This is a genomic window from Nostoc sp. NMS7 (assembly GCF_017115085.1).
Lineage (GTDB): Bacteria > Cyanobacteriota > Cyanobacteriia > Cyanobacteriales > Nostocaceae > Nostoc.
Genome location: NZ_JABXKJ010000206.1, coordinates 1 through 57671 on the forward strand (window position 1 = coordinate 1; position 57671 = coordinate 57671).

58 protein-coding genes and 2 pseudogenes (1 of these 60 running past the window's edge) are annotated in these 57671 nt (G+C 42.4%); 24 read left to right on the plus strand and 36 right to left on the minus strand.

Going from position 1 to position 57671, the window contains the following annotated elements; all coding sequences use genetic code 11:
- Nucleotides 1-214: 214 nt before the first annotated feature.
- From HWQ38_RS23170 to HWQ38_RS23180, 3 genes are all read right to left on the minus strand, one after another.
- A complete protein-coding gene (locus tag HWQ38_RS23170; protein ID WP_292798285.1) occupies nucleotides 215-547 on the minus strand; it encodes a zinc ribbon domain-containing protein in 333 nt (110 codons plus the stop codon).
- Between the two features lie 32 nt (nucleotides 548-579).
- Nucleotides 580-3219: a PAS domain S-box protein gene (locus tag HWQ38_RS23175; RefSeq protein WP_292798287.1), complete on the minus strand. Its 2640-nt coding sequence runs from the start codon at nucleotides 3217-3219 to the stop codon at nucleotides 580-582.
- A 110-nt stretch (nucleotides 3220-3329) separates the two neighbouring features.
- Nucleotides 3330-3461 carry a hypothetical protein gene (locus HWQ38_RS23180; RefSeq protein WP_292798289.1) on the minus strand — a complete coding sequence of 44 codons (132 nt, stop codon included), beginning with the start codon at nucleotides 3459-3461 and terminating at the stop codon, nucleotides 3330-3332.
- Nucleotides 3462-3572: 111 nt separating this feature from the next.
- On the opposite strand from HWQ38_RS23180, the gene HWQ38_RS23185 reads away from it, so the two are divergent.
- The 5 genes from HWQ38_RS23185 (at nucleotide 3573) to HWQ38_RS23205 (ending at nucleotide 7642) form a co-directional block, all read left to right on the plus strand.
- A complete protein-coding gene (locus HWQ38_RS23185) occupies nucleotides 3573-4160 on the plus strand; it encodes a Uma2 family endonuclease (RefSeq protein WP_292798291.1) in 588 nt (195 codons plus the stop codon).
- 226 nt (nucleotides 4161-4386) lie between these two features.
- Nucleotides 4387-5499, plus strand: coding sequence for a bifunctional DNA-binding transcriptional regulator/O6-methylguanine-DNA methyltransferase Ada (gene ada / locus HWQ38_RS23190; RefSeq protein ID WP_292798293.1), 1113 nt, complete (start codon nucleotides 4387-4389; stop codon nucleotides 5497-5499).
- Nucleotides 5500-5551: 52 nt separating this feature from the next.
- The gene (locus HWQ38_RS23195) at nucleotides 5552-6214 is read left to right on the plus strand and encodes a DNA-3-methyladenine glycosylase 2 family protein (RefSeq protein ID WP_292798295.1); all 663 of its coding nucleotides are present in this window, start codon (nucleotides 5552-5554) and stop codon (nucleotides 6212-6214) included.
- A gap of 947 nt (nucleotides 6215-7161) precedes the next feature.
- On the plus strand, nucleotides 7162-7362 hold the full coding sequence (locus HWQ38_RS23200; RefSeq protein WP_292765494.1) for a heavy-metal-associated domain-containing protein: 201 nt from the start codon (nucleotides 7162-7164) through the stop codon (nucleotides 7360-7362).
- 151 nt (nucleotides 7363-7513) lie between these two features.
- On the plus strand, nucleotides 7514-7642 hold the full coding sequence (locus tag HWQ38_RS23205; RefSeq protein ID WP_292798297.1) for a hypothetical protein: 129 nt from the start codon (nucleotides 7514-7516) through the stop codon (nucleotides 7640-7642).
- A gap of 6 nt (nucleotides 7643-7648) precedes the next feature.
- Here HWQ38_RS23205 and dapF read toward each other — a convergent pair whose 3' ends face one another.
- Entirely contained in the window at nucleotides 7649-8500 is an 852-nt protein-coding gene (dapF, locus tag HWQ38_RS23210) for a diaminopimelate epimerase (RefSeq protein WP_292798299.1), read from the minus strand.
- A 69-nt stretch (nucleotides 8501-8569) separates the two neighbouring features.
- On the opposite strand from dapF, the gene HWQ38_RS23215 reads away from it, so the two are divergent.
- A complete protein-coding gene (locus HWQ38_RS23215; protein WP_292798301.1) occupies nucleotides 8570-8803 on the plus strand; it encodes an RNA chaperone Hfq in 234 nt (77 codons plus the stop codon).
- Between the two features lie 194 nt (nucleotides 8804-8997).
- On the opposite strand, the gene HWQ38_RS23220 is transcribed toward HWQ38_RS23215, so the two are convergent.
- From HWQ38_RS23220 to HWQ38_RS23230, 3 genes are all read right to left on the minus strand, one after another.
- Nucleotides 8998-9444: a hypothetical protein gene (locus tag HWQ38_RS23220; RefSeq protein WP_292798303.1), complete on the minus strand. Its 447-nt coding sequence runs from the start codon at nucleotides 9442-9444 to the stop codon at nucleotides 8998-9000.
- 85 nt (nucleotides 9445-9529) lie between these two features.
- Nucleotides 9530-9853, minus strand: coding sequence for a papain fold toxin domain-containing protein (locus HWQ38_RS23225; protein ID WP_292798305.1), 324 nt, complete (start codon nucleotides 9851-9853; stop codon nucleotides 9530-9532).
- A gap of 195 nt (nucleotides 9854-10048) precedes the next feature.
- Complete coding sequence (locus tag HWQ38_RS23230) at nucleotides 10049-12394, minus strand: cation:proton antiporter (RefSeq protein ID WP_292798307.1); 2346 nt, start codon at nucleotides 12392-12394, stop codon at nucleotides 10049-10051.
- Between the two features lie 251 nt (nucleotides 12395-12645).
- Here HWQ38_RS23230 and yhdJ point away from each other — a divergent pair, with 251 nt between their 5' ends.
- Together yhdJ and HWQ38_RS23240 are read left to right on the plus strand one after the other, a co-directional pair.
- Nucleotides 12646-13539, plus strand: a complete 894-nt coding sequence (yhdJ, locus tag HWQ38_RS23235; protein ID WP_292798309.1) for an adenine-specific DNA-methyltransferase — start codon at nucleotides 12646-12648, stop codon at nucleotides 13537-13539.
- Nucleotides 13540-13723: 184 nt separating this feature from the next.
- Entirely contained in the window at nucleotides 13724-15235 is a 1512-nt protein-coding gene (locus tag HWQ38_RS23240; RefSeq protein WP_292798311.1) for a hypothetical protein, read from the plus strand.
- A 277-nt stretch (nucleotides 15236-15512) separates the two neighbouring features.
- Here the strand turns inward: HWQ38_RS23240 and HWQ38_RS23245 are convergent, their stop codons facing one another.
- Both HWQ38_RS23245 and bchH read right to left on the minus strand, forming a co-directional pair.
- Complete coding sequence (locus HWQ38_RS23245) at nucleotides 15513-15725, minus strand: type II toxin-antitoxin system HicB family antitoxin (protein ID WP_292798313.1); 213 nt, start codon at nucleotides 15723-15725, stop codon at nucleotides 15513-15515.
- Between the two features lie 49 nt (nucleotides 15726-15774).
- Entirely contained in the window at nucleotides 15775-19440 is a 3666-nt protein-coding gene (gene bchH, locus HWQ38_RS23250; RefSeq protein WP_292798315.1) for a magnesium chelatase subunit H, read from the minus strand.
- Between the two features lie 515 nt (nucleotides 19441-19955).
- Here bchH and HWQ38_RS23255 point away from each other — a divergent pair.
- Nucleotides 19956-20897, plus strand: a complete 942-nt coding sequence (locus HWQ38_RS23255) for an N-acetylmuramoyl-L-alanine amidase (RefSeq protein ID WP_292798317.1) — start codon at nucleotides 19956-19958, stop codon at nucleotides 20895-20897.
- A gap of 480 nt (nucleotides 20898-21377) precedes the next feature.
- Here HWQ38_RS23255 and HWQ38_RS23260 read toward each other — a convergent pair whose 3' ends face one another.
- From HWQ38_RS23260 to typA, 6 genes are all read right to left on the minus strand, one after another.
- Nucleotides 21378-21998, minus strand: coding sequence for a hypothetical protein (locus HWQ38_RS23260; RefSeq protein WP_292798319.1), 621 nt, complete (start codon nucleotides 21996-21998; stop codon nucleotides 21378-21380).
- 126 nt (nucleotides 21999-22124) lie between these two features.
- Nucleotides 22125-23456: a GTPase family protein gene (locus tag HWQ38_RS23265; RefSeq protein WP_292798321.1), complete on the minus strand. Its 1332-nt coding sequence runs from the start codon at nucleotides 23454-23456 to the stop codon at nucleotides 22125-22127.
- Nucleotides 23457-23502: 46 nt separating this feature from the next.
- Nucleotides 23503-23862: a YgiT-type zinc finger protein gene (locus HWQ38_RS23270; protein ID WP_292798323.1), complete on the minus strand. Its 360-nt coding sequence runs from the start codon at nucleotides 23860-23862 to the stop codon at nucleotides 23503-23505.
- A 60-nt stretch (nucleotides 23863-23922) separates the two neighbouring features.
- Nucleotides 23923-25131 carry a hypothetical protein gene (locus HWQ38_RS23275; RefSeq protein ID WP_292798325.1) on the minus strand — a complete coding sequence of 403 codons (1209 nt, stop codon included), beginning with the start codon at nucleotides 25129-25131 and terminating at the stop codon, nucleotides 23923-23925.
- A 64-nt stretch (nucleotides 25132-25195) separates the two neighbouring features.
- The gene (locus HWQ38_RS23280; protein ID WP_292798327.1) at nucleotides 25196-25909 is read right to left on the minus strand and encodes a hypothetical protein; all 714 of its coding nucleotides are present in this window, start codon (nucleotides 25907-25909) and stop codon (nucleotides 25196-25198) included.
- A 290-nt stretch (nucleotides 25910-26199) separates the two neighbouring features.
- On the minus strand, nucleotides 26200-27990 hold the full coding sequence (gene typA / locus HWQ38_RS23285; RefSeq protein ID WP_292798329.1) for a translational GTPase TypA: 1791 nt from the start codon (nucleotides 27988-27990) through the stop codon (nucleotides 26200-26202).
- Between the two features lie 506 nt (nucleotides 27991-28496).
- Between typA and HWQ38_RS23290 the strand changes: the two genes are divergently transcribed.
- The 3 genes from HWQ38_RS23290 to HWQ38_RS23300 all read left to right on the plus strand — a co-directional run bounded on the left by HWQ38_RS23290 (nucleotide 28497) and on the right by HWQ38_RS23300 (nucleotide 30739).
- Nucleotides 28497-29084 carry a type II toxin-antitoxin system antitoxin SocA domain-containing protein gene (locus HWQ38_RS23290; RefSeq protein WP_292798331.1) on the plus strand — a complete coding sequence of 196 codons (588 nt, stop codon included), beginning with the start codon at nucleotides 28497-28499 and terminating at the stop codon, nucleotides 29082-29084.
- Nucleotides 29056-29250, plus strand: a complete 195-nt coding sequence (locus HWQ38_RS23295; protein WP_292798333.1) for a hypothetical protein — start codon at nucleotides 29056-29058, stop codon at nucleotides 29248-29250. The genes HWQ38_RS23290 and HWQ38_RS23295 overlap by 29 nt, the downstream gene beginning before the upstream one ends.
- A gap of 436 nt (nucleotides 29251-29686) precedes the next feature.
- A complete protein-coding gene (locus HWQ38_RS23300) occupies nucleotides 29687-30739 on the plus strand; it encodes a hemerythrin domain-containing protein (RefSeq protein WP_292798335.1) in 1053 nt (350 codons plus the stop codon).
- 81 nt (nucleotides 30740-30820) lie between these two features.
- On the opposite strand, the gene HWQ38_RS23305 is transcribed toward HWQ38_RS23300, so the two are convergent.
- From HWQ38_RS23305 to HWQ38_RS23355, 11 genes are all read right to left on the minus strand, one after another.
- Nucleotides 30821-32005: a M20 family metallopeptidase gene (locus tag HWQ38_RS23305; RefSeq protein WP_292798337.1), complete on the minus strand. Its 1185-nt coding sequence runs from the start codon at nucleotides 32003-32005 to the stop codon at nucleotides 30821-30823.
- 144 nt (nucleotides 32006-32149) lie between these two features.
- Entirely contained in the window at nucleotides 32150-32713 is a 564-nt protein-coding gene (locus HWQ38_RS23310; RefSeq protein ID WP_292798339.1) for a pentapeptide repeat-containing protein, read from the minus strand.
- 334 nt (nucleotides 32714-33047) lie between these two features.
- Nucleotides 33048-34808: a serine/threonine-protein kinase gene (locus HWQ38_RS23315; protein ID WP_292798341.1), complete on the minus strand. Its 1761-nt coding sequence runs from the start codon at nucleotides 34806-34808 to the stop codon at nucleotides 33048-33050.
- 123 nt (nucleotides 34809-34931) lie between these two features.
- A complete protein-coding gene (rpsU, locus tag HWQ38_RS23320; RefSeq protein WP_012407716.1) occupies nucleotides 34932-35120 on the minus strand; it encodes a 30S ribosomal protein S21 in 189 nt (62 codons plus the stop codon).
- Between the two features lie 232 nt (nucleotides 35121-35352).
- Nucleotides 35353-35673: an RNA-binding protein gene (locus HWQ38_RS23325; RefSeq protein WP_292798343.1), complete on the minus strand. Its 321-nt coding sequence runs from the start codon at nucleotides 35671-35673 to the stop codon at nucleotides 35353-35355.
- Between the two features lie 391 nt (nucleotides 35674-36064).
- A complete protein-coding gene (locus HWQ38_RS23330) occupies nucleotides 36065-36565 on the minus strand; it encodes a hypothetical protein (RefSeq protein WP_292798345.1) in 501 nt (166 codons plus the stop codon).
- 7 nt (nucleotides 36566-36572) lie between these two features.
- Entirely contained in the window at nucleotides 36573-37136 is a 564-nt protein-coding gene (locus tag HWQ38_RS23335; protein ID WP_292798347.1) for a hypothetical protein, read from the minus strand.
- Between the two features lie 279 nt (nucleotides 37137-37415).
- A complete protein-coding gene (locus HWQ38_RS23340) occupies nucleotides 37416-38510 on the minus strand; it encodes a hybrid sensor histidine kinase/response regulator (protein ID WP_292798349.1) in 1095 nt (364 codons plus the stop codon).
- Nucleotides 38511-38806: 296 nt separating this feature from the next.
- A complete protein-coding gene (locus HWQ38_RS23345) occupies nucleotides 38807-39583 on the minus strand; it encodes a group II intron maturase-specific domain-containing protein (RefSeq protein ID WP_366933337.1) in 777 nt (258 codons plus the stop codon).
- A 42-nt stretch (nucleotides 39584-39625) separates the two neighbouring features.
- Complete coding sequence (locus HWQ38_RS23350; protein ID WP_292798351.1) at nucleotides 39626-40594, minus strand: reverse transcriptase domain-containing protein; 969 nt, start codon at nucleotides 40592-40594, stop codon at nucleotides 39626-39628.
- A 585-nt stretch (nucleotides 40595-41179) separates the two neighbouring features.
- Nucleotides 41180-41395 carry a transporter substrate-binding domain-containing protein gene (locus HWQ38_RS23355; protein ID WP_292798353.1) on the minus strand — a complete coding sequence of 72 codons (216 nt, stop codon included), beginning with the start codon at nucleotides 41393-41395 and terminating at the stop codon, nucleotides 41180-41182.
- Nucleotides 41396-41738: 343 nt separating this feature from the next.
- Between HWQ38_RS23355 and HWQ38_RS23360 the strand changes: the two genes are divergently transcribed.
- Nucleotides 41739-42941: a PLP-dependent aminotransferase family protein gene (locus tag HWQ38_RS23360; protein WP_292798355.1), complete on the plus strand. Its 1203-nt coding sequence runs from the start codon at nucleotides 41739-41741 to the stop codon at nucleotides 42939-42941.
- A 228-nt stretch (nucleotides 42942-43169) separates the two neighbouring features.
- Here HWQ38_RS23360 and HWQ38_RS23365 read toward each other — a convergent pair whose 3' ends face one another.
- The 3 genes from HWQ38_RS23365 to HWQ38_RS23375 all read right to left on the minus strand — a co-directional run bounded on the left by HWQ38_RS23365 (nucleotide 43170) and on the right by HWQ38_RS23375 (nucleotide 45445).
- A complete protein-coding gene (locus HWQ38_RS23365) occupies nucleotides 43170-43793 on the minus strand; it encodes a J domain-containing protein (protein WP_292798357.1) in 624 nt (207 codons plus the stop codon).
- Nucleotides 43794-44053: 260 nt separating this feature from the next.
- Complete coding sequence (locus HWQ38_RS23370; RefSeq protein ID WP_292798359.1) at nucleotides 44054-44665, minus strand: ATP-dependent Clp protease proteolytic subunit; 612 nt, start codon at nucleotides 44663-44665, stop codon at nucleotides 44054-44056.
- A gap of 117 nt (nucleotides 44666-44782) precedes the next feature.
- Nucleotides 44783-45445, minus strand: a complete 663-nt coding sequence (locus tag HWQ38_RS23375) for an ATP-dependent Clp protease proteolytic subunit (RefSeq protein WP_292798361.1) — start codon at nucleotides 45443-45445, stop codon at nucleotides 44783-44785.
- Nucleotides 45446-45684: 239 nt separating this feature from the next.
- Between HWQ38_RS23375 and HWQ38_RS23380 the strand changes: the two genes are divergently transcribed.
- From HWQ38_RS23380 to HWQ38_RS23415, 8 genes and pseudogenes are all read left to right on the plus strand, one after another.
- Nucleotides 45685-46941 carry a VWA domain-containing protein gene (locus tag HWQ38_RS23380; RefSeq protein ID WP_292798363.1) on the plus strand — a complete coding sequence of 419 codons (1257 nt, stop codon included), beginning with the start codon at nucleotides 45685-45687 and terminating at the stop codon, nucleotides 46939-46941.
- Nucleotides 46938-48218 carry a VWA domain-containing protein gene (locus tag HWQ38_RS23385; protein ID WP_292798365.1) on the plus strand — a complete coding sequence of 427 codons (1281 nt, stop codon included), beginning with the start codon at nucleotides 46938-46940 and terminating at the stop codon, nucleotides 48216-48218. Before HWQ38_RS23380 ends, HWQ38_RS23385 begins: the two co-directional genes overlap by 4 nt.
- A 97-nt stretch (nucleotides 48219-48315) precedes the next feature.
- Nucleotides 48316-48561 carry a hypothetical protein gene (locus HWQ38_RS23390; RefSeq protein ID WP_292798366.1) on the plus strand — a complete coding sequence of 82 codons (246 nt, stop codon included), beginning with the start codon at nucleotides 48316-48318 and terminating at the stop codon, nucleotides 48559-48561.
- Entirely contained in the window at nucleotides 48554-48928 is a 375-nt protein-coding gene (locus HWQ38_RS23395; RefSeq protein WP_292798368.1) for a type II toxin-antitoxin system RelE/ParE family toxin, read from the plus strand. The genes HWQ38_RS23390 and HWQ38_RS23395 overlap by 8 nt, the downstream gene beginning before the upstream one ends.
- A gap of 324 nt (nucleotides 48929-49252) precedes the next feature.
- Nucleotides 49253-49457, plus strand: a pseudogene (locus tag HWQ38_RS23400) (hypothetical protein).
- A pseudogene (locus tag HWQ38_RS23405) lies at nucleotides 49457-49648 on the plus strand (hypothetical protein); the annotation flags it as partial. The pseudogenes HWQ38_RS23400 and HWQ38_RS23405, both read left to right, overlap by 1 nt.
- Before the next feature lie 144 nt (nucleotides 49649-49792).
- A complete protein-coding gene (locus tag HWQ38_RS23410) occupies nucleotides 49793-49993 on the plus strand; it encodes a hypothetical protein (protein WP_069072488.1) in 201 nt (66 codons plus the stop codon).
- Nucleotides 49984-50316, plus strand: a complete 333-nt coding sequence (locus HWQ38_RS23415) for a type II toxin-antitoxin system VapC family toxin (RefSeq protein ID WP_292798374.1) — start codon at nucleotides 49984-49986, stop codon at nucleotides 50314-50316. Before HWQ38_RS23410 ends, HWQ38_RS23415 begins: the two co-directional genes overlap by 10 nt.
- 522 nt (nucleotides 50317-50838) lie before the next feature.
- Here the strand turns inward: HWQ38_RS23415 and HWQ38_RS23420 are convergent.
- The gene (locus HWQ38_RS23420) at nucleotides 50839-51504 is read right to left on the minus strand and encodes a hypothetical protein (protein WP_292798376.1); all 666 of its coding nucleotides are present in this window, start codon (nucleotides 51502-51504) and stop codon (nucleotides 50839-50841) included.
- A gap of 78 nt (nucleotides 51505-51582) precedes the next feature.
- Between HWQ38_RS23420 and HWQ38_RS23425 the strand changes: the two genes are divergently transcribed.
- Nucleotides 51583-51789 (plus strand): hypothetical protein, encoded by a 207-nt coding sequence (locus HWQ38_RS23425; RefSeq protein ID WP_292798378.1) that lies wholly within the window; start codon nucleotides 51583-51585, stop codon nucleotides 51787-51789.
- Nucleotides 51790-51856: 67 nt separating this feature from the next.
- Here the strand turns inward: HWQ38_RS23425 and HWQ38_RS23430 are convergent, their stop codons facing one another.
- On the minus strand, nucleotides 51857-52402 hold the full coding sequence (locus tag HWQ38_RS23430; RefSeq protein WP_292798380.1) for a GNAT family N-acetyltransferase: 546 nt from the start codon (nucleotides 52400-52402) through the stop codon (nucleotides 51857-51859).
- Nucleotides 52399-53754 carry a UDP-N-acetylmuramoyl-tripeptide--D-alanyl-D-alanine ligase gene (gene murF / locus HWQ38_RS23435; RefSeq protein ID WP_292798382.1) on the minus strand — a complete coding sequence of 452 codons (1356 nt, stop codon included), beginning with the start codon at nucleotides 53752-53754 and terminating at the stop codon, nucleotides 52399-52401. Before murF ends, HWQ38_RS23430 begins: the two co-directional genes overlap by 4 nt.
- Before the next feature lie 209 nt (nucleotides 53755-53963).
- Here murF and HWQ38_RS23440 point away from each other — a divergent pair, with 209 nt between their 5' ends.
- Nucleotides 53964-54098 (plus strand): hypothetical protein, encoded by a 135-nt coding sequence (locus tag HWQ38_RS23440; RefSeq protein ID WP_292798384.1) that lies wholly within the window; start codon nucleotides 53964-53966, stop codon nucleotides 54096-54098.
- Between the two features lie 316 nt (nucleotides 54099-54414).
- On the opposite strand, the gene HWQ38_RS23445 is transcribed toward HWQ38_RS23440, so the two are convergent.
- On the minus strand, nucleotides 54415-54861 hold the full coding sequence (locus HWQ38_RS23445; protein ID WP_292798386.1) for a tellurite resistance TerB family protein: 447 nt from the start codon (nucleotides 54859-54861) through the stop codon (nucleotides 54415-54417).
- Between the two features lie 177 nt (nucleotides 54862-55038).
- Nucleotides 55039-55176 carry a hypothetical protein gene (locus HWQ38_RS23450; RefSeq protein WP_292798388.1) on the minus strand — a complete coding sequence of 46 codons (138 nt, stop codon included), beginning with the start codon at nucleotides 55174-55176 and terminating at the stop codon, nucleotides 55039-55041.
- A 182-nt stretch (nucleotides 55177-55358) separates the two neighbouring features.
- Between HWQ38_RS23450 and HWQ38_RS23455 the strand changes: the two genes are divergently transcribed.
- Complete coding sequence (locus HWQ38_RS23455) at nucleotides 55359-55493, plus strand: hypothetical protein (protein WP_292798390.1); 135 nt, start codon at nucleotides 55359-55361, stop codon at nucleotides 55491-55493.
- A 93-nt stretch (nucleotides 55494-55586) separates the two neighbouring features.
- On the opposite strand, the gene HWQ38_RS23460 is transcribed toward HWQ38_RS23455, so the two are convergent.
- Both HWQ38_RS23460 and HWQ38_RS23465 read right to left on the minus strand, forming a co-directional pair.
- The gene (locus tag HWQ38_RS23460; RefSeq protein ID WP_292798392.1) at nucleotides 55587-56507 is read right to left on the minus strand and encodes a histone deacetylase; all 921 of its coding nucleotides are present in this window, start codon (nucleotides 56505-56507) and stop codon (nucleotides 55587-55589) included.
- Nucleotides 56508-56580: 73 nt separating this feature from the next.
- Nucleotides 56581-57671 carry the 3' portion of an EAL domain-containing protein gene (locus HWQ38_RS23465; RefSeq protein WP_292798394.1) on the minus strand. The gene runs 1546 nt beyond the window's last position, so 1091 of the gene's 2637 nt are visible here — the last part of the coding sequence; its start codon lies off the right edge, out of view; the stop codon is at nucleotides 56581-56583.

Sequence of the window (57671 nt, forward strand, 5' to 3'; positions counted from 1 at the left end):
AGCTATGATTACCATCGCCTCCATTCTGTTATGGTTATAGTTTGAAAACACGCCCTAGTCTCTACAGTGGGGGATATGTTTTCACTCCTACGTCTGGAGGACAGGACTTGACGTTTTCTAGGGTACTGGCGCTCACCTGTAAGGTTATGAAGTTGTCATCTACAAGGGATTAAAGTGCGAACTCAACCCTTATGGATTACCCTGTAGAAGCCAGTCATCCCCCGATTGCTCGGTTTCGACTGAACGAATCGCACTTAGTAGCTGCATTTATGTCTCTATCGTGCTTAGTGTCGCAGTTGGGGCCAGTCCAGCTACGCACATCTAGAGGCACACTACTAATTTGATTTAGGCATAGGTGACAAGTCTTACTTGAAGGGAAGAACCTGCTAACCTCTAGGTATGTCTTTCCCTGTTTTTCTGACTTGTATTTTAGTTGTCTGGTAAATTCTGACCAACCACAATCACTAATAGATGACGCTAAATTATGGTTCTTTATCAGGTTTTTGACTGCCAAATTCTCGACAACGATGACTTGGTTTTCGTTCACCAGCTTGCGAGATAGTTTGTGTTGAAAATCCTTTATAGTGCGGGACTTCCGGCAAAGAAAGTTAAAGGTAATGTGAACCAGAAAGTTAACCCGCGCTTGCGGTTAGTAATCACACCAATTTTACCGCCATGTGCCTTGATAACTTTGCGACAAAGATACATTTTTAAGCCAATGCTTGTAGAACAAGAATCTTGGGGATCGCGGACATGCAGATCAAAGAGGCGATCGCACTCTAGTTTACTCATTACCACACCGTCATCTTGAATCTGAGTCCGAATCATTCCAGCTTCAACGGTGGCACTCAAAATAAAATTTAATCCTGGTGGATTATTTTGTAACCTATGTGTTATTAAATGTGCCAAAACTTTCTGCAACCGAGTCCCATCTGCCATTACTAACGGTAAATCTGCGGGAACCAAGTTCTTCAGAGTTGCTTGATTTTGTGTCAGCATGGGTTCCAACTGGGCGAATATTCCTCCCAGTAGGATGCTAAATTGCACAGGTTCGGGTTTGATCTCAATACCCTGTTTTTCACAAGAATTAATTTCTAGCAATGAGTTAATCATCGTCAGTTGGTGATCGTTGCCTTGAATCATCCGCTCGATGATTGAGGGAGATACTGGAATTGGGGAAGGTGGGACCCCCTCTGGGGATAAGGGGTAATGGGCATTGGGCATTGGGCATTGGGCATTGGGAGGAGATAAGGGAGATTCTTCAATAATTCTCCCTTGTCCGCCTTGTCCGCCTTGTCCGCCTTGTCCGCCATGTCCGCCATGTCCCCTTGTCCCCTTGTCCCCTTGTCCCACTCCCTGATTTAACAAATTCTTTAACACCATCAAGTTACCCATCACCGAAGTTCGTAAATCGTGGGCAACCGTGTGCAAAACAACATCTTTGACGCGATGCAATTTTTCTACTTCTTGCATTTTCTGCTGCAACTGTGCTGTCCGTTCTTGTACTTGGTGTTCTAAATTAGTGTTAAGTTCTGCTAGTTTTTGGTATATTTGGCTTTGCTGAATGGCGATCGCTACCTGTTCTGACATCTGCTGTAACAAATCAATTTCTATGGGCTGCCAATGACGCGATCCTGAGCATTGATTGGCAATTAACGCCCCAAATAATTCGTTGTTTAACATAATTGGTACAGCCAAAGTAGCTTTCGATTGGAATTTTCGATAGTGTGCTTTTACTTTGGGAGATACTGATATTTTTGTTATATCTTCAACGACACGGACAAGATTATCTTTTAGTAAGTTTCTTAATTCTTGTAGATAAGCTTCATCATTAGTAGACCAACCTAAGATTGATGGATACTTGGGATCTACTGATTCGGCAAGAGTTCTGACTCCTAAATTGGCATTATTTAAACCAATGAAAACTCGATCTGCTTGCAGAAATTGTCTGACTTCCGTGACGGTGGTTTGGAGAATTTGCTCTAAGTTAAGCGAAGAGCGAATTCGCACTAGGGTTTTTGCCAATAAGCGATCGCGTTCTCCACAAAGGCGTAATTGCGCTTCTACCTGTTTGCGTTCTGTAATGTCGTGATGGACTGCTAGGATGCTCTTGTTACCATCCAAATCAATGACTTCGGCTGAAACCAGCGTTGTAATTATCTCGCCAGACTTTTGCCGAAATTCAAATTCCAAGTTGCGAACAACTCCTGTGGCTTGCAACTCCTCTAACAAATTCAGGCGATCGCGATCGCGTACCCAAAGATTTAACTCAAAAGAAGTTTTACCAATTACCTGATCTGGCTCATAACCTGAGAGTTTCACAAAACTGTCGTTAACTTCAATAAAGCGTCCTTCACTCAGCGTACTAATAGTAATTGAATCCGGGCTGCAACTAAAAGCTTTAGCAAATTTTTTGGCAAGATTTTGTAATTTGACTTCTGCTTGTTTGCGTTCGGTGATATCTCGGACAATTGCTAGTATCTCATCTTGACCACTCACTACCAACCGCGCCTCATAATCTCTGACTCCCAAAGGCGTTGATAGTTGATATTCACAAGTTTGCAAAGTTCCAGAATCTAAAGTTTTAGCAATCGCTACTTGGCTAATCGCCGCAACATCACTGGGCAATAACTCCTGCAAATGTTTTCCAATTATTTCTTCTCTCGAAAGAGTGACATTTGCTCCCTGACCTTTCAAATCTAGATACTTACCATCGCGGCTGATGCGAAACATCAAATCCGGGATAGCATCCAAAATTGCTTTATACCGTGCCTCACTCTCTTGCAATTTTTCTTCTGCTTGTTTTCGCTCTGTAATATCCATAACCAAGCCATTCCAAAGAAAATCGCCTTCTGCTTGTAATTCCGGTTGCGAAGTACCTTGAATCCACTTAATGCCACTAGGTGTAATTATCCGACCTTCCCAATGCCAAGGTGTAAGAGTGGTGCTACAAACAGCAATAGATTCTGCAAAAGCTTTTATATCTTGTGGATGAATCAGTTTGTATAGCACCTGGAAGTCTGTCTGTAAAGCTTCTGGTTCTAATTCATACAAATATTCACAACCAGAACTAACATAAGGGACAAACACAGAACCATCCTGCCGTTGCAGAACTTGAAAAATCACCCCTGGTAAATTGACCGCAAGTTTGGAGAGCAGGTTAATAGGCTCTTGCTGGCAATTTGGTGTATACAGCCATTTTACAACGGTTTCATCCACTCTTTGACCCTTTGATAGACAAGCTATTGATGTACAATAAAAAGCCAGAATAATCAATTTAACAGTTTTGATTCTGTAGGCTTAATCGCTAACAGAAGCAAAACAGTACCTTATTTCAGAGTAGATCGTGAGCAGGCGATCGCATTCACCCAATCGGGTGAACCATTTGTCAGGGGGAGAATCAGTTGAGGATTGCGATAGTAGTCCATCAAGCTAAGGAAAACTTGGTACGTAGTAAGCACAAAGTATGCTTAACACAAGGACTAAAGTCCTAACTACAAACTTATTTACCCAGCATAGTAGACTTGACAGACTACTAAAATAGAGATATTGCTTCCATCCAAACTGATAACATGAATACTACCACCGTCAGTTTACCTCCTACCCTGGAATTAAATATCGACTTGACTGACGAGCAATTTTTTCAGCTTTGTCAAAATAATCGAGACTTAAAGTTTGAGCGGACAGCTTCAGGGGAATTAATTATTATGCCACCTACGGGGAGTAGTACTAGTGACCGTAATGCCGATTTCACTTATCAATTAAGAGCTTGGAGTCGTCAAAATCAGCTAGGGAAATCCTTTGACTCTTCTGGTGGTTTCAAACTTCCCAATGGTGCAGAGCGTTCTCCAGATGCGTCTTGGGTGAAAATGGAACGGTGGAATGCTTTGGGCGAAGCAGAAAAAGAAAGATTTGCTCCTTTGTGTCCCGATTTTGTGGTTGAGTTAATGTCTCCGAGTGATTCCTTAGAAAAAACGCGAGCCAAAATGAGGGAATACATGGAGAATGGCGCAAGATTGGGCTGGTTAATTAATAGAAGACAGCAGCAGGTAGAAATTTATCGTCCCAATCGAGAAGTTGAGATTTTACAAAGTCCTAAAACTCTATCGGGAGAAGATGTTTTGCCAGGATTTGTTTTAGATTTGGCGGAAATTTTGTGAGTAATTGCCTACTCGGGATTATTCCTGAGAAACAAGATCCCCGACTTCTTAAAGAAGTCGGGGATCTGCGGGTTGCAATTCTCATACGTAGAAATCAAGTTTGATCGCAACAATTAGATAGAAAGTAGTTTATCGATACATTTAATCTAGTTTTACCTAAAGACAGAAACTAATAATAGACATCTCCAAAGTGGGGATACTTTGCAATACATCCAAGGAGATATAAATGCAATTACAACAGACACAACTTTTAGACAAAACCCTTTGGGAAGCAGTTCTCAATCGAGATCCCACTTTTGAAGGTAAGCTTTTCTACGGTGTTCGCTCTACGCGCATTTATTGCCGACCGATTTGCCCTAGTCGCAGACCAAATCGCAATCAAGTTTGTTTCTTCCAATCGGCACAAGAGGCTGAAATTGCAGGTTTTCGACCTTGTAAGCGCTGTCAGCCACAATCTGAAACAGTTCCAAATCCGGCTAAGGCGAAAGTTTTAGCAGCATGTCGATACATTGAAGCACAAGGCGATCGCATCCCAACCCTCTCAGAATTATGCTCTCAGGTGGGAATGAGTCCCAGTTATCTCCAAAGAATATTTAAGCAAATAATTGGCGTATCCCCTTTTCAATATGCAGATGCGCTGCGTAGCCAACGATTAAAGCAGCGTCTCCAGAAAGGAGAGGAAATTGCTAATGCAGTTTACGACACGGGGTATGGTTCAAGTAGTCAACTGTATGAGAAAGCACCTAAACAATTGGGAATGACACCAAAGACTTACCAACAAGCTGGAAAAACAATCAGCATTGTCTATGCGATCGCTCCATGTCAACTAGGATATTTGCTTGTGGCAACAACAGAAAAGGGTATCTGTGCCGTTAAACTAGGTGATGAAGCAGACAAGCTTGAACACACTTTGAACCAGGAATTTCACCAAGCGCAGATCAGGCGTGATGATCACACACACAAAGACTGGATACAAGCAATCCTCAACTTTATTGCCGGAGGCGAAGCACATCTTGATTTACCAGTTGATGTCCGTGGGACAGCATTTCAGAAACAGGTTTGGGAAGCATTACAGAAAATTCCCTATGGCGAAACTCGCACCTATACCGATATCGCCCATGATATTGCCAAGCCGCACGCAGTCCGCGCGGTGGGAAATGCTTGTGGAGCTAATCCGATCGCGCTGATTGTACCATGTCACCGTGTCTTGCGAACTGATGGCAGTCTTGGTGGTTATCACTGGGGAATTGAGCGCAAACAAAAACTGCTTATACAAGAATCAACCCCAAAGGGGAATTCAAAATTCAAAATTCAAAATTCAAAATTACAATTCCCATAAATCAATTCACTTGCTCTGTATCCTATTCTTTTTAGGTTGAAATTTCTTAAAGATGACATTGGAAGAAACAGCCGCACAAACGCCTGAACTAGAATCGTTGACTGAAGAAAATCTGAGCCGTGGTTTAATGGTGCTTGCCAATCTTGACAGCGATTTAGCTCGGATTTTAGAAACACTGGGACCTCCACCAATATGGTCAAGAGAACCAGGTTTTGCAACCCTGTTGTGCATCATTCTGGAACAACAAGTTTCCGTAGCGGCTGCAAGGGCTGTATTTAGCCGACTATGTGGGGTTGTTGTAACTCTGACGCCAGAAAACTTTCTGAGATTGGATGATGTTCAATTAAGAGAGATTGGATTCAGTCGCCAAAAGATTCTATACTGTCGTGGATTGGCTCAGGCGATCGCAACTGATCAGCTTGACTTAACCAAGCTGGAAAAAATGAATGAAACTGCGATCAGAACTGAGTTAAAGTGCCTCAAAGGTATAGGAGACTGGACAGTTGATATTTATTTGCTAATGGCGCTGCAACGTCCTGATGTCTTTCCTAAAGGCGATTTAGCGATCGCGATCGCTTTCCAAAAACTCAAAAACTTGGCGACGCGTCCAACACCAGTCCAACTGGAAGCAATGACACAGCACTGGCGACCGTGGCGAGCGATCGGTGCAAGACTTTTATGGCACTATTACCTGAGTAATCCCAATTCTCCCTAAACTTGCAATGATTGCTCCTTCTCCCAGATTTGGGAGAAAAGGAGCCAGAATTTCAAAGTTCCTCTCCCCAGATATGGGAGAGGGATTTAGTATTTGATTTTTGAAATGCACGTAGTGAACCCTCTAGGCTAAAATAGTGGATTAGACGTAGGTTGGGTGGAGCGGAGCGCAACCCAACTGATTATCAGGATGTTGGGTTACGCAAAGCCTCCAACGCCACTTGCTACAACGCGGGAAACCCGCGCAACGCAGTGGCTCCCCAACCGACAATTTTTTTGCAACATTCTAGCCAAGAGGGTCTACTACAAGACTACCGAGATTTTTTCAGAAATCAAATATGATTCCTATATTTAGCAATTTCTACTAAATAATCTCTGCAATCTAGCGTTAATACCTCCATGCAATTTCCAGAAGATGGCAATAATTTGTGCATCAAAACTAATCGCTACGGAATTAACTAATTTAAGAACATTGTCCTGATGACTCATTCATACCACGAGACAGATGTTTTTTAGATGTATATATGCATTTAAAGTTGGACATAAGTATCTATAGCATAGCAATAAGTTAAAAACTACAGATTAAAGGTTTTGTGACTTACGTATAGATGCTTGTATGTTCAGGCAATGCTGCCAGAACAACTATGTCGAACAGGAATGCCTATCGGAGAATCTGCAATGTCTTATGGAATCTGAGAACAAACTAAAAAAGTGGCTTTTTATAAGTTAATAGTACTAAGGGTATTTTCATAAATAACTTTATATCTTTTGGCATCTTCTTTAATTTTACTGCCTGCAAATTTTATCAATAACAATTTATGTACAGCTATTATTTAATACTGCCACTGTGATGCCCGATTACCTTACTTCAGCAAGATGTGCGCTCACTATCTCAACCACTATAATATTTATTAAATGGAAATTCTAGTTGACTTAATGAGGTAACTAATGGCAATTAAATTGAAAGTTCCGAATATTAAAGGTGATGACTGTGCCAAGAAAATAACTAAATCTATTCAGACTATGGAATCTGATGCCAAAGTAAATGTTGACGTTAATGCTAAAACCGTAACTGTGGAATCTGCGGCTTCTGAAGAGTCAATTAAACAGATAGTGCAATCTGCTGGTTATACTATAGAGGGTTATTAATTATTTCATCTAAATTTCTCACGAGATTTAGATGAGGTAGTTTAACCGACACAATTGCTTAATCATAATATTCGCCCGTTTTTCGGGCGGAATATTACCAAATTAGTCTAGTCGATAAAAATAAAAATAGTCCAGTTTCAGATATCGTAAATTGGTTAAATACCAGAACTGGCGATCGCGGGTGCAAGATATTTATCTTGATGTCAGCAAGGGGGCTATTGGGGCAATTCATGAATTGCCCCAACCTAAAAATCATTCTTTTCAGTTATTGTTTGCGTAAGTCCTGTTATAAACAGTTCGCATATTTCCCAGTGAATACCCTCTGGGCTGGGCCTGTCATGTAAACCCGTTGGTCTACTTCTGACCATTCAATTTGCAATGGTCCACCTGGTAATTCGATCGTGGCGGCGCGATCGCATTTTCCAGTCAATACTCCAGCTACCAAGGAAGCACAAGCACCAGTCCCGCAAGCTAATGTAATCCCAGCGCCTCGTTCCCATACCCGCATTTTCAAATAGTCACGGCGTACCACTTGGATAAATTCGGTATTTATGCGTTGGGGAAAAGCTGGGTGATGCTCAAATTTTGGGCCGATGGTTTCTAGCTCAATTGCTGCTACATCTTCTACAAAAGTGATGCAGTGGGGATTTCCCATACTTACACAAGTTACTTCCCAAGTTTGCCCCGCCACCTCCAACGGCTGAGAAATTACTTTTTCTTGGGCGGGTGCAAGAGTGGTGGGAATTTCGCCAGCGAGTAACCTGGGTAAACCCATATCCACCTTTACCAGACCATCAGATATGAGTTGGGGAATCATCACACCAGCTAAGGTATGAATGCGATATAAGTCTTTATTCCGGGATTCGCCTTCTAAGTCTGCTAAAAAGCCAGCTAAACAGCGAATGCCATTACCACACATTTCTGGTTCAGAGCCATCGGAATTAAAAATCCGCATGGTGTAGTCAGTGCCATTTTCTCCAGGTAGGGCAAAAATGACACCATCAGCACCGATACCAAAGTGGCGATCGCACAACTGGATAGCTTGCTCTGGCGTGACTACAGGCACAGATGAGGAGCGATTGTCAATCAGAATAAAGTCGTTGCCTAGACCATGATACTTAGTAAATTCGATTGCCATTTCCTTAAGGATGAATTATCAAGGATTAGTTACTCTTTATTTTGCCTTGTAGGTTTATCTTTACTAAAAATGCTTACCGAATTTGACACCACTTTACCTAGTATTAGACAAGTTCAAAATCTGATTAAACAAACAATGTCAGTGGAGTTCAAGCTGCTGACTGGTGATTTAATCACAGGAAAGGTTTTATGGCAAGATCCACACTGTATCTGTATTGCTGATGAAAACAGTCAGCAAACCACTGTTTGGAAACATGCGATCGCTTATATTAAACCAAAAACGAGTGAAGTAAGTAAGGAGTGAGGAGTTAAAACTCACAACTCAGGGTAAGACCTGCGGTGGTCACTGAGCCTTGCCGTACCACTTCGTGGAAGCAAGCTACGCGCAGCGCGATGCCCTGAGCTTGCCGAAGGGTCTCGTAGAGAAGTGCGCTAAACAACGCACTTTTTTGGGAAATGCCCACCCTACAGCATAGGTGATCGCGCTTGTATTTCTTGTTAACGATTAGGGAGGTTTGGCATTTCAGGTGAGCGATCGCTCTTCGATAAACTACAGTCAAAAGTACTCAAAGTAACTTGTTGAGAGTTTTTAAAGTTTTTAGAGGATGGTTCAGCCAGGATTGGGTCAATGTCTTGGCTTTTGTCTCGTTGGATAAATTCATCGAGTAATTGAAAAAAGTAATCAAATGCAGCTTTTTCATCAATACAGGTGAGTAAAATAATTTTATCCCAAGCGTTAACAGTATGGATAGATAAGCGGTTTTGTAGCCAAGGTTGGAAGTTTTTATAGAAATCACTTTCGGTTTCAGTATTAGTAATACCTAATTCAGAGCGTGAAAAACGATAACCGAGAATGAACATCCGTAAATTGCTAATGGAGGCTGTCCCCAAATATAAACCTGGTTTGGTTTTAATTTTTTCGAGTAGGTTAAATAATGCATTCATTGAGTTTAACTCCATTAAAAAAACTTCAAAATTCCTCAATTACTTCTACTTTAAACTCATTAGATAAGGAGGTAAAATCTTTGATTCAGTCATCTGGGCATAGTCCTTGTCGAGAAAGATTGTCGAAGATTTTCTCAAAAACTTCAACTCCGTAATGAACACCATTTTCAGTGATAGTTTCAGGGCAACCCTGTTGTTCAAGGCGATCGCTGAGAATAAAGTCTTCATTGTCATACTTAGTTGAGAGTCGCCAAAGCTTGCCATGAATTCCGCGTTGTTTAAGCCATTGTTTGAGTGTATTAGCACATTCTTCGCAATGAAGTAGTGGAAATCGAATCACAAGATTACCAATTGCTTCATGAAGTTCTGCAATGACTAGATCATCCGGGAAATCATTCAGAAAAAACATCTCCTGAGGTAAATGTTGGTCTTATTTTAGCGTCGGTGCGATCGCTCTTTGAGAAACTACAGCCAAATGCGATGCCCTAAGCTTGCCGTACCACTTCGTGGAAGCAAGCTACGCGCAGCGTCTCGTAGAGAAGGGTCTCGTAGAGAAGTGCGGTAAACAAGGCACTGTAACTTTTTTCGAGTGCAATAGAAAGTTTCAATCGCACTTCGTCACACTATCCGCAGGCAGAAACTCTTTGAGCGCTTCTGCCTCACGAGCTTTGACTAGTGGGATAGAAAGGGGTACTGAACTGGCGATCGCAAATAACTCTTCTAGTTGACTCAAACCTGTTAAACTACCACATAACAATACTTGGTCGCCAACTCGCAAATCCATGCCGCCATCAGGATAGCGAATAAACTTGCCATCTCGCCGGATCGCCTGTACCTGTACTCCATATTGCTTGCCGATATCTAAATCTCTAAGGGTTCTACCTAACGTTGGCGCATCTGCATTAACTGTAATCCACTGGCAAGCACTATTTTCTCCGGGAACAGCCGCCTGTCCTTTGGCGAATTCTGCCAAAGCTGCCAGTTCTTCATCTGCTCCCACAATCAACAAGCGATCGCCTTCTGCCAATTTGGTTTGATTATTGGGATAATCGATTTCATCGCCATTAGCGCGGCGAATTGCCATCAAACTCGCTCCTGTTAAGTAGCGCATATCTGCTTCTTCTAAAGTCATCCCAGTTAAGGGCGAATCAGCTGGGAGAGGATACCAGCGCTGATTTAAATCGCGGGTTGCTTGCCGCAAATCACGAGCAACTTCAATAGCAGAACGCTCTGGCCGCAATTCCAAATAATGATCGTTGCGGATTTGCTGCATTTCCCGTTGGATGACATCTGATGATAATAAGCCTAAGCCAGTTAATAAATGAGTTACCATTTCTAAGCTAGCTTCAAACTCTGGTTGCACCACTTCCCTAGCTCCCAATTGATACAGCACCTCAATATTTTTATCCTGGGTAGCACGGACAACCAAATCTAATTCTGGGCGCAATTCCAAAGCGCGTTTCAAGCAAAGACGGGTACTCATGGGGTCTGGAAGTGCGATCGCCATTCCTTTGGCATGATTCACCCCAGCAGTTTCCAGAACGTGTAAACTTACGCAATTGCCATAGACATAAGACACCCCAGCCTCACGCAACTGCTGAATTCTACTCTCTGATTGGTCGATTACCACCACAGGCAGATTGTGTTGCAGCAACAACTTTACTAAATTTTTGCCGACTCGCCCATAACCACAGACTACCAGATGGTCTTTAAAGGGCAAATCTTCCGACATATCCCGCGCTTCTTCTTCTTCTAAATACGGTTTCAACCAGGGGATTGATTCGGCAAAGTTAAATAAAAATGGCACTAACCGCAGGACAAAGGGAGTAAGCATGAGAGTGACTGCGGTGGTTCCCAAAATTAATAAGTATATTTGTCGGGACACCAGCCCCAAAGATTGCCCTTCACTGGCGAGAACAAAAGAAAATTCCCCAATTTGCGCCAGTCCTAAACCGGCGATTATCGCTGTTTTCAAAGGGTAGCGGAATAGTTTCACTAGGGGCGTAATAATCAAAAATTTACCTACGAAAACTATTGCCACCAATCCCAAAATCAATTCTAAGTTGTTCCACAAAAACACTGGGTCAATTAACATCCCAATGGCGGCAAAAAATAAAGCGGCAAAAATATCTCGTAGTGGTTCCACATAAGTCAGGGTTTGATCGGCGTACTCCACCTCAGAAATCATCAAACCCGCGACAAATGCCCCCATCTCAATCGACAGTCCCAAATGCTCTGTCAATAAAGCAATGCCCAAACATAGAGCTACAACCCCTAATAAAAATAGTTCTTTGCTTTCGGTACGGGCTAACAGTTGCAACAACGGCGGTATCAGCCAAATTCCCGCAGCGATCGCCCCAGCAGCAAATAAACCAATCAAAGCTAGGGCTGTTAGTACGGTGATACCAATGGTTTCTGCTGGTTGGTTGAGGGCTGGTAAGACTGCTAACATCAGTCCCAATGCCAAGTCCTGTACTACCAAAATCCCCAGCATCACTTGCCCGTGAGGTGTTTCGGTTTCGTTGCGTTCCATCAAGCACTTGAGGACAACGGCTGTGGAAGACAAGGACAGAATACACCCCAAAAACATCCCCTTAGCAGGTAAAGTTCCCCAAGCTCCGGTTAACCCACATACCACAACTGTTACCAAAATCGTCAAAGCAATCTGAAGTCCACCGCCGCCAAGAGCGATCGCTTTTACCTTCTTGAGTTCCGCAAAGGAAAATTCCACACCCAAGGCGAATAATAAAAAGGCGACCCCGAACTGTGCTAGAGTCTCTACTTGAATAACTTCTTTAATCAGTCCCAGTCCGGCTGGCCCAATGATTATCCCGCCAATGAGATAGCCCAGCAGCACAGGTTGTCGCAAAAGTGCCGCCAACAGTCCGCCACAGGCTGCAACGCCTAGAACTAAAACTAAATCAACAATTAGCCTAAAATCTTCTTGCACCAGTTTTAAAAGAACTCTTAAGACCTATTAATTCAGGATACAAAGTTTTATGATCTCAAGGCAATTGAGGGTTGAAATTTAAACGCATAGGCGCTTCTCTACGAGACGCTACGCGAACGCCTTCCCGCAGGGTAGGAGCGCAGAGGCATACAGAGAATTCGCTACGAATCAATGAAATGCTGTACTTAGCGATCGCTCGCCTATCCAATTCCTCTCACTCACACTGTATGCGGAAATAGTCAGTATAATAAATGGTCATGTTTGAACGATATGAAGACGAGGGACATACGATATTTCATGGTGATGCCCTACATATTTTGTCTAGTGAGATTTCCTCTGAATCTGTAGATATTGTTTTTATCGATCCTCCCTACAACATCGGAAAACGGTTTTCAAATTTTTACGACAAATGGGAGTCTGAGGAGGAGTATGCAAAGTGGGCATACAAATTGCTTGATGAATGTCTTCGGATATTAAAGCCAAATGGAACCCTATATGTGATGACAAGCACTCAAGCGATGCCATACTTTGACCTTTACTTAAGGCAGAAAATCGTAATTCTTAGCCGAATTGTCTGGCATTACGATAGTTCTGGAGTTCAAGCAACAAAATATTTCGGCTCAATGTATGAGCCAATACTTCACTGTGTTAAAGACAAAAGCAATTATATTTTCAACTCAGCTGATATTAAAATAGCAGCAAAAACAGGTGCACAGAGGAAGTTGATTGATTACAGAAAATCCGTTCCCAGCCAATACAATACAGAAAAAGTACCTGGGAATGTATGGTATTTTTCTCGTGTGAGATATCGAATGGAAGAATATGAAAATCATCCTTCACAAAAACCTGAATCATTACTAGAGAGAATTATTCTTGCAAGTAGTGATAATGGTAGTGTTGTGCTTGATCCATTCGCAGGAACCTTTACATCTGCTGCTGTAGCAAAACGTTTAGGGCGGATTTCTATTAGTATAGAATCTCAAGAAGAATATCTGAAAATTGGTCTTAGACGTGTTCTAGGATGGAAAGAATACAAAGGAGAAAAATTATTATCTCCAAAAAAGAAAAATATTAGAAAAAATAAAAATGGGCAAAAAATCAAGGCTATACAGGGGAGCTTTTTCGATGCCGATAGTACAGCATGAATTCACGAAAAAAATCATTGAGATTCTAAAGTATTATTTTACCAACCAGGAAAATAGAGTTTTGAACTCTAGTGAGTTATTGCAGTACCTTCTGTGCAGTATCATAATCAATCATACCTAGCTGGCAAATATTTCTCCAGAAAATAGACTAGTAAAGCAAATTGGGGAATTTCAGAAAATTTTTATGATTAGTATACCTAGATTAAGTAAAACAGACTTTTTAGTTTTGATTGTTGTTGTGATAATTGGTGTTATAAATTTACCTTTTCCATTTGGAGGAGATCAAGCACTCTTTACAACAGGTGCGTTGGAGATGCAACAAGGAAAGGTACTCTATCGGGATTTTTGGGATCTCAAGCAACCTGGGATTTATTACTTTTATTTCTTAGCAGGAACTTTATTTGGTTTTAATGAGATTGGCATCCATATTTTTGAACTTCTTTACATGGTGCTTTTCTCTATAATATTGCAGTTGACTCTAAAAACCTATTTTCGGCATCAGCTAATAGCAAGTTTAGTACCTTTGTTAACGGTTGGTGTTTATTACCTTGTTTCATATCATCGGCAATTTACTCAAGTAGAAGGATTAGTTGGTTTTCCTTTGTTTCTATGTCTTTGGCTGACTTATGAATCTTTTAATCACGAAGGAAAGCAAAGATTTATTCCACTTTTGCTTTCAGGCTTTATGGGTGGAATTGTCCTGATATTTAAATTAATATTTTTGCCTATCTTGCTGGGTTTCTGGCTAACTATCTTGCTCTATTCTATATTGATAAAACATCAAAATTTTAAAAAAATTATTGTTGAAATTTGCTTACCAATTTGTCTAGGAATTATCTTTCCCCTTCTAGTTGTTGTCAGCTACTTTGCTTGGTTCAATAGTTTATCAATTGTATATCAGACATTTTTTGTATATCCAAGTCAGGTGGTTGCTAATGGCACATTTAGTATATCTAAGTTAGTTTTGGGAACTGCATGGTTCTTAAAGAGTTTTTTCCCTTTAATTTTAATGGCTACTGTTGCAGTAAATGTATCATTGCGTAAGTCTAAGAATTTATTGACCTTGCTATTTGTTGTTTGGTTTGTTTTTGGGCTGGGTATTATTTTTCTCCAAATTAGGTCACTGTGGAGTTACCAATATTTACTATTATTTGTACCTACAGGTATTTTAGCAACTAAAGGTTTAGATATATTATGGCAGCCTTTAAAAGAATTGAGGTCACCACTAATTAAGATTTTCGTACCATTATTGTTTTTATTACCTTTCTTATTTAATTTACAATTCAAGAGTGTCGCTTTAGTTCAGAATAACTTTGCTTTAACTGAAGATACAAGATTTAAATATCAGACTGTATTTAGAAAAGACTATACATTGCTTCGTTCAGAAGTTGACTTTCTCTCGCAACCAGGAAGTTTGTCTGGTGAGATTTTTGTTGCTGGTGATCCATCTATTTACTACTTATCTGGTCGGACTCAAGCAACATCACTAAATGCATGGTCACTGGAATTATTTCTATCAGAACAATGGCCGCAACTTCTAGAGGAGTTAGATTTATCCAAACCTGCTTATATATTTATTAGTAATGACTATCAGCCTCTGATTAAGAAAGAGTGTCCCAAGATTTTAGAATTGATTGATAAAAGATATCATATTTTGCCCAAAAGTAATGATGGTATTTGGTATATTAGAAACTGATCAGAGGTTGTTTGAAAAGTAGTTAACTGTGATTTTATGCACTTGTTGATCCCCTCTAACCCCCCTTTTTAAGGGGGGAACCGGAATCAAAGTCCCCCAATTTATCGGGGGATTTAGGGGGATCTAAAACGTTTTGCTACCGACCAAAGAACTTTTAAAACATCCTCTTAAAGTGAAACAGGAATAGGAGGGTACGTCTAGATAGGTTCATTCCAAGCCCTAATCGCTTCAATCGCAATACCAGCAGGAGCAAATAAAACCTTTATACTTGTCGTACTCAAGCAACATCACTAAATGCATGGTCACTACCGGAAATTTGTTGCTCTGCGAGTTCCCGATTTGATATTAGAATTAACTCTATCGCTTCCCGTAGACTTTCCCTAGCTTCTTCCAGAGTTCTCTCTTGGACATTAGCGCCGGGTAACTCCTGGACGTAGCCAATATACCAATCATCGAGCTTTTCAAATACAGCAGTAAAAGAGTTTTCCATATAATTTGCTATTGAATGTTACGAGATAATGCCTAACGTACCCAACTCTCTAAACTGTAACACCCTCCAATTCCTCATCTGTCAACTCATATAACTGGCGCAACTTATCTAACTTATCACTATCGGCTTGCCAGAAACCGCGTCCATGCGCCTCCAACATTCTCCCTAAAATATTGCGAAAAGCTTCAGGATTTGCCTTACGTAATTTATCCGCCATCTCTGCATCTAACGCATAAGTATCAGCCGCTTGATCATAAACCCAATCATCAGTAAAATCGGCAGTACCACCCCAACCAATCAACGCCGTCATTCGTTGGGAAATTTCAAAGGCACCACCAGAACCTTGATTTGCCATTGCTTGCGCCCATTTGGGATTTACCAACTTAGTGCGGTACTCCATCCGCAGCAAATCATCTAAATTGCGGGGTGTAGTATCTTTCGAGAAACTTTCTACAAAGCTGGTTGTAACCTTCTTACCGCCTTGTTTTTCTGCTGCCCTTTTCAAACCGCCAGTATTGGCGTAATATTCTTGAATATCAGTTAAACCATATTCTACCGAATCGATTTCTTGAACAATGCGATCGCTAGTTTTTAACAACGTGTTCAAGACTTCCGGTCTAGCTTCACCTTTATCTTCTCTCCCGTAGCTAAACACATTGCGACTTTGCCAAGTATTGCCTAACTCCTCCCCAGATTCCCAGTTACCATCCACAACTCGATCATTCACCAAAGAACCAAAATCACCCGCCGGATTAGAAAACAATCTCGCTGATACATTTTCTACACCTTGGGCTTTTAAAGCTAAAGCGTGTCTTCTAATAAAATTCTGATCTTCCGGTTCATCAGCATTAGCCGCCCGTTGAAATAAATCATCCAACAATTCGATGATATTTACAAAACTATCCCGGAAAATCCCAGACAAATTACCCAATATATCAATGCGAGGATGTCCAACATCCACCAACGGCTTCAACTCATAACGAACAATTCTACCAGTTCCTTCCTTAACAGGTTCAGCCCCCACCAATTCCAACAGAATTCCCAGAGATTCACCCTTAGTTTTAATCGCATCCAATCCCCAAAGCATCACCGCCACCGTTTCTGGATATGTCCCATATTCATCCAAATGCTGGGCAATAATTTTTTTAGCAATTTCTCGTCCCCGTTGGTATGCCGCAGGTGAAGGCATACGATAAGGGTCTAAAGCATGAATATTCCTCCCAGTCGGCAAAACACCAGCACCATCCCGCAACAAATCCCCACCGGGCGCAGGCGGAATATATTCCCCATTCAACCCCCTTAACAAATTCGTTAACTCATCCGTAGATTGCATCAACAAATCTGTAATTAGCTTTTCTTCCTCTCTATGTGGTTCATTTTCCTCTCCAAAATAAGCCTCCAAATACGCCGCCAATTCCTCCTGATTCGGTGCTTCCCCCAAAGTATGCAACCCAGAAGAAAACAACCGATTTTCTAACACTTGCAAATATCCATACAACTCCACCAAATAATCATCAAAAGCATGAGTGCTAAACATCCGAATATTTTCGGGAGTAAACGCAATCCCCAACCGTTTCGCATCTGCAAACGGACAATCTGCATCCAACCCAGAGTCCACAATTTTTTTACAAATCGCTTCCTTCAAGACATAATTCTTTTGTGGATCTTCACGATACTCCGAAATCAAATCTCGCAATGCTACCAATTCCTTATACAAACCTGCACGTCCATAAGGTGGTACATTATGGGAAATCAACACACCATAACCGCGACGTTTTGCCAACATCGATTCCGAAGGATTATTTGCTGCATATATATATAGATTAGGCAAATTTCCTAACAGAATATCCGACCAAGAATAACCCGTATTACCCAAAGGAGAACCAGGCAACCATTCCACCGTGCCATGCATTCCAAAATGAACTAAAGCATCAGCTTGAAACTCATTTTGCAGCCATTTATAATAAGCAACATATTGCGGATGGGGCGTTAAATCTCGTTCAAACATTAAACGCATGGGGTCGCCTTGTATGCCCAAAGGTGGTTGTACACCTATCCACACATTCCCTAATTGCACACCACCAATCTGGAATTCGTCGCCATAACTTTTAATTCCAGTTCCCGTGAGAGACTTCCATTGTTTTTCGATGCGGGAAGTTTGCAGATATCCCAACCATTTTTCTAATGTGCGGACATTTACAGATGCCGGGATATTCTCCGCGTCATTTAAAGATTCATCCGCTTCTTTGACTCGGCGAATCAATTCTTCCCCATCTTCCGGCAAATCTCCGACGGTGTAACCTTGTTCTTTAAGTGCGTGGAGAAACTTCAGCAAACTACGCGGCACATTTAATAATGCAGCTGTGCCTACAGCCCCATAACCGGGAGGAAACCCATATAAAACGATCGCAATCTTGCGTTCGGAAGCAGGTTTTTGCCGCAAAGCTACCCAACTTTTCACCCTACCAATTAATCGTTGTACTCGTTCGGGAACTAGATAAATATTTTCGCCCACCAAACCACCGAGGGGAATAGTATCAATAGCCCCATCCAATTCTGGTAAGGCGTACAACACGACACTTTGCAATCCGCCGACACCTTGGCGTGTCCAGGAGTGAATATCTTGAATTAATAATGGTGCTGCAACAATATAAGGTACATTTTTAGCAGTGAGGATGCGCTTTGCTACTTCCACCTGACGCCCAGCTTCCATTGAACCAGCCGGGCCACCCACCAGAGGAAAGCCAATTGTCGAAACGATCGCATTCACTTTTACTGCTTCACTAGATAGCGAGGGAGTCTCGATATTACCTAGTTGTCGTTGCTGAATTTCATAGTCGGTTGTCATCCAATCTCGTACCGCCACATGTCCTTCTACACCGTTGATGAAAATGGGTAAAGGAATTAACCCGGCTGATTCAAAACTGCGAATTAGTTGGGGAATGTAGGGTTGTTTGGTGATGACGTGTTTTCGGTACAGTAATATGCCTACAACTGGGGAGACGCAATTAGGGGAGACGCGATTCATCGCGTCTCTACAATAGGTTTTATACCATTCCAGATACTCGCGGGGCGATTCAAAAAATCCTGGATAGTCGGGATGGAGTAATCCAATGTTGGGGGTTTCAATTGGTGGGGGAATATCGCCGACTTTTAAACCCAAATATTTTTCTGCCAGTATCCAGAATAATGAAGCGACGTTTTCTTGGCCGCCAGCATTCCAGTAACCATAGATAATTAACCAGTTGCGTAAGTCTTGGACTTTTTGCACTGGTACGTATTTTAGTAGTTTGGGGCCAATTTTTAAGAAGCTGATGTAACCAGCGAGTTTGTCTTCTTCTCGCCCGTTGCTAAATTTGTCGAGGATGAATTTAACTGGTTTGGGCATTCCTTTGGGGTTGTCGCCAATGGCAAAGATACCCAGCTTGGTTAAACTCATCAATTCTAAGGCTGACTCAAACACTAGACGGATGGGAATTTGGGCAATGCGATCGCGCAACCACACAACCTGGTCATAATCAAATAGCAGGCTACCGAAAAATACATCCGCGTCATCAAGTGCTGCTTCTACCTCGGTGCGTTTGGTGGTAAGATCGCGATCGCTAAATACCCGAATATCCAACTCAGGACAGCGAGAGTTAGCCAAAAAAGCTGCTTTTCTATACAAGTCAGCGTTGAACGATTCAAACCCAGCAACCAAGACGATGCGTTTCATGCTTGTAAGCTACGAAATATTTCTTTACTTAAATTTTAAACTGGCTCACAGGTTGATTGTTAAATATCTACCCACAGATTTTGGTGAGTAGTTCCTTGAGATAGGACGTAAATTCAGCTACCATCTCAATTAACCAGACAATTAAGCCCCTTGTTAAAGGTCGGTAAACTTCCGCCACAGTGTACTAAGTATATTTGTCAACGTTATTATCTGAAATAATGGAGGCAATTGCTGCATTTCAATTTATTGCAAAAATTAACGGGTTATTCCCGATTTTGATAAATTATAATGGTTGTGTTTTTGGTGGCAATATACGTTTTAATTAGTGGATTTTACCACAGAATAGTTGCTTTTCAGGTTCGCCCAAAAACCAATTTTGTCTACCAGCATAGTCATGTTTAAAATAATCTGGACATTCCCAAGAAGTATTTCAAAAGATTTATTAACAAAACTTTGTCTCTATAATTGAAAGAGATTTGAACTAGTGTAAAAATAAGTAAGTTGAGGATGAAATCATGAAATTTGGAATTGATAGCGGGCACAATTGTCCACCAGACACAGGAGCCAACGGGATTAAATTTGAGGATAATTTAACTCTAGATGTAGGTAATAGAGTTATAGCCAAGTTAAGAGCTTTAGGAAACGAAGTCGTAGTGTGTAGACCAAGTAGCGCTCGGACAGTAACTGAATCGCTTTCAAAAAGATGTTCTACAGCTAATGGGAGTAAAGTAGATATTTACGTCTCGATTCATTTTAACTCCTTTAATGGACAAGCTAACGGCACAGAAGTATTTGCAACTAGCGATACGGGGACGAAAATCGCTAAACCTGTACTAGATGAAATCGTCAAATTAGGATTTTTTAATCGCGGCGTTAAGAGTGGTTCCCATTTGTATGTTCTGAAAAATACCGACATGCCTGCGATTCTAGTAGAAGGTTGCTTTGTCGATTCACAAAAAGATATGAATCTTTATAATCCAGAAGCAATGGCTAATGCGATCGTCAAAGGTTTAACTGGTAAAGTGCCAAGTGTTCCTGTTAAGCCCGTACCAGATGAAGAGGAGAATCTAGATACTACTATTCAGAGACTACAAAAAGCCTTAAATAGACTCAAAATAACTGATAAGAATGGTAATGCGTTAGTGGAAGATGGCTTCACAGGGGCTAATACAAAATCTGCGGTAGAAAAATTTCAGACTATTGTCGGGGTTCAGCCGACTGGAATTGCTGACTCAGCTACATGGAATGCCATAAATCTAATTTTGGCAAAACGAATACTCAGACCAAACCATGCTGGTAATGCAGTTATCAGATACTTGCAATACCGTCTAGGTGTTGCTAATGATGGTGTCTATGGGCCGCAAACAGAGGTTGCAATTAAGAACTTTCAAAAGCAAAATGGTTTAGAAGCCGATGGAATTGTCGGGCCTACTAGCTGGCAGAAATTAATTGGTTAGGCTGATGGTAGATTGCTCATCTGGATTATAAAAGTATAGCGATCGCAGATGTAAATTTCTGCATCCTATAGCTATTTTAGGACTTACGCAGCCATGATTAGTCATTGCGTCGGTTTATCGAATAGCTCAAGAAAACCTCAAAGATTGGTTATGCTATACAAAACCTGTGCCTCTCCTTAGCAAGGCTAGGGTGTACACACAAGTCCTAAAAACCTAGCTTGATGAAGTTTGACTCCTTTTGACTCGTTCCCATACTCCGTATGGGAATGCATTCATTGAGTCTCTGACTCAATATTTAACTGGAGGCAGTAGCCATTCTCATGCAAGCATGGGAACATGAAGAGTGCCGAGTATCATAGATACTAGGCTCAATTCTCCAAGCTTCTATTTCTTTACCTGCTTTTTTAATTGTTTCTTTGAGCGGAATAAAATCATCATCGTTTGTGCATAACTAAATTTTCTTGATAAAAATTTTGAGGATTAAGCAGCTACCAAATTATTTAGCTGCAATTCACACTGTTGAAAAATATAATTGACAGTAGCAAAGAGTTTATCTAGCTCATAAATTGTGTGAGGTAGAATATTTCTAGTAAATGCTTCTCCCTCTAACTTGCCAAATTGCCATGTTACTCCATTAGAAACAATACCGAAGATAATTATTGAAAATTCGCCGTTAAGCCTTTGAGCCGCAATCATTTCTGCTAAACATTGCGCCCAACCCGTTTCAAAATTATCTTGTTTTGCTTCTACTAAAATGAAGTATGGCTTATCAAATACAACTTTCCCTAATGGAGAACGTTTAGCCAAAATATATTCAGGAAATCCTGAGAGCTTTTCGTCATAATTCAGAGAATAATGACTCCACAAAATAAACTTGCTGCTATATAGTTTCCAAACTTGTTTTAACACTGGGGATATCAAGTTTTCGCATATAGCAAACTCAGAACAGTCAACGGCTCCTTCTCGCATCGTAAATTCTAAATCTTCCCGGAAGTAGTCAGAGACATTAAACTCAGCTTCGCCTATGAAATTAGCTTCTGTATAGATAACCTGAAATGTTTTGAGGACTTCACCGATAGTTTTGTAACTACTAAAAGCCATATTTACCTCCTCAAGAATTTTGTACCTATGTGGGAAATCCAGTGATATCATGTCCGCATAATTAGTTATTAAGTAATCAAGCAGACATGATATGAGTATTTGCTTTGAAAAACGGATTCTTGAGTCTTAACGTTTGATTTCCTTAAACCGTTGTTGGGCCACTTGAAATGCTTCTTGCATCACCAATTGAATTTTCTGTTGATCGGGTTTCTTACCTCCCATTAAATCACCAAAGTAAACGCAGGCTGCTTCCCCTAGTGCCCAGGTATAGGCGGCTGCCCAAGAGGCGGCGATCGCACTGCCAAAACCTGGGATAAATTTAATTAACTCCCGGGCGATCGCCTGTGCTAAAAAACCACCTGCGATCGCACTCACAACGCCTCCCGCCTGGGATGGAGTAATTGTCTGCCCATATAATTTACCCAACAGACCCACCATTGATACTTGCAAGGCAGTGAGTACAGGCATTGTGGCAAATGGCAGAGGTACAGCCGCAAGGGTGGCAGACATAATCGCAAATGGTAAAATATAACGGCGTGCAGCATCTCGGTAAAGGTTGCCAATTTGCTTTCCAGCTTCTTCTTGATCCAATAGCTGATAAATCGCCTGCGCTTCTGCTTGTGGGAGTAGTTCTGCCAAAGAATCTCGCAGTGCTTCTAAGCCATAAAATACCGGCGTGTAGCCATCTTCTTCTAAGGTAAAGTCAATTAGTACAGAGTGGTTAGTTATTCCGAGGAAGGCTTGTTGCATTGCAGCAAATGCGCGGTTGACTTCCTGATAATCTGGCGGATAGGCGGGATGATCGACGGTATCACGAGGATAAACCTCATGTAAGCAGGTAACCACCAACAGACAGGGAATGTTTGGATACTGCTGGCGCAACTGTTGAGCAATTTGTCGTAGCGTCTCAGTTGCAAAATCATTGATTTTAACCGTCAGAAGCAGGATTCTAGCGGAATGAGTTTCCTGTTGTAAATCCCGAACCAACTCCTGAATAATTGTCTGAGTATCTTGTTTAACATCACCAAGTCCCACCGTATCAGTAAAAATTAGTAACGGCAGGTCATTAGAAGGATAGGCATAGCGCTGGGTGTGTTGCGTGTGGGGACGAAATCCTTGACCGACAATTTCGGCAGAAACTCCGGTCAATCCCCGCACAATAGAACTTTTCCCGGCTTGGGGTTTACCAATTAGCAGCGCTTCGGTAGTTGGCAGTTCCGCTCGAATTTTCTCTAAAATCTCTGCAACCTGATCCTCGCTCACACTAAACCATTCAACAACTGTCTGTCCTAGTTGTTCTACGGGTAAGAGTTGCGTTAGACGTGTTGTTGCTTTGTTCCAGACACCAGCAATGCGATTTGTCCAGGAATTATCCACCGACTTTGTTATAGTATCAGTCGGTTCGCTCAATTGTTGAGAATCAGTTGACGGTGAGTCAGCATCACGTTGCTCAGTCATTTCCATCCAAAGGGTAGATAGAATTAAAACTACATCCTGTCTATATTTATCCTACTGCCAAACTTGGTTTCCCTAGAGTCAATCTACTTATCCGGCATTGCTGAATTTGAGGATAAGTTCTAGAAGCGTTGACAGGGTGCGATTCTAGATGAGTGACCGGAATTTGTTCGATTCTTTCAGGGGGTTTCGCTCCAGTTGCAACAGCATGAACAGCATGAAGAATATCGGCAGAATAGTACCGATTGCCACAAATATCACAAACACCAATCGTCACATCTTCGAGGATGACGAATCCATCTCTATGTTTAAATGCCTCGCGCTTTACAATTCGGGGTTGAACAATTCCTTCGCAATACTCGCATCTATATCCATACATACGGCTAGCCTTGAGCTTCAGTGACTTCATAAACAATGATAATCAGATTCTCTCAAATTAAGTTGGCACAATGCGATCGTAGACTGGTTACTAGCGGGGGTTAGACTTCCTTCTTTTGTTGGAAGTTGCAGGATTACCAGAAACTTCACCAGTTTTTAGCTCAGAGGCGGTAGGTTCTTGCTCATTAACTAATTGTGCTTGCCCATCCACAACGAGCTTATCCGTTTGTACCTCTTCAAGAACTTCTTCAGAAATAGCTGACTTCTCTACTTCAACATCTTCGATAATTTCTTCTTGACTAGCTAAAAGCCCTGCATACTTAATTCTTTCTAAGCCCACCTGAAATCCAGTATAGTCGTCAATCATTTTATTCATATCAATATCAAGCTTGTAATCACGACGCAAATTTTGAATTTCGCTCTTAGTTGCTTCAATTTCCTTAATTGACTCATTCTGTATATTGTTCTCTAAAATTCCCTCAATTTCATCAAATAGAATAACGCCATCCTCACGTTTTGCAGAAATAGGATGACGTGCAATAAAGTCCTTCTTTAGACGATCTATTTTTTGAGACAATCTTTCTCTAGTCAATTTCTGCTGGGCACTGTGCTGCATGACATTCAACTTCTTAAACAAAATTTTGAAGTTCTGCTCAAAAACTCGTAGTGCATGGATTTCACGTTCATTCAGTGAATTTCGTTCTCGTGGCCACTCATTCACTACTCGAATAACATTCCGAGCAAAGCCAGCCTTACTAATTTCCAAGTCAGGAAAGTCTTTTAGAGTTTGTTCTATAACATCAAGAATAGTTTTACCAGCCATATTGCTTGATATTAAATCTTCAGTCAAGAATAAAAGCTCCGCTTCTTCTATTTCAAGAAACTCTTGCAAAAAAAGCTTTATTGCTTTGATGCAAATTGGCAAGGGAATAATATCCTCTATTTCAAGTTGTGCAGTTACATTGTCAGTTATAAAACAGAACTCTTCTTTAAGATCAGCAAGTTGAAGAATAAACTTCTCTTTAAGCAAAGGTCTTCTATGTTGACCTCCTCCTTTACCTAATAAATGCTTCTTAGCTTCATTGCCACTCTGATCACTATCTAATAAAACGATGGCTGCAATTTCATCAGCGTGCCTTCCACAAGCTAAATAGACCATGTAAGGAGTTTGTGAGGCTCCTCCTGAATCAACAATCGTAATTTGGTTTAAATCTAAAGTTTCTAAATTAGATACACCATTTGCTCGAAGATATATTGCGGCTCCTGCAATGAGGATTTGATCACCAATACCTTCGACCATTAAATTACAATTACCAATGAAAACTGTTTCGCCTATGTGAGGCCCAATCGAAGACCTTAGAGGTTCATAACGGCTCTGGGTTACTAAAACTGACTTCATCAAGTGCTGACATAATTGACTTGATCGCCTTAACTGCTTCATGATCAAGTTCTTCCCTATTTTCATTGCTAAAAAGGCGAACTTTAGTAATTAATTCTGGATTATCACTAAAAACATCCAGTTCATCTACTATTTTGTTTCTTTGTTTTTGATCCAAAAATTCAAATTTTGTACCATCTAAATAATTATCTTGACCCAATTGAACTAATTTCTTAATAGGAACGCTTGAAGGAAGCGCAATACTAGACTCAATTCTAAATGTTCTAGGAAGTAATTTTTCTAACTCAATAACCTGTTTTTCATTAATTTGGTATGGTGTGTACACTCCTTTTTCAGGTAAATAGATCGTTAAACTATCAACATTATTGCGAAATATGAAAAAATTCTTAATAATAGTATTCCGATGAATTTCTGGAATAATTTTTTTTAAGCTGTCCTGTTCAGACTTATCGAGTTCAGCCCACTCAGAACCAAAATCAGGATATTTTAATTCATTCTGTTTAACTGTGAAAAAAGGAGAATAGCGGCAGAAATCACTCCGCTCAATATATTTGCCGGATATAGCCTTTTCAATAGCACTTAACAAGTGAGACTTTCCAGATTCATTTGCACCAACAATTGTTGTAATTTTGGGATCAATGGAAACTTGAATATATGGGTAATAAGTATCACCTATCATTTCCCAATGTTTAGGTTTTCTATTCTCTTGTTTTCTCAGGAAGTCGTCATTGAAGGATTTATAGAAGCGAATGAAGACTGTCTTGAGATGCATGGGGTAAAATTTGATAGTACTATTGTGCTATTTGCGTAGCTGGCTCAGTTATAACAGTAGTTTGTGAGACATGTCATTACGCAATCAATAAAAATTTAATAGATCAGGCTGCTGCATCATGCATCTGATCCAATCTAAATAACAAATTAAAAAGCCCGCAGTGCGGGCTTTCTAAATCAATTAAGTTATTGCTTTACTTAACGTTTCGCCAACTTCTTCGACATCTTCCGCAGACGAATCGATTGGGGTGTAACTTCCACCAATTCATCGGAACCAATGTATTCCAAAGCACGCTCTAGGCTCATGTCTATCGGTGCTTGTAGTTGCACTAGTTCTTCACTACCAGCAGCCCGGTGGTTAGTTAACTGCTTGGTCTTACAGATATTTAGTTCCAAATCTTGGGAACGATTGTGTTCTCCCACAATCATGCCTCTGTAAACCTTTGTGCCGGGAATAATAAAGAATGCTCCTCTATCTTCAGCATTTCTCATGGCGTAGAAGGTAGAAACGCCTTCTTCAAAGGAGATTAAAACGCCTTTGTTACGGGCTTCAATGTCGCCACTGAGTTGACGGTAGTCTAAGAAGCTGTGGTTCATGATGCCTTCGCCACGAGTCATCCGCATGAACTCACCCCGGAAACCAATCAAACCACGGGCGGGAATCACAAACTCTAGCTGAGTGCGATCGCCACTACCGGGTTGCATATCTTGCATTTCGCCTTTGCGTTGTCCCAAGCGTTCAATACAGCTACCCACACCATCAGCAGGAATGTCTAACACCAAAAGTTCAAAGGGTTCGCAAGGTTGACCGTTGATTTCGCGGTAAATTACCTGTGGCTGAGATACCTGAAACTCGAAGCCTTCCCGACGCATGGTTTCAATTAAGATACCTAAGTGGAGTTCTCCACGACCGGAAACTAGGAATTTATCGGGAGAATCGGTTTCTTCGACACGCAAAGCAACGTTGGTTTCAAGTTCGCGGAATAGGCGATCGCGTATTTGTCTTGATGTTACCAACTTACCTTCTTGACCTGCAAAGGGCGAATCATTTACCCAGAAGGCCATTTGCAAGGTTGGTTCATCCACTTTAATTAGTGGTAAAGCTTGCGGATCATTGGGGTCAGTAATCGTTTCCCCAATATAAGCATCAGCGAAACCAGCCACCGCGACAATATAACCTGCGGTTGCTTCTTCCATCTCTACGCGCTTTAGTCCATCAAAGCCCATCAATTTGGTAATTTTACCCTTGACAATAGTACCATCTTCTGTTACTAAAGCTGCTTGCTGTCCTGAGCGGATAGTACCGTTGTGAATTCTGCCAATGACAATCCGGCCCAGATATTCAGAATAATCCAGGGTTGTCACTTGCAATTGTAGAGGCTTAGTGCTGTCGCCTACTGGGGGTGGAACGTGTTGCAGAATCGCATTAAACAGGGGTTGCATATCTACGGATTCTGCTTCCAAGCTTTCTTTGGCGAAACCTGCCATCCCGGAGGCAAACAGATAGGTAAAATCACACTGGTCTTCATCTGCCCCTAATTCCAAGAACAGATCCAAGACTTTATCAACAGCAACGTGGGGGTCAGCTTGACCACGGTCGATTTTGTTGATAATTACGATGGGGCGCAGCCCTTTTTCCAAAGCTTTTTTGAGTACAAACCGGGTTTGGGGCATGGGGCCTTCGTTGGCATCGACAATCAGAAGACATCCGTCAACCATGCCGAGTACGCGTTCAACTTCGCCACCAAAGTCAGCGTGTCCAGGAGTATCAACAATATTGATTAGCGTTTCTTTGTAGCGAACTGCTGTATTTTTGGACAGAATAGTAATACCCCGTTCCCGTTCTAGGGCGTTGGAGTCCATAACGCAATCCGGAACGTCTTCGCCTTCGCGGAAAATGCCGGATTGTTTGAGGAGTGCGTCAACCAGGGTGGTTTTGCCGTGGTCAACGTGGGCGATAATGGCGACGTTGCGAATTGGGAGCGTCATAGAAGCTTTTGGTGAACTCTAGAGGGGGTTTTGAGATTTACATTTTAATGCTAGGCTGATTTAACAGAATTAAGTATGATTAGCAAACTCTGTAAAGAACCTTTAATAATTCTAGCGTAATCGTCACAATTGCGGTGAGGTTTATCAAGGCGGCATTGCGATCGCCTGAGTATATGTCCCCGTAAAAAGGGTTCGGAAATATTTGGACTTGATGTTGGGTTTCACTTCCCTTCGGGTGTCTACGTTCTACCCAACCTAGGAATGATTAAATTTCATAGCCTTTTTGTGGTGTTCTGTATTTAAGTACTTGACCAAACTAAAAATGAAGGGTGAAGATAAGTAGGGGAAACGGGGGGAGAATTAACCGTAAGGTTGATGTAGTGGATTAGTAGACTGATTTTAAATAGTAAAAATGTACTAATTCAATAAATTTAAACTAAAATATGTGTAAGTGACCATTAAAAATAGCTAAGATAGTTAACCAGTCTTAATTTGCGAGTCTGATTATGATTGATTGTCTAAATGTGGCTCGCTACTTCATTATCAGAGCTTACGAAGACAGTATAGAAGCAGAAATGACCAATATGAAGGTTCAAAAGCTTCTGTATTACGCGCAAAGCTTACATTTGGCGATGTATGATCAGCCATTGTTTGAAGAAGAAATACAAGCATGGCGCTATGGCCCTGTTTGTCCTCCGGCTTACAGGTTTTACAGTGAATTTGAAGCTAAACAATTACCTATTCCTAGTCAAGAATTACTGTTAGAGATGGCTGAGGATAAGAGACAGCTTCTAGAAGAAGTATGGGAATATTTTGGTGGCTACCATGCTTATCAACTTAGTGGTATGACCCACTTGGAGTTTCCTTGGAAAAAGGCGCGTAAAGGTTTGCTACCTGAAGCTAGCTCAACTAAGCCAATTCTTCTTGAAGATTTGAAAGCATTGGGACATCAGAAACTAGACCAAATAGAACTTGACCATCCTGCTTATCAATTCGTAATGCGGGAAATTTTAAAGGGCGCTTGTACTTCGGAACCATCAACTCGTATTCGTCAAGGAGAAGTGCATGACTGGCTCAACTCCGTTCTCGATTGAAAAATCCGATAATTTCAACCGTTCTTTCAAAAAACTCGCAAAAGCCTACAGGTCGGATTTTGTTGAGTGTGTCGCAAAAGTTTTGGAAGATTTAATTGAAGATCAATATCCCATCAATTCTCGTAACGAACCTTTACCTGGAAAGATTGAATTACCTCAAGGATAGTCATTTCACAAGCTGGAGTTGAAGGTATCTAAAGGCGCTTCAGGACAAATTAGATTAATGTATTTAGTCAATACAACTGATTGTGTAATCAAGCTTGTGTGGATTTATAGCCATGAGCAATTTGCAAAACGCCCTACTGAGGTGGATTTAAAGAGCGTTTTTAAGGAAATTTTAGATTATTAATATTTAATTCTTTAGATTTATCAAAAATATCTAATTATATAAAACTAGAATTAAAAATTAATCGGCCTGGGGATAGAATACAAATTTAAATTTATATCTATATAAAGGTAGAAAAACAGAGTTTGTAACGAAAAGTTATGTTTATCTACCCAGAGTTGTGAGTGCGATCGCTCAAAAGAAAGAGGCATATACCTAACTTCTATGTCAAGGTTATATAAGTTAAGAATTATGAACACTGCCGAGGAGAACACGGATGGTAACTACTTTAGATGATACGAAACGCAATGCTATTGCTGTAAAATTGGCAAGTATCAAAGCGCTTCAACAGTTGGTAATTGAAAATGAGAAATTGCTTTTGAAAGAAGGACTTGATGCCGAAATTGCTGATCGCATTCGGAATTTCCTCAATGATGATGAAAAAAATCTTGGTGTTCTGGAAACTGTAATTGGTCAGTATGGCATTCAGGCTGAACCCAAAAAAACTGTTACACAATTCATTGAAAAAGCTGGCGAATTGTTTAAAGGTTCCGAGTTGAGCCTGTATGAAAAAGTATCTCAGCATGAATTGCTCAAACATCAACTAGTAATGAGTGGCTTGATAGTTCACAAGGCTGCTCAAAAAGTTGGTGCTGACATTTTGCTAGCGATCGCACCTTTGAATACGATAAACTTTGAGAATCGCGCTCACCAAGAGCAACTCAAAGGTATTCTGGAGGTTCTAGGTGTCCGCGAACTCACTGGACAAGATGCAGATCAAGGAATTTGGGCACGAGTCCAGGATGCTGTGGCCGCAGTCAGTGGTGTGGTAGGTAGTGCTGTTACCCAAACCAGTGACAAGAAGGATCTAAATATCCAAGATGTTATCCGCCTCGATCACGGAAAGGTAAATACCCTGTTCACGGAACTGCTGCAAAGCAATGATCCCCAAAAGATCCAAGAATATTTTGGTCAAATTTACAAAGATTTAACTGCCCATTCGGAAGCTGAGGAGGAAGTAGTCTATCCAAGAGTACGTCCTTTCTACGGTCAAGAAAACACCCAAGAACTGTTTGATGAACAAGCTCATGCGAAGCTGGCGTTAGAGGAAATTAAGGCTCTTAGCCCATCTTCACCCCAATTCAAAGATAAAGCCAAAGAGTTGTTGGCTAAACTTGGGGATCATATTCGTCAAGAAGAAACCACAATGTTTGCTGCCATTCGCAACAACTTGACCACTGAGCAAAGTGAACAACTTGCTACTGAATTCAAAGCTGCTAAGACCCGGATTCAACAAAAACTGGGTGTTGTTACCGAAGCGAAAGTATAGGATGCTTTCGGGCTTTCGATATCCCCTAAAAAAGATTAGTTAAACAAAAACTCCCAGTAGATAAGTGCTGGGAGTTTTTATTTACAAATTTTGCTGACAGTATTTATAAGCGGTGTATGCCAGAGTTACAACCCCGGTGATAATCGCAGATTCATCGACTTCAAATTGGGGATGATGTAATGGGTGGTTAATGATTCTTTCTTTGTAGCCTACACCCAAGCGAAACATAGAACCGGGGGCGTGTTCCAAATACATCGAAAAATCTTCCGACCCAAGGGAAGGTTCGGGTAAGACTTGGACGCGATCGCAACTCCAAGCTTCTTCTGCGGCTGATTGTAACAATTGCGTTAGGACGTAATCATTTTGGACGCTGGGTACACCCTGGCGATAATTGACTTCATACTTTGCCCCGTAGGTATCACAGAGATTAGATACAATATTTTCAATCCAGTTTGGGAGATGGGCACGGGTTTCGGGATGGAGCGATCGCACGGTTCCCAATAACTGCACTTTATCCGCAATTATATTCGGCGCTCTACCACCATTAATTTTCCCGATGCTCAATACTACAGGACGCAAGGGATTTTGGGTGCGGCTGATCGCTTGTTGCAGTGCAGTAATAATTTGGCAAGCAATCCAAATTGCATCAATCGCCTCATGGGGACGCGCCCCATGCCCAGATTCTCCGATAATCAGAATTTCTAAATCATCGGCAGCCGCTGTCAATGCCCCGTAACGCACGCCAATAGAACCTGCGGGTATAGAAGGGAAAACATGAACCCCTAATAAAGCTGAGACATTTTCCATTGCCCCATCTTTCACCATCCAGCTTGCGCCTTGGGCAATTTCCTCGGCGGGCTGAAATAAAAACCGCACTTTCCCACCCAAATCCTTTGCCACTTGAGACAGCACCATTGCCGTTCCTAACCCGACTGTAGTATGGACATCATGACCGCAAGCGTGCATAATACCATCTGCGCGAGAAGCATATTCCAAATTGGTGCCCTCTTGAATTGGCAAGGCATCCATATCAGTGCGAATTGCCAATAAACGGTCATTTTGGCTAGTGCCTTGCAGTTCTCCAATCACGCCGATTTTGCCGACTCCCTCTTGGACGTGCAGCCCACTGGAAGACAGAACACCAGCTACGAAGGCTGCTGTTTGGTACTCCTGACCGCTAAGTTCTGGGTGAGAGTGGATGTGGCGGCGAATTTCAATTAAGCGGGGTGCTAGGTTTGCTGCTAAGTCTTTAATACGGGTAAGCATTGACTAAATTAATCTCCAGGCTTTTTTCCCATGATAAAGAATTGTTAACAAAGAAAATGCTTTTGCCATACTACAACGAGAGTTGAGAACAAGCAAAGGTGGAGGGGGAGATGGGGGAGATGAGGAGAATAAGCAATGCCCAGTTTATTTGGTATAACAGGTTGTGCCTCGGGTATTCTCGGGTTTAAACTCGTTACATTCTCTGGGATTTTGACGCTCTAACGACCAGTCATAAGCTGTGTCGGGGGTGACGACACCATTCGCCAGAGTTGTTAGTCGGAAGTTAGCCCCCCGAAAATTGGTAAACTCCAAATTGGCATTTTTTAAGTTTGCTGCTTCTAAATTGGCGCTGATTAAACCGGCATAAGACAGATCGGCATTTTCCAGGGATGCTGATTTCAAATTTGCTCCTGTTAAGGAAGCACCACTGAGATTTGCCGAATTCAAAATAGCACTTTCTAAATTGGCACCGGTGAGATCGGCATTCGTGAGATTAGCTTGAGATAATGTAGCGCTGCTCAAGTCAGCCCCTCGCAAATTTGCTCCACTTAGATTCAGTTTACTTAGGTCAGCACCACTCAAATTACACCGAGGACAGGTACTTGTTGCCTTCAATTGATCCAAGTCTAGCTGATTTAATGCAAGGCTCGGCTGTGCAAACCCGAAACAAGCTAACAAGGCGACGGTAGCGACAATCTTGAGTTTCATATTTTTTACAGATATCCACAATTTGACAAATTACGCACATTGCGTACTGTCATACTTACATATACCACTTCTCTAAGGAAGAACAGGGATGAAGCATTGATTAAGAATGTGTAAAAATACTATGAATTCTAATGGTAAAACTACTCAAACCGAAATCTAGGCTATAGAATCGGTTTGTAGGCAAGTATACCGAACCAATTATAGACTACCAAATATGTGATCCCCCTAGCTCGATAAAAATCCGACTAGGGGGATCTTGTTTTTGGGCAATTGATTAATTACGAATTACGTTAGCGCAGCGTTAACGAGTCATCGAGCGTCATTACGAATTATTTTAACGCCATCCCAAAAGGCGCAATCCAGGGACAATTAGGTAGTAACTCACTCCTAACCAGAAGCTGACAAAGAAGCCCATAGAACCAAAAAAAATCAGAGGCTTGTATAACTCCGGCCAGCCTGGAAGACTTGAAAATTGCAAGATAGCAGGTGCTAACTTCAAAAGAATTAAAAGTGCATAGCCGATCGCACTACCAAAGGCAGCCAACACAGCGTACACTATATGATGGCTGCGAAGACCTAAACTCAAGGTGAGTAGGGAAACTGCCACTAAAATCACTGCTACTAAGCCTTCACCGCTATCTTTTGGGGTGATTAATTGCAAAATCAACCAGCCGAAACCATAGCTAACTATACCCATCAGCGACGCCACTAAAAAGCGCCGCCGTTGACCAAAACACCCGGATACTGTCAGTCCCCATGCGGTTCCCCAGCCTGCGGCGACGAACACCAAAATATCTGCCCCAAAGTGGGGTTGAGCATTTGGCACTAATTCGTTTAGCTGACTCCCAAGAAATTCCACAACCCGATGCCCCAAGCTGGTGCGATAGGCCAAAATAAAACCAGCGATCGCACCAAAACAAGCGCCGATACTACTCAGGATTATCGCCCAAATCGTCGCCAAACAAGCTTGGAAAATTTTGATGATTGCCTGAGCGATGAAAATAACGGTTTTAGTTACAGCTTGGCTAAAGTTAGCTAAAACTCGTTCAATAGCTAACTTTAGCAGTGTAAATCTCTGGTAAGCTTGCGTTGAGGCTTGCTTAACGTTGTCTCGCAGTTGGGCAAACAACCCTGGCGGCGGTAATGATTGAGAAATCTTCGCCAACCGTTTTTGAATTATCGCTGCATTTGCCGGACGCGATCGCACATCCGCCTCTACCATCTCATCTAGCAAATCTGCTAATTGGGGGTTGACATTTATCGTAGTTCGCCACTGTAATTTACCCGTTTGCTGATCTTCCAACTCTAGCGGGTATTTGCCTGTTAGTAGTTCAATTACCGTTCGACCGAGGGCATAAAAATCAGCACTTGGCCTGACAATCCCGCCAGTCACTTGTTCTGGTGGACTGTAGCCAGAAGAAAATAATCGGGTGGAACTAGACTGAGAACGCAGCTTAGAGGGGCTAAATTGTTTTGCCCCGCCAAAATCAATTAGTACCAGGCGATCGCCCTCTGTTTGCCCTTGAGATGGGGTTACAGTTTGCGAAGAGGTGCCTAGCATTAAATTAGAAGGTTTGATATCCCGGTGAATAATCTGACGTTTGTGTAATTCCTGTAAAATTTCTATAGCTTGGGCAAACCAGTTTAAAACCAAATCCTCTGGACATCCTTGGGGAAACTTTTTTAATATCTCCTCTAAAGTCCGCCCATTAATTTTTTCCATTACCAGACAAGGCAGTTGGTGCGGTTTAGGATTAAACAGCTTTACCTGAAAATATCCATCGGCATCGACTGTGGGGACACCCGGATGCTGCAAGTTAGATAAAACCGCCGCCTCTTGGGTAAATAATTCCAGTGCCTTTGGTGAATCTTCTACCAACACTTTCAGTACTTTCTCGGTTTGAGTTTTTTCATCCCAAACCGTGTAGATTTGAGCAAATCCTCCCGACCCCAAGGGCTGAAGTGGAACATAGCGGTCTAACAGCTCTAGCGGTGCGCCACAGCTGTTGCAAAATTTGTTTCCCCAAGGCTGAGGATAAGGACGTTGACAATCAGGATTTATGCAGTGAACCGCCCTCTGAGTGATGTGGGACACAACCGCTACAATACAAAGGCTGACTTGATTTTAGCGTTTCTTTAGGTTTCCTGATTTTAAAATAGGCAAAACGAATGCCCTCATAAAAGCTATGAGGGCATTCGTTTATATTTATGTCAGTCCTTAATTACGAAAACTTCTCTTACTCTGTCTGTGCTTGGCAACTTCTTTGCGCTTACGTTTTTCTAGGGGCGTTTCAAAATGACGATGCTTTCTCATGTCTGGAAAAATTCCAGCCTTGGAAACTTCTCGCTTAAATCGTCGTAAGGCTGACTCAATGTGTTCATTGTCACCTACAATTACTTGGGTCATTATCTCTCCTACTAAGTTGACTTAATCAATGGGTATGCAGTTAGTAACAGTGCCAGGACTTACGCAAACAATAGCCGAAACCCTAATTTTGAGGTAGGGGCAATACCCTGCGGTCAGCTAAAGCTACATGAATTGCCCCTACCTCATCTAGTTTTGCGTAAGTCCTAAGTGCAAAAAAAAGACAGACTCCTTGTCTGACTTAAGACTCTAGGTAAATTTTTTTTTTCCAAAGTTAGTAGCGGGAGCGTCCACCGCCGCCACCACCATATCCGCCTCGATTACCACCAAACGAACCTCTATCACCTCTGTCTTCCTTGGGTTTAGCCTTATTCACTTTCAGGTCACGACCCATCCACTCAGCACCGTCGAGAGCTTCAATAGCAGCTGCTTCTTCAGCGTCAGTTCCCATTTCCACAAAAGCAAAGCCTCGCGGACGGCCTGTTTCACGGTCAGTGGGTACTTGAACTCGCTTTACAGTACCATATTCTGCAAAAATACCACTTAAATCCTCTTGTGTAACGTCATAAGAGAGGTTACCTACATAAATTGACATCGATTATCTCCAAAATCATCACTGTGTAGAGATTTTAATTTCTCTGAGAAGTCTGTAAATACTAAAAGGAAAAAGCCCTTCAATACTAAAACCAAAGACATCACCGAATTAACTCTCCTAATCTAGGATGACATAGGAGCTAACTCTCTGCATCCAGTGGTTAGTTAACCAGTGATGCGATCGCGTAGATGCGATCGCCCGCCCCTACTTACCCTAAGTACAGCCCACCGCAAAAAAGGGTTGGAAATGGAAAAAGATAAATTCTGTAGGGTGATAAAGCAAATCAGACATACAGGGGCGCATCTTTAATATCCGAATTGAAAGTTTAACTGCATTAACCATGAAGCATTACTTCCAAATTTTAATATGAAAGGCAAAGTCAGGCAACAATTCAAAATTCAAAATTCAAATGCTGTTCATCACCTTTCCAAGCCGTTTCCAATTCGGCTTTGACAACTTGAGCAGCCTGATCTTTGCCCAGTGCCTGCAAACTTGCTTGCAAGCCAAATAGAGAACGCCCATTATGGGGATATTTTTTTAGATCAGCACGAAAGACTTTCTCGGCCTCTCTATAGTCGCCCTTAGCCAAAAGCACAGCGCCCAAAGATTCCCGCGGGGGAAAATACCAGTCTAGTGGTTCCACGTAATTGAGGGTATCTTCTAGTGCAACCGCTTTTTCTAGTAATTGAATAGCAGACTCATAATTATGCTTTCCTCTAGCAATTTTGGCATCTAGAACTTTTGAGGCAATGTCTAAAATGCGACTGGTGGGACTGAATCCAATGGTTGCTTCGGTGGAAATTACCTGTTTGGCGGCCAGTAATGCCCGACTTTCGCTTGCTGCATCTTCAAGTTTGTCGGTGGCTGCGATCGCCTGCTTATTTGCCTGCATTGCCCCTTCATAATCTCCCACACGAAAATAAATATGGGAAGGCAGATCCAATCAAGCTTTCAGCGTAAAGCATCGCCGCGTCCAAATCATCAGGATAGCGCTTGACTAGGGTTGCCATTGCTTTTGCGTAGTAAAGCGCTAGTTGATACAAGTCCGCATCGGGATCTTGGGAGTAACGTTTTGCTAAGGCGGTAATGTAGTCTTGTTCTTGGGTAGAAAGTGCCAAAGCTTGTTGTACCGCTTGGTAAGCAGCTAATTCCTGGTTGGGGTCTATTTCTAAGTTAATATTAGGCCCCAGAGCTAGAGCAATACCCCAATATGCGATCGCTAGATGTGGATCAAGTTTGGCAGTGTATTGAAAAGAACGCACCGCCTCATCATGATTGAAAGCGTAAATCAAATTTAATCCCTGATCGAAAAACTCTTGCGCTTGGGGATTAGAAGTAGAAACTGGATGGTGAATTGTGCCAAGTCCAGATATTAAAGTGTAGGGCTGTTTTACTTGAGCGATCGCTGCACTAGGAGCGACTAAAGAGAGTATAAGCACCCAAACTAGAAATAAGTACTTCATTGTCTATATTCTTTTTCATCACCGAGGCGATCACTTGTGTATGCATAAAAAACCTTTTGGCAGAATAACTGGCAGAAAGAGGCGAGGGTTTCTGCATTCTTCTGTCATATTTTTACTTATAGCCGATTACACAACAAAGATGTAAGGGGAAACATACTGGCATTGCAGTCTGGGGTCAAATTTGCTGCTGGTTACTGCTTTTAGGGCTAAAAGTAGCGAAGACACATTTTACTCCCACACAAAGTTTGAAAACCTTGCTGTGAATATGAATCCCTACTTTTAGTTTTCACCAGCTACAGGTAGACGTATAGTGAATGTACTACCTTTGCCTGGTTCAGATGTCACATTGATTGTGCCTTGATGTGCTTCAATAATGCAGCGAGATAGATATAGTCCCAAACCACTACCAGAACGCTGGTGTTTACCTTGGCGAAATCGCTCGAATAATATTGTCTGGTCTTGTTTAGAAATTCCCGATCCCGTATCTTGGATATCAATAGTCACAGCTACCGGAGTGAGATAGCAGCGAATATATACAGAACCTTTGTCTGTAAATTTGATCGCATTGCCGATAAGATTTGTCAAAACTCGCCGCAGTTCTACGCGATCGCCCATGATGCTGATTACAGTTTTACCTGTATCAAGGTTTACAACCAATTCTTTTTCTTCAGCTAAAGGAGTTAATTCTTGGGAAACTTCACTAACTAATTCTTGAATATTGCAGCGAGAAATTTTTAAGGTTTTACAGCCTGCTTCATGACGATAAACTTCTAACAAGGTATTTACCATTTCCAGCAGGTCTTGATTACTGCCAATCATGGTATCAATTATTTCTTCCAATTGTGGCGAAACTTCGCAAAACCTGCCTGACAGCAATAATTTTAATACGCGGTTGGAGGCTACTAGAGGTATGCGTAAATCGTGAGTAAAACGCGAGACAAAATCTGCCCGGAGGTTAGCCATCTGATCTCGTTCGTCGATACTATGCTTGAGGCGCAGGAGCGATCGCACTCGTGCATGTAGTTCATCAGGATCGAATGGTTTACGAATAAAGTCATCTGCACCCGCATCAAGTCCTTCAACAACGCTAGACTCATAGTGAGCCGTGAGCAGCAAAATGGGGATAAATGGCAACGCCTGATTCTGTCGGATGCGTCGAGTGAATTCATAGCCATCTATCTCCGGCATCATCACATCTAAGAGAATTAAGTCTGGCGGCGACTCCTCAACCATACTCAGAGCAATTTTGCTATCTTCCACCAAGTTAATCTCATAGTCCTCATCTTCTAGGACTGCTTCTAAGACTAGTAAATTGTCAAAAACATCATCGACAACGAGAATTTTATCTTTTTTGACACTTTTAGTTAAAGACATGGCTAAATAAAAAAGAAGTGCTTGGCTATCCCTAGCAAATCTAGTAATAGCTTACTTCACTAGCGCTGAGATTATTAAGGATTTGTATTTTCCTTTAAAGTTTCCTGAGTTAAATATCTGACTATTATACGTAATTGCACTGCATTCGTTTTTAACAAATGTACTAATTAATATTACTTTTTCATAAGTACCTTAGTCCGATATTAAACTCAACGAGGTTGTCACCAACCCCGTTGGTCTTCAAAACCGGACGTGAGATTTTCACCTCATCCGGCTCCTCAATGGTTTGGTGCTTGTCACGCATACCTCATTACCCATTTATCCGCGACTTTTTCAAGTTTTCTAGTGGGCTTAGGCTCGGCACTATTGCAACCGGATTTTGTGCCAGGACTGCCATCATTGGCTGTCTTTGTGTCGTGGCAATGTCGGTGAAGAAGTTGAAGATTTTTATACTCATCCTTTCCACCTTTTGATTTTGGGATGGTGTGGTCAACTTCCATCACATCGTTTTCACGGAAGAACAAACCGCAGTGAGTACATTTCCCTTTTTGCCTTTTCAGGAGTAGTGCTACTCTGGTTGGCATTTCGGGGTTTTTACCCATTCTTGAACTCCAATAAACCAGATTTCCGTCGTATGGTGACGATTCGCCTTTAACTTTCACATGACGCACTATCGGGGTGTTGGCATGATTTATTAACCGAAGTGGGGTTAAACCTTCCTTCCTGGTTGCGAATACCCAGTTATCACCGCCTATGGATTGCCAATACCTTTTTGACACCCATTCCCCATTCTTTTTGGGGTGGCGGCGTTTTGCCCAAGCTCTTAACTTTTGGTACGTGAGGTCATCGATATCTGAGTAAGCAACCTTACTTACCACAGTCGCATAGTAGTTAGCCCATCCCCTAATAATTGGGTTTAACTGGCTGATTAGCGCCGCTTGCGGTGCTGCCTTATGAGCTTCAATAACACTGGCGATTTGTTCGTAATGTACCTTTTGCTTCTGCTTGTTTGGGGTGATGATTGTCTTAAAACCTTGCTTTGAATGATACTTTCCTACGGGAAATTGTTGTATCGTAAAACCAAGAAAGTTAAATCCTGGTTTTTCTTGCTCATGCTAGTTGAGGGTGTGAGCAAGCCTCGTTTTGCTTGGTTTTAATTCCAAACCCATGCTATTCAACCATTCAGAGATTATCTCTCTGCACCTTTGGACAACGGTTAAGTCTTCGTGGAGAATTACGAAGTCATCGGCATATCGGATTAAACTTAGGCTTCTACGGTTATCCCGTTTACTTGATCCGTTTTTTCTAGGTAAGGTATCGGCGAATTGTTTAATCCGTTCTTCCATTCCGTGCAAGGCTATATTTGCTAGTAACGGGGAAATGACCCCGCCCTGTGGCGTACCTTGAGATGTGGGAAACAACTGCTTACCGTCCATCACCCCCGCTTTTAACCATGCTCGAATTTGTCGGCGAATGGTGGGGGATGTATTTAATTTTCTTAGCAGTGCTTCCTGGTTGATGCGGTCAAAACATTTTGATATGTCGGCATCTAGCAAGAATTTAGGTTTAGCCCTAATTGCCAGAAAAATTGCTTCAATCGCATCTTGGCATGAGCGTCCGGTTCTGAACCCGTATGAGTTAGGCTCAAATCGCGCTTCCCATTCTGGCTCTAGTGCCAGTTTGACCAGCGCTTGCAAGGCTCGGTCTTTCATTGTAGGTATTCCCAGAGGTCGCTTCTCTTCCGTTCCAGGCTTAGGAATCCATACCCGCCTAGTTGGGCTGACCTTTGTACCCAGGTTTAAGTTACCAGTGAGTTCTACACGTTGCTTTGGAGTTAGCGATTTAACGCCGTCTACGCCAGCCGTCTTTTTCCCCTGGTTGTCCTGGGTAACTCTACGAACCGCTAAAGCTCTTGCTGACCATGACTTCATCAGCGTCTTTTGGAGTCTGCGATATGCTTTCACATCACCACGGGCAGAGGCTTGATAAATTCTCTTTTGGAGCTTATACACGCTACGTTCTAGCTTTCGCCAGTTAATAGAGTGCCATTCCACCATCAGTTTTTGAGACTCTGTATTAGACATATATACTCATTACTTGAGTCTTTATCATCCAAATCACCGTAAGTCTGTCTGCATATTCTGGGCATTACCCCAGACATTCGCTTTTGACTTAATCTCCCCTACTCGCTGCATACGGTTAGCACCTACTCAGGGATTCGACCACCTGAGAACAGTCGAGAGGTTATCTCGTTCCGAATGACCATACTGTGTACTTTTAGAGTGATGCTATTCGCCGGGTTTATAGGAAGTGCTTGTTGGTCAATAGATAACTTGCCAACTCCATATCCTGTACCTTTTGGTTCCAGCGCATTAAGCCTTATTTCGCTGGTTTATTGTAACGACGATTCAAACGCATCTTCAAGCCGAGGCTTTACTCATGGGTACTTTGCTCGGTGCTTACCGACTTAGGCTGTCAGTAATAACACCTTTTCACCCCGCTTCAGGCTTTGATGGCTAGTCTCAAACCTGGGGGTGATGCTTTCACCGTTGCACCTACGGGGTAGGATTTAAGGGTTCTAGGATACTGGCTCTCACCTACATGGTCATTCAGTTATCAAGGTTCTGTACCTTGAGGCTAATCCTCCAAACCCTAATGGGTCTTAGTTTCTAGCCAACGATTCGCACCATCAAATCAATATCAAAACCTTCCAAGTTCCCGCTAGCCGTTTGGATTTCAAAAGGGACAAAGGTGGGGTCTGTCGCCACCTTGAGAGGTTTAACATCTGAGTTAGTAGTGGGATAGAAACTTTTACAGGCAATCATTAGTAGCAGACAGCCTAAGCCTAGAATTAGCTGCTGCCAATTGAAGTTAATTAATTTCACTCTAGTAATTCCGTTCTATCAGTCAATATTCACGATACTTGTAATGATGTTATAAGAAAGTAGGACTTACGCATCAAGTACGAAATGTAGGGGCAATTCATGAATTGCCCCTACGGTAAATCAAGGCTTTCACTGGCTTTTTGCGTAAGTCCTGGAAAGAATACATTCGTCAAAAACCAGAATTCATAGTGGATTCTGGCTCATGATGAAAGTTTAAGACCCCCACTCTCTTGAAAAGTGACACTCCTGCTTTGCTAACAGATTAGAGGCTTGCTCCGATCTGACTTTTAGCTAATTGCCTTGTTGTGTGTTTTGTGTTTTGACTCTCAATTTTGAACTACTTATGGCTCCTACCACTTCTGCTTACCGAATTAGTGATTTGTTCGCCGAACGAGCTAGAAACCTAGCACCACTAACTTACGGTACAGAGTTAACCAAAATCGCCACTGTGAGCTTTACCTACGGTCTAGCTGACCCAATTTTCTTTCCCCATACTGATTTGGCTGCTGCAAGTGCGGCTGTGCTAGCAGAAGAGGCTCCGATCGCCCTCAATTACGGGCCACCTTCAGATCAACTATATGAGCAAATTATTCTCCGCTTGCAGGCTAAAGGAATCGCTGCCGATCGCGATCGCTTGATCATTGGCTACGGTTCTAGTCAGATTCTCGGCTTGCTACCAGATGTATTTGTCGAACCTGGTGAGGTGGTAATCGTGGAAAGTCCAACCTTCTTGGGAGTAGTTAATAGATTTGTCCAGGCTGGCGCACACCTGATTACTATTCCTGTGGATGAGTTGGGGATGGATGTAGATGCCTTAGAAGTAACATTAAGCGACTTGAAGAAACAGGGCATTCGACCCCGGTTTATTTACACCATCCCGACCTTTCACAATCCTACAGGCTCTACTATGCCGTTATTTCGCCGCCAAAAACTGGTAGCGTTAGCGGCTGAGTATGGCGTCGTAGTGGTGGAAGACGATGCTTACAGCGATTTGCGCTTCCAAGGGGAAACTGTGCCACCCTTGGCAACCCTCGACAAGGATGGGTGGGTATTATATGTGAGTACCTTCTCGAAAATTATTGCGCCTGGTATAAGGTTGGGCTGGGCTTGTGGCGATCCAGCGATTATTGACCGGCTGGCAATGTTCAAAAGTGAGGGGCCTGTGGGGCCATTTATCAGCCATGTGGTCGCTCGCTACTGTGCCACAGGGAAACTAGATAATCACATTCAGCAGCTAATCGCCTGCTACAAGCATAAGTGTAATTTGTTGTTAGAAGCGATCGCTCAAGAGTTTCCCAGTGATATCGTTGCCTTACGACCAGGTGGCGGCTTTTTCGTTTGGTGTAAATTGCCGCCAGACATCAGCGCCAAAGCACTCCTAGCCGAGGCCAGTGAACATGGCGTCAGTTTTCTGCCAGGGACTCGCTGCTACGCCAATGGACAGGGAGATGATGCCATCAGGTTAGCTTTTAGTTTTCAAACAACACAGAAGATTGTTGAGGGAATCGCTACATTAGGAGCAGTGTTGCGCGGATGGCCACGATGATCGTACCAATTTTGGATTTTCGACTTTCCTGCGGAACGCTACGCGTAGCTTGCTTCTCCAAAGGATTACGGTTACGGTTCCATCGAGCAACTTGTGCTGAACGCAGTCGAAGTAAGTCGAGATGCTCAGTCGAACGATTTTGATTGAAGATAATGTGAACTACCACCAAATCAAAAATTATGGCGTGGGGCTTCTGCGCTGTACCCCTATAAATAGTTTGTATAATCCTTAAAAAATTTGTTCCAAGCGTTGGAAATCGCGTTGCACTTCATACCAGAGAGTTTTATTATGGGGGTCTGTTTTCAAAGCTTTTTTGAGATAAATTCTGGCTTTGAGCAGCTGATTTTCGGTAATTAGCGCCTGTCCCCAAATTTGATAAGCGATCGCTAGCCATTGGCGGACTTCTGCATCTGTTGATAAACGAGCTACTAAAGCTTCCGCCAGGGCGATCGCTTGAGGAAATCGCCTTTCTTGCAAAAATCGTTGCAATTGCTCATAAGTCTTCCACTTTAGCCGTTCTTCTATTTCCAATAGATTAGGCGGCTTTAGTTTTCCTAGTTGTTGGCTTGTCACCGTTGTTACTGGTGTTTTCTGCCACTGCGTTGCCTTAGCGTCATCACGCCCAGATGTTGACACCTGGGTTGAATGTTCAGCACTTTCCTCTGGCAGTACTACCGTCAGCAGGAGTTTGTAAGCCTCTGTCAAGGCAATAAACTTATCTTTGGCTTTGTTGTCATCTGGGTTGATATCGGGATGATATTGCTGCGCCAGTCGTCGGTAAGACGCTTTGATGTCGGCAAAAGAGGCTCCCGACCTTAAACCCAATAAACGGTAGCAATCTCCCAGATCCATCTTGAGCTATGAGCTATCGAATATCCAGCTAAAGGCTATCAGCTATTTGCTTCCAGCCTAAACCATTAATAATAAGGGCTAATTTGCTATTTTAAAGTTCAATGTTGACAGTTTGTTTATGGAGGGGAGTTAGGAGAGACGCGATTAATCGCGTCTGTACAGGAGTTAGGAGAGACGCGATTAATCGCGTCTGTACAGGAGTTAGGAGTTAGAATTCTTCCCCTACTTCCTCTTCCGCCCTACTCCCTACTCCCTATTGCCTACTCCCCTACTATTACCGAGCTTCTTTCTTCAATCACACGGTCAATTAAACCGTATTCTTTTGCTTCCTCGGCAGACATGAAAAAGTCGCGATCCATATCTTTTTCAATCTTTGCTATGGTCTGACCTGTTTTATCAGCATAAATCCCATTCAGCTCGTGACGAATCCGCAGAATCTCTTTAGCTTCAATTTCGATATCGCTTGCTTGTCCACGGGTGCCACCTGAAGGCTGGTGAATCATAATCCGTGAGTGAGGTAATGCTAGCCGTTTGCCTTTGGTGCCAGCTGCCAGCAGGAAAGACCCCATTGAAGCCGCTAAACCTACGCAAATAGTCACGACATCTGATTTGATATGTTGCATGGTGTCGAAAATAGCCATGCCAGATGTAACCATCCCACCGGGGGAATTGATGTATATATAAATATCTTTACCTGGATCATCTGAGTCCAGATACAGCATTACAGCGATGATCTGATTGGCAATTTCATCATCAATATCTCGCCCCAAGAATATAATCCGTTCCCGGTAAAGGCGATCGTAGATGCTAATCCAATCTGTATATTGTCCTCCGGGCATCCGGTAAGGAACTTTAGGAACGCCTATAGGCATTTTCGTTACTCCGTTTTTAATAATTTGAGGGCGGTAGGAGAGTTAGGAATGAGCAGTATTAAATAACTCATAACCCTTCGGCAGGCTCAGGGCATCGCTCATAACTCCTAACTGAATTTAGAGGACACTGGCAGGAAGTGGGGGATTTGCGAGTTCTTCTTTCTCAAAAACTCGGTCAATCAGCCCGTATTCTTTCGCTTGGTAGGGTGTCAGATATAACAGCCGATCCATATCTTTAATAATTTTTTCTGGCGGCTGTCCGGTGGTGCGATGCAAGATATCAACTAACGCCCCTTTATTTACCAAAACTTCCCTAGCGCGAATTTGAATATCCGTTGCTTGACCTTGGGCGTAACTTTTGGGTTGGTGCAAAATAATCGAGGAGTGAGGCAAACTAGCGCGGCAACCTTTTGTACCAGCACTGAGAAGCATCGCTGCCATACCCATCGCCGAACCGACGCAGATGGTGTGGATCGGAGGCTTGATATATTTCATCGTGTCAAAGATGGCGAAGGCTTCGGTTTCAAAGCCAATGGGTTCGCCACTGTAACCGGAAGTGCCGGTGGAGTTGATATAGATTTTAATTGGCTTTTCGGGGTCGTCGGACTGCAAAAACAGCAATTCAGCCACGATTAATTCGGTGACAGCAGGCACCAGTGGCATCCCAATATAGACAATTCGCTCCTTCAACAAAAGGGAAGGTAAATCTGGCGGCGGTGTCCGGTAGAAGTTATCGCCGTAATATGGGGCTTGAACAGCCTTGATTGGGGAAGTGTCCATAACAACTGATCGCCTGAAAATATGCCGTTAACTGTAATACATCCTAGCGCGATGCTAGCCTGACTCAAGGTGCGGATTTCTCCCTAATGCTTAAGGCGGCTTAACATCTGCCAATGGTTGGCTTCTAAGATATTCTGATTATATTAATGTATTTGTGTTTGGATAAGTTTTCCGTAGAGCTAAAGTGTTGCTTTGAAGTTATTTTTTAATATGTATATCCGTAATCAGGACTTTGAGTTATGAAGGTTAGTTTGCAGCCTGCCTTGAATGATGGTAATTTGGACGCGAATCAACTGAACAGTCAACGTCAGTTGGGAATTTCGATTTCTGCGATCGCAGAGGCTCTAGACCGGAATGTACCCCTGAATTTATGCTTAATTCTCGATCATAGTGGTTCGATGCACGGGCGATCGCTAGAAACGGTCAAAAAAGCAGCGATTCGTCTGGTAGACAGACTCAACAGTGGCGATCGCCTCAGTATTGTAGTTTTCGATCACCGTGCCAAGGTCTTAGTACCTAGTCAAGTCATCGAAAATCCAGAGAAAATCAAACAGCTAATTAATCACTTATCTGCCGATGGTGGGACTGCGATTGATGAAGGACTACGCTTGGGCATTGAAGAGTTGGCAAAGGCCAAAAAAGATACTGTTTCCCAAGCCTTTCTGTTAACCGATGGGGAAAATGAACACGGTGATAATAATCGCTGTTTGAAATTCGCCGAATTAGCGGCTAGCTATAATTTGACTTTGAACACTTTGGGATTTGGTGACAATTGGAACCAAGATGTTTTAGAAAAAATTGCTGATGCGGGTTTGGGTACTTTATCTTACATTCAAAAAGCCGATCAGGTAGTGGAGGAGTTTAGTCGCCTGTTCAGGCGCATTCAAACAGTGGGATTGACTAATGCTTATCTGTTATTCTCCCTGATGCCCAATGTCCGGTTAGCAGAACTCAAACCGATTGCCCAAGTTTCCCCAGACACAATTGAGTTACCACTGCAACAAGAAGCTGATGGACGTTTCTCTGTGCGGTTGGGAGATTTAATGAAAGATGCAGAACGGGTGATTTTAGCTAATATTTATTTGGGACAATTGCCAACAGGTGAACAAGCGATCGCTAATGTGCAAGTCCGTTACGATGACCCAGCCGCCAACCAGGTAGGTTTATTTACACCAAATATCCCAGTTTATGCCCATGTAGTCAAAAATTATCAAGCAGACCTCAATCCACAGGTGCAACACTCTATTTTAGCATTAGCTAAGTATCGCCAAACTCAGTTAGCCGAGACGAAATTGCAACAGGGCGATCGCACTGGTGCAGCGACGATGTTACAAACAGCTGCTAAAACTGCCCTACAAATGGGAGATCAAGGGGCGGCGACGGTGTTACAAAATTCTGCCACCAGTTTGCAAGCTGGACAAGATTTATCCGAAAGCGATCGCAAGAAAACCCGGATGGTCTCTAAAACAGTTTTGCAAGATACTCCTCCTACATGAAAGTTAAATTGCTATCGGCGTTAAATGACAATAATGTTGATGTGGCTCAAACAAGTAGCCAACGTCAATTAGCAATGACCATTTTTGCCTTGGCTGGTGAGTTTGACCAAAATCTCCCCCTTAATCTCTGCTTGATTTTGGATAAAAGCGGTTCCATGCACGGACAACCAATTAAAACGGTGATTCAGGCAGTGGAAGGATTAATCGATCGGTTAAAAGTAGGCGATCGCATCTCAGTTGTGGCTTTTTCCGGTTCTGCGTCAGTCATTATCCCCAATCAACTGCTCGAAGACCCCGAAAGCATCAAATCTGAAATTAGAAGCAAACTCAGTGCTAGCGGCGGGACTGTAATTGCTGAGGGTTTGGAATTGGGAATTACAGAACTGATGAAGGGGACAAGAGGCGCTGTTTCCCAGGCGTTTCTGCTGACAGATGGACATGGTGATAGCGGTTTGCGAATTTGGAAGTGGGATATTGGGCGAGATGATAACAAGCGCTGTCTTCAACTCGCGCAAAAGGCTGCCAAGCTGAACTTAACTATCAACACTTTTGGATTTGGCAATAGCTGGAATCAGGATTTGCTAGAAAAAATTGCTGATGTCGGTGGTGGGACTTTAGCCCATATTGAACGTCCTGAACAAGCTGTAGATCAGTTTAGCCGCTTGTTTGGGCGGATTCAGTCTATTGGGTTAACTAATGCTTACTTGCTGTTATCTCTAGTGCCTAATGTCCGACTAGCAGAATTGAAACCCATTGCCCAAGTTGCCCCAGACACAATTGAGTTACCAATAGAACCAGAAGTTGATGGTAGCTTTGCTGTACGTTTGGGAGATTTGATGCAGGATGTAGAACGGGTAGTTTTGGCTAACATTTATTTGGGACAATTGCCAGAAGGTGAACAAGCGATCGCGCATCTGCAAATCCGTTATGATGACCCGTTGGTTAACGAACAAGGTTTACTTTCGCCCCTCGTACCAGTGTATGCAGATGTGGTGCAGGCATATCAGCCAGCGTTAAATCCCCAGGTGCAACAATCTATTTTAGCATTAGCGAAGTATCGCCAAACCCAGTTAGCTGAGGCGAAATTGCAACAAGGCGATCGCACTGGCGCAGCTACGATGCTACAAACGGCTGCTAAAACCGCTTTACAAATCGGAGATAAAGGGGCGGCGACAGTGTTGCAAACTTCCGCCACTCGCTTGCAAGCTGGAGAAGAACTTTCCGAAGCAGACCTCAAGAAAACTAGGATTGTATCAAAGACTGTTTTACAGGAGTAGTAACTTTTTTGAATCTCATGCTTATGTCATTTTGCGATCGCTCAAGTAAGACGATGCAAAAATTAAGGCTTGCTGAATATCTTCATCTGGAGTCCCCATGAAAGCAATTAAAGTTATGGCAACCATTGATGAGCATGGGCAACTTACTTTAGATCATCCCTTAATGACTGACAAGAACAGTCGTGTTGAAGTAATTGTCCTGCTCGCAGAAGCAACAGAAATTGATGAAGATGAGCCATCTAAAGAAGTGATTGTAGAAGATTTTCGTCAAGCTTGGCATGAAGCTATGACGGGACAAACGATTCCCGTGGCTCAACTTTGGGAAGGACTGGAAGATGTCTGAGCAATCGTTTATTCAAGTTGAAACCGCGCCAACGTTCAACCGAAATCTACGCACCCTCGCCAAAAAATATCGGAGTATTCGTAATGATATACAACCCGTAATTGAACAACTTGAACGGGGGGAGTTACCTGGAGATCAAATATCTGGGATTGGTTATGCAGTTTTTAAGCTGCGAGTCCGAAATAGCGATGTTCAAAAAGGTAAAAGTGGTGGCTACCGTCTGATTTATTACATTAAAACAGCAATGGGGATCATTCTGCTCACTATTTATAGTAAATCCGAACAAGCTGATATGGCAGCAGATGACATTAGGAGCATTATTACTGAGTATGAACAAAGTGCAGTTGAAGACCAATCAATTTTATAAGCAAATTTCTAATTAAGATTATTTAGGAATTATAGCGGTTCCCCAATGGGTAAGGTACACAAAGAATTAATTAACTGCAAATAAACGATACACCAAAATAAATGCGTGAATTACTTAAATAAATAAGTATATAAGCCAATTTAGTAGGTCAAACCTCTGATGACTTGCGGAAAACACCAAAATGAGTAAGTAAACTGGGGTTTGAGTAAGTTAAAGGTCATATTCAATAAGTCAAATGCCATTTGACTTATTGAATATAAAGTTTTAATAAAGCAATCTGCCTTTTGGCTGATTAAATATAAATTTAAGTTACTTATTTGATTTATGCTGATCCAAAAGATTGTCCAAGAATTGCATGCAAGACATCCCTGAAGACAAACTAGCAGAACTTTATGACCTAATTCACTACTTTCGACTAGGTTTAAGTCAAGAACGTACACAACCCCGCACCCCTGGTTTATTGAAAGGACAACTCGGCGATGCTTTCTTTGAACCACTACCAGAAGATGAACTCCAGCAATGGGAATGATGCAAGAAGGCGATCGCACTGGTGCAGCTACAATGCTACAAACAGCAGCCAAAACCGCTTTACAAATCGGAGATAAAGGTGCAGCGACAGTGTTGCAAACCTCAGCAACTCGCCTGCAAGCTGGGGAAGAACTTTCGGAAGCAGACCTCAAGAAAACTAGGATTGTATCAAAGACCGTTTTACAGGAATAGTAAAAATTCAGGGTTGCTGATTAACGGGATGAAAGTTTCACGACAAGGCGCAAAGCGATAAAAAATATTTTATTCCTCAATTGAGCAACAAAGTAGTTGCATATTGCTAACTTATTGATTAACAACCAGCGAAGAGTTTGACTTATGCTGATCCAGAAGATTGTCCAAGAATTGCAAGACATCCCTGAAGACAAACTAGCAGAAATTTATGACCTAATTCACTACTTTCGGCTAGGTTTAAGTCAAGAACGTACACAACCCCGCACCCCTGGTTTATTGAAAGGACAACTCGGCGATGCTTTCTTTGAACCACTGCCAGAAGATGAACTCCAGCAATGGGAATGAGCTACCTCATCGACACTCATATCCTGCTGTGGTGGCTCTTTGACGACCAAAAACTCCACACTGACTGCCGAGACATCATTCGCAACCCAGATAATCGCATTATTGTCAGTAGTGCTTCTGCTTGGGAAATTGCCACCAAATACCGCATGGGTAAACTACCCGAAGCCAAACAACTTGTTGAGCAATATTCACAGATATTGCATCAGGCTAAATTTATCGAACTTGCGATCGCCACAGCCCATGCCCTCAGAGCAGGAAGCCTACCAACTTTAGCCGATGTTTGTGTGAGTGTTGGCACACCAGCACGCAAGTCAAAGAGATAAGCTATATAGGCAACTCGTGTATGCCATTTCGAGTTAGCACGACCACGCATATTGCTAACGTCGAAGTCACCTTTGAGAACAACTAACATTAGTGGGTTGTCTTGAGGATCATATTCCTCTGTCGGAAAACCAAGGGCCGAAAAATCATTTGTAGTAGGTTTACGAACAACGACTACATTGGGGATTCCGCTTAAAGTTTTAAATCGAGTATGTGTATAATCAAGTGCTACTTGTCCTACCTGCTGCGGTAATGCACTAGTCAAAGAGCGTCGGATAAAGTTGAAACTATTACTTGGCATAGAAGGGGTACTCGCGTTGGGAACCGCATTTTGGCTCTCAGCCATAGCGCTATTAAGTATTAATACCCTATTCAACATTACCATACCTACACCTGCCAACAGGAGACAGAAGATTAACTTAAGTATTTTTTTCATTGTTTTACTTCCTGATTTATATCTTGAACTATCGCATTCAGAAGCTATTGGGGAAACGAACTTGCCAAGAGCCGATACCACCCTGGCACTATGAGACGGCTACTTTTGTTGGTGGCAAGTTTGTATAAGTGCTGGTGTAGCACCATATATACCGATTAGTTGTATAACCTTTAATAAATATATTAGTGTCAAGCGTTACAGGTCCAAGTTGGGTATAATCAGTATCGACTCGACCGCCTGCTTGGACATAGGGTAGCGATTGACTCCAATAAAGATTAGGAGTTCCCAAGGTTCTACAACCATTGTCATCGCAGAATTGACCTCTCCATTTACCACTGCCAACATATGAAGTTTTGAAAGTAAAAAAAGCATCTGCGGTAAGGTTAATACCAGTTGCGACAACTTCTCCTACGTTCCCATTTGCATCTGTCCAAGATACATATGGATGTAAACCACAATCTGTATCACAAGCTTTTGTTGGGCCTACTTCGAGATCGATCCCATTGTATTGACTCACACCAGTTAATCCATTTGCCCAGTGAGGTTCTATAAGCAGTGGATCAAGTGTTGTAATATTCGACTCCGACCCATTATAGCCAGCCGATTCAATATTACGTTCTCCCCAAACCATATAGTTTGCGGAGGCTTTAGTAGCAGAGATGAAAATAAACGATAGCAGGAAGATTAAAGTTAATGATGGTTTACCTATCTGCTTAACTAAATGGGATGTGATAAGTAAAAAACTATAACTCACAGCAAAATTTTATAGCAAGGAACAGGAAATAAGGCTTCTGCCACTAAAATAGAAAAATCATTCACGAGCGTTGTACTTATGGGTAATGAAGTTGAACTACTTAAACACTGGCGAGAACTCACACCCCAAAAGCAACAAAAAGTTTTGGAGTTTGTTGAACAACTTAAATCTGAGTCAGAAACAACACCCCCCGAATCTGATTTTGTGCCACAAACACCTTTAGGCAAAAATTATGGTCAATTCGACAACGAGCGATCGCTGGGTTTAAGTCCCCCGGTTCAATAATCGGCAAGTTTTGGGTCGGAGTCTAAATCCCCGTCACAAAACTTAATTACGAATTACGAATTACGAATTATTTAACGCCTCTCCATTCATGCTCAAGGATGGCATATAGCCAAGAGTCTCGCCATTCTCCCTTAATCCAATGGTGTTCTCGCAAATATCCTTCCTGATGCATTCCAATTTTTTGCATAACTCGTGCTGAGGCAATGTTTTCTGGGTGACAAGTTGCAAAGATGCGATGTAAGCCTAACTCCTCAAAACCAAATGATACAACTGCTTTTACAGCTTCAGTTGCATATCCTTGCCCCCAAAATTCCTTAGTAAAACAGTATCCAATAGAGCCTATTTTGTTACCAGTATCCTTAACAGATATCCGACAGATACCAATTAATTGCTTTTGGGCTTTTAAAGTTACTGCTAAGGCAAAATGCTGACGGGGTTCTTCGCCTTGCAATGAAATCTCTCTTTGCAAAAAATGTTTGCTATCTTCTTCACTATTCGGGCCAAAGGTCAAATAACGCACAACTTCACGATCGCTAGCATATTGATGAACCCCTGGCCAATCTGATTCTACAAAGTCTCGCAGTCTGAGACATTGGGTTTCTAGTGGTATCATTTGGGAAATTCTGCACATAACTGATTAACTACCCGATCTAATCCCACAGAATGCGCGGCTTTGAACAATAAACGATCGCCTGCTTGCACAAATGTCTTCAACCTAGCCACCAAATCAGCATGAGTTGCAAAGCATTCCGATGGGATACCTTCGGCACTAAGAGCGATCGCTTCGGCATCTTGTCCATCTACCAAAACCAACAAGCCGTCTAAATTCAACTTTCGCACTGTTTCTCCCACTCGCTGGTGCAACTGCTGTGATCGCTCTCCTAATTCTTTCATTGCACCCAACACGGCAATCTTCCGCTTTCCGGGTGTGTCTGCCAATAATTGCAACGCTGCGAGCATTGCTTCCGGTGCGGCATTATAAGTTTCATCTAAGATTACCACATCATTGGACAAATTAAATCGCTGCGATCGTCCTGTGGGCATATTTACCATCACACCTGCTTTCAGGCTTGCCCAATCGATTCCCAACACCTTGGCCACCGCTAAAGCTGCTAAGAAATTAGTCGCATTGTGACGGCCAGGTAGAGGTAGAGGCAATTGCATTCCTGCAACTTCCACAGTCTCGTGATCAATTAATTGCCCTTGAATATCCCCACCAGAAAAGCCGTAAGTCAAAACTTCCCCGTGCCAAACTGAAGCCGCCGTAGTAATCAATAGGGGATTGTCGTAGTTGAGAATTGCCACGCTATCAGCAGACATTTCGGCTAATAACTCACATTTTGCCTGAGCGATCGCTTCTTCCGAACCCAGTAACTCAATATGCGCCGTTCCCACATTGGTAATCACTCCAATTGTTGGACGCGCTATTTGCGTCAGTTCGGCAATTTGTCCTCTACCCCGCATCGCCATTTCAATCACGGCGTAGTCATCTTCTGCGCCAAGTTCTAGGAGAGTTTTCGGGACACCGATTTCATTGTTAAAATTTTCATAAGTTTTATGAACTCGTCCCTTTGTCCCTAAAACTGCGGCGATCAATTCTTTGGTTGTAGTTTTGCCCACCGAACCTGTGACGCCAATTACAGGAATGTTAAAGCGATCGCGCCACCATCTGCCAATTTGTTGATATGCCTTCAGGGTATCTTTTACCTGTAATATCGGAAATCCCGGATTTTCGTATTCAAAATCTACAATTGCAGCAATTGCACCCTTTGCGATCGCAGTTGGCACAAATTCATGTCCATCAAACTTATCGCCTCGTAAAGCTAGAAATACTTCACCCGATTTTATAGTACGGCTATCTGTTTGTATACCGCTACTTACTTGTGTTAAAGCAGCTTCAGATAAGTTTATAGTCTGAGCCAAAATAACTTCAACCAGTTGGGTTAGGGTGACAGAACAATGCATAAGTAATTTACAATTTAAAGTTCCAAATTATAAAATCGGATTATGACACAATACTGCATTGAACAACAAGATTTGTGATATCATGTCCGGGCAATTAAGCATAATACCCGCAACCCCAAAGAGCCAAAGCTGCACTTTAGCTCCCCTAATACCATTTCACTAAAACCCTGATACATATAGATTTCGCATAGGGGCACAGAAAAAGCCCATTGGTGTCAACTTCAGCCAAAACCCTTTTAAAACCTCGTTTCCAGCCAGAAGCTGGAAATGCTGCTCGTTGCGGCTCTGCCGCAAGTCTTGAGGCGGAGCCTCAAGGACGAGCATTAAGAGTCGGAGACTCTTAACGAGACAATCTTAAAAGCTGCTTATAGACTGGCTTTCACATTAAGTTGACACGTATGGGTATTGCCGTGCCCCGACTAAGGTATTTGTATCATAATTAAAGTCAAACAGTATAAGAGCCTGCTCTTAGGGGTTGGGGGTGGGGTTCTTTTATTATGTATGGGTAATTTGGCGGACATGATCTGAGTTCTCGAAAAAGTCGGGAATCTCAGTCTAGTCAGAATAACACCAAAAATAGTGCCAAAGGAGTTAGGCTTCTTTGGCACACTTTGTTTATAAGCTATTTGTATAGTTTAATTAGAGATATGTTTTATCGCCCTATCCCCGGTTTTTAATTAAGATTACTTCCACAATTTGGATTGCTATCTCCCTAGAAACCCCTAAAGCTTGACATAAATCATTTAAGAAGTTTTTATCTTCTTGATCTACAATTCCTTCAGCTAAGACTAAATCGGTAGCTACTGCAAAGGCTGCTTCCCGCAAGTCTTGAGATAGAGAATCTTTGGCTGCATTAAATAAAGCATTAAAGCCCTCACCCTGGAGAATGCCCAAGATTTTCTCAAACAGCCTATTCATCATCTCATGGGTATAACTTTTAAAAAGTTCCAGCCGAGATAGCACAGAAATGATAGAATTTGCTTGCTCAACAGAAAGATAACCGTCTGAGGCTGTTGCCATTAAGATAATGACAGCAAAAGCTTCCTCTGGATTGAGTGCTGTTTGGGTTTGGCTTTCACTGCCCAACACAGCGTCGAATAGACCCATTGTAGTAACTCCTTGCTTAGGGTCTCAATAGCGCTACAGTTACCTGTATGTTTGGTAGATTTCCAGGTAAGACTGCAACGCTATGAGACTTTCATGCTTTAGTGTTCCCAAGATTTATTCACAGCGAACACTTGCACCCAATGGTTTTTGGCAATAACTACACTGCCATCTGTAAACTTAGCGTTCTCCTGTCTTTTCTATAGTTTCAATTACCGCCAAACCTATGCCAGAAGCTGCTATTAACAGTACTGCTGATATCAAATAGGCGTTTGTCAGCATTCGTAGGGCTTCATCGAAAAAAATATAGGTGGTCATTGCTTCACCTTGAGAAATTTGTGCTGCTAGTACTTTTTATTTCTCCACACCCCGATAGGTGAATTTCGCTGAGAAACTGCTAGCAATTGCATCTTAACAAAACTTTAGCTCTTTCAGATCCGACTTAAACTTTTTCTTTCTGAAGATTTGATGAACTTGACATCAAAAGGCAGTGAGTACTGATGGCAGAGGGGAAACACTTATTACAACTGCCCTTCTGCTTCCCAGTGCCAGAAACCTTTGCCCATTTGTGTGAACATTTTGTCGGGCAATCAGGTAAACAAGGAAAGCTTAAACAGGACTTACGCAAACAATAGCTGAAAAGAATGATTTTTAGGTAGGGGCAATTCATGTAGCTTTAGCTGACCGCAGGGTATTGCCCCTACGCGTGTAGTTTTGCGTAAGTCCTATTAAAGTAAACAACGTTCAATCGTCGCTACAACTGATTGAGAAAGAGTTTCAAAATCGTAACCACCTTCTAAGCCAAACAGAATTTTCCGAGTTACCCCTAGACAATAATCAGTAAATAAACCGTAGTCTTCTGGCTGCAAATTGATACTTGCCAAAGGATCTGCGGCATTGCCATCATAACCAGCACTCACAATCAGTAAATCTGCCTGAAAGTTAGCTAAAAACGGTATAACCTGTCTTTCAAATAGTGGCTGATATACTGCAATATCACTACCAGGAGGTACAGGTAAATTTAAGACATTATTATGAAAGCCGCGTTCTGTCGATCTTCCAGTACCGGGATAGCATGGATACTGATGTAGGGAACAGTAGGCAATGCGTGCTTCACTTTCAACGATCGCCTGAGTACCATTACCGTGATGCACATCCCAATCAAGGATGGCGACGCGGTAGATTCCGGGTTGTTCTAGGGCAAATAAAGCGGCGATCGCTGCATTAGAAAATAGGCAAAAGCCCATCCCCGCATCACTTTCTGCATGGTGTCCCGGTGGACGCGCCAATACAAAAGCCGGATTAGCCGACTTCAACACAGCCTCAACTCCATCTAACCAAGCACTGACTGCCAACAATGCCACATCATAACTACGCGGGGAAACTGGCGTATCTCCATCCAAAGGGCCGCCGCCACTGGAGGCGATTTGCCAAAGTTTTTTGATATACTCCCGGCTATGCGCTTTCAGCAACACAGACATCAGTGATGGTTGTGATGATGCTGGTGTGGGCTTTTGCCAGACAATTTTATCTGCGAATCTAGCTGCTTTTAGGGCAGTAGCGATCGCCCTTAAGCGTTCTGGTTTTTCGGGATGGTATTTTCCAGTCTTGTGATCTAAAAATTCGTCGGAATAAATGACTGGCAGCATAGGACGGAAAAGTTTGGCAGCAGGACATTCAATGCTATTGTATCCTCACTGGTACAAACAGTTTTTCCTTCTACTAGAGCGTTGGCCGTTTACTTTCGAGGATTTCTGTTGCCAGCTTTGCAGAAACCGGGCGGTAAAATAAAAAGCCCTGTACATCGTCACAGTCGATAGATTTCAAAAACTCCAGTTCTTCTTGTTTTTCTACCCCTTCGGCTGTCAACTTGAATCCCAAGCTGTGTCCCATGCCAACTATGGCCTTGATAATATAAGCTACTTTCACATCCTGCGTCAAATCTTGAATAAAAGACTTATCTATTTTCAGATTGTGGCATGGCAAATGCTGGAGGCGCGACAGCGAGGAATAACCCGTACCAAAGTCATCAATGGAGATGGAAACACCCATTTGCTGTAGATCCTTTAACACCTTCCTGGTAAAATCTAAATCTTCAACGGCTGTGCTTTCGGTAATTTCTAATTCTAAAAAGCGTGGCTCCAGCCCTGTTTGTTCTAAAACTTCCGCTATAGTCTCCAGCAATTTGGGTTGACGGAACTGTTTAAGAGAAAGATTAACAGCGATCGTTATGGGTGGCAATCCGGCATCTTGCCAGGTTTTATTTTGGCTACAGGCTGTCCGCAACACCCATTCACCGATGGGGACAATTAATCCACTTTCTTCAGCGAGGGGAATGAAGACACTGGGTGCAATCAACCCCATCTCTGGGTGCTGCCAACGCAACAGAGCCTCCGTACCAGTAATTTCTTCTGTGGCAATGTTCACACGAGGCTGATAGTACACCGTAAATTCTTTGCGTTCTAGGGCATAGCGCAAGCTCTTTTCTAAACTCAGGAGTTCAGGATTTTTAGCGCTTAGGGAAACACTGTAGAATTGGTAGTTATTCCGCCCTTTGTCCTTGGCGTAATACAAAGCGGCATCTGCGTGCTGGATTAGTGTTTCGGCGTCAGGACTGTTGTTATCAAGCAACGCAATACCGAGGCTGGCAGTCACATAAAGTTCATGCTCTTGGAGATAGAAAGCATCCTCTAAGGCTTGTAAAATTCTGTACGCCACCAGAGTTACTTCTTCAATATCATTGACTCGCGGGAGTAAGATAGTGAACTCATCGCCTCCCCAACGGGCTATAGTGTCTCCGCCTCTGAGTGAGT

Bases quoted from the DNA above. Each gene is read 5' to 3' on its own strand.
- HWQ38_RS23310 (WP_292798339.1), bottom strand. From the start codon at position 32,713: ATGAAACTCAAGATTGTCGCTACCGTCGCCTTGTTAGCTTGTTTCGGG.
- HWQ38_RS23450 (WP_292798388.1), bottom strand. From the start codon at position 55,176: ATGACCACCTATATTTTTTTCGATGAAGCCCTACGAATGCTGACAAAC.
- HWQ38_RS23380 (WP_292798363.1), top strand. From the start codon at position 45,685: ATGAAGGTTAGTTTGCAGCCTGCCTTGAATGATGGTAATTTGGACGCG.
- HWQ38_RS23305 (WP_292798337.1), bottom strand. From the start codon at position 32,005: ATGCTTACCCGTATTAAAGACTTAGCAGCAAACCTAGCACCCCGCTTA.
- HWQ38_RS23365 (WP_292798357.1), bottom strand. From the start codon at position 43,793: ATGGATCTGGGAGATTGCTACCGTTTATTGGGTTTAAGGTCGGGAGCC.
- typA (WP_292798329.1), bottom strand. From the start codon at position 27,990: ATGACGCTCCCAATTCGCAACGTCGCCATTATCGCCCACGTTGACCAC.
- HWQ38_RS23240 (WP_292798311.1), top strand. From the start codon at position 13,724: ATGATTAGTATACCTAGATTAAGTAAAACAGACTTTTTAGTTTTGATT.
- rpsU (WP_012407716.1), bottom strand. From the start codon at position 35,120: ATGACCCAAGTAATTGTAGGTGACAATGAACACATTGAGTCAGCCTTA.
- HWQ38_RS23455 (WP_292798390.1), top strand. From the start codon at position 55,359: ATGGCAGAGGGGAAACACTTATTACAACTGCCCTTCTGCTTCCCAGTG.
- HWQ38_RS23265 (WP_292798321.1), bottom strand. From the start codon at position 23,456: ATGACTGAGCAACGTGATGCTGACTCACCGTCAACTGATTCTCAACAA.
- ada (WP_292798293.1), top strand. From the start codon at position 4,387: ATGCAATTACAACAGACACAACTTTTAGACAAAACCCTTTGGGAAGCA.
- HWQ38_RS23390 (WP_292798366.1), top strand. From the start codon at position 48,316: ATGAAAGCAATTAAAGTTATGGCAACCATTGATGAGCATGGGCAACTT.
- HWQ38_RS23275 (WP_292798325.1), bottom strand. From the start codon at position 25,131: ATGGTCGAAGGTATTGGTGATCAAATCCTCATTGCAGGAGCCGCAATA.
- HWQ38_RS23200 (WP_292765494.1), top strand. From the start codon at position 7,162: ATGGCAATTAAATTGAAAGTTCCGAATATTAAAGGTGATGACTGTGCC.
- HWQ38_RS23260 (WP_292798319.1), bottom strand. From the start codon at position 21,998: ATGGCTTTTAGTAGTTACAAAACTATCGGTGAAGTCCTCAAAACATTT.
- yhdJ (WP_292798309.1), top strand. From the start codon at position 12,646: ATGGTCATGTTTGAACGATATGAAGACGAGGGACATACGATATTTCAT.
- murF (WP_292798382.1), bottom strand. From the start codon at position 53,754: ATGCATTGTTCTGTCACCCTAACCCAACTGGTTGAAGTTATTTTGGCT.
- HWQ38_RS23245 (WP_292798313.1), bottom strand. From the start codon at position 15,725: ATGGAAAACTCTTTTACTGCTGTATTTGAAAAGCTCGATGATTGGTAT.
- bchH (WP_292798315.1), bottom strand. From the start codon at position 19,440: ATGAAACGCATCGTCTTGGTTGCTGGGTTTGAATCGTTCAACGCTGAC.
- HWQ38_RS23185 (WP_292798291.1), top strand. From the start codon at position 3,573: ATGAATACTACCACCGTCAGTTTACCTCCTACCCTGGAATTAAATATC.
- HWQ38_RS23300 (WP_292798335.1), top strand. From the start codon at position 29,687: ATGGTAACTACTTTAGATGATACGAAACGCAATGCTATTGCTGTAAAA.
- HWQ38_RS23370 (WP_292798359.1), bottom strand. From the start codon at position 44,665: ATGCCTATAGGCGTTCCTAAAGTTCCTTACCGGATGCCCGGAGGACAA.
- HWQ38_RS23395 (WP_292798368.1), top strand. From the start codon at position 48,554: ATGTCTGAGCAATCGTTTATTCAAGTTGAAACCGCGCCAACGTTCAAC.
- HWQ38_RS23330 (WP_292798345.1), bottom strand. From the start codon at position 36,565: ATGCAGGCAAATAAGCAGGCGATCGCAGCCACCGACAAACTTGAAGAT.
- HWQ38_RS23325 (WP_292798343.1), bottom strand. From the start codon at position 35,673: ATGTCAATTTATGTAGGTAACCTCTCTTATGACGTTACACAAGAGGAT.
- HWQ38_RS23270 (WP_292798323.1), bottom strand. From the start codon at position 23,862: ATGAAGTCACTGAAGCTCAAGGCTAGCCGTATGTATGGATATAGATGC.
- HWQ38_RS23385 (WP_292798365.1), top strand. From the start codon at position 46,938: ATGAAAGTTAAATTGCTATCGGCGTTAAATGACAATAATGTTGATGTG.
- HWQ38_RS23445 (WP_292798386.1), bottom strand. From the start codon at position 54,861: ATGGGTCTATTCGACGCTGTGTTGGGCAGTGAAAGCCAAACCCAAACA.
- HWQ38_RS23195 (WP_292798295.1), top strand. From the start codon at position 5,552: ATGACATTGGAAGAAACAGCCGCACAAACGCCTGAACTAGAATCGTTG.
- HWQ38_RS23215 (WP_292798301.1), top strand. From the start codon at position 8,570: ATGCTTACCGAATTTGACACCACTTTACCTAGTATTAGACAAGTTCAA.
- HWQ38_RS23350 (WP_292798351.1), bottom strand. From the start codon at position 40,594: ATGTCTAATACAGAGTCTCAAAAACTGATGGTGGAATGGCACTCTATT.
- HWQ38_RS23425 (WP_292798378.1), top strand. From the start codon at position 51,583: ATGGGTAATGAAGTTGAACTACTTAAACACTGGCGAGAACTCACACCC.
- HWQ38_RS23415 (WP_292798374.1), top strand. From the start codon at position 49,984: ATGGGAATGAGCTACCTCATCGACACTCATATCCTGCTGTGGTGGCTC.
- HWQ38_RS23375 (WP_292798361.1), bottom strand. From the start codon at position 45,445: ATGGACACTTCCCCAATCAAGGCTGTTCAAGCCCCATATTACGGCGAT.
- dapF (WP_292798299.1), bottom strand. From the start codon at position 8,500: ATGGCAATCGAATTTACTAAGTATCATGGTCTAGGCAACGACTTTATT.
- HWQ38_RS23410 (WP_069072488.1), top strand. From the start codon at position 49,793: ATGCTGATCCAGAAGATTGTCCAAGAATTGCAAGACATCCCTGAAGAC.
- HWQ38_RS23280 (WP_292798327.1), bottom strand. From the start codon at position 25,909: ATGATAGGTGATACTTATTACCCATATATTCAAGTTTCCATTGATCCC.
- HWQ38_RS23255 (WP_292798317.1), top strand. From the start codon at position 19,956: ATGAAATTTGGAATTGATAGCGGGCACAATTGTCCACCAGACACAGGA.
- HWQ38_RS23335 (WP_292798347.1), bottom strand. From the start codon at position 37,136: ATGAAGTACTTATTTCTAGTTTGGGTGCTTATACTCTCTTTAGTCGCT.
- HWQ38_RS23460 (WP_292798392.1), bottom strand. From the start codon at position 56,507: ATGCTGCCAGTCATTTATTCCGACGAATTTTTAGATCACAAGACTGGA.
- HWQ38_RS23290 (WP_292798331.1), top strand. From the start codon at position 28,497: ATGATTGATTGTCTAAATGTGGCTCGCTACTTCATTATCAGAGCTTAC.
- HWQ38_RS23220 (WP_292798303.1), bottom strand. From the start codon at position 9,444: ATGAATGCATTATTTAACCTACTCGAAAAAATTAAAACCAAACCAGGT.
- HWQ38_RS23295 (WP_292798333.1), top strand. From the start codon at position 29,056: ATGACTGGCTCAACTCCGTTCTCGATTGAAAAATCCGATAATTTCAAC.
- HWQ38_RS23430 (WP_292798380.1), bottom strand. From the start codon at position 52,402: ATGATACCACTAGAAACCCAATGTCTCAGACTGCGAGACTTTGTAGAA.
- HWQ38_RS23340 (WP_292798349.1), bottom strand. From the start codon at position 38,510: ATGTCTTTAACTAAAAGTGTCAAAAAAGATAAAATTCTCGTTGTCGAT.
- HWQ38_RS23225 (WP_292798305.1), bottom strand. From the start codon at position 9,853: ATGTTTTTTCTGAATGATTTCCCGGATGATCTAGTCATTGCAGAACTT.
- HWQ38_RS23360 (WP_292798355.1), top strand. From the start codon at position 41,739: ATGGCTCCTACCACTTCTGCTTACCGAATTAGTGATTTGTTCGCCGAA.